Origin of the sequence: Paludisphaera soli (assembly GCF_011064595.1) — a bacterium.
GTDB classification, from domain to species: domain Bacteria; phylum Planctomycetota; class Planctomycetia; order Isosphaerales; family Isosphaeraceae; genus Paludisphaera; species Paludisphaera soli.
Window position 1 is genome coordinate 1 of record NZ_JAALJI010000034.1, and the last position, 57,671, is coordinate 57,671.

General features: G+C 72.5%; 30 protein-coding genes (1 of these 30 running past the window's edge). 25 read left to right on the plus strand and 5 right to left on the minus strand.

Features of this window, described 5'->3' with window-relative positions; all coding sequences use genetic code 11:
* From G6O68_RS27725 to G6O68_RS27735, 3 genes are all read left to right on the plus strand, one after another.
* Window positions 1–646: serpin family protein (locus G6O68_RS27725; protein WP_165252296.1), on the plus strand; the 646-nt coding region annotated here is incomplete at its 5' end.
* A 29-nt stretch (window positions 647–675) separates the two neighbouring features.
* Window positions 676–1,230 (plus strand): hypothetical protein, encoded by a 555-nt coding sequence (locus G6O68_RS27730; protein ID WP_165252298.1) that lies wholly within the window; start codon window positions 676–678, stop codon window positions 1,228–1,230.
* A gap of 123 nt (window positions 1,231–1,353) precedes the next feature.
* Window positions 1,354–1,950 (plus strand): hypothetical protein, encoded by a 597-nt coding sequence (locus tag G6O68_RS27735; RefSeq protein WP_165252300.1) that lies wholly within the window; start codon window positions 1,354–1,356, stop codon window positions 1,948–1,950.
* Between the two features lie 169 nt (window positions 1,951–2,119).
* On the opposite strand, the gene G6O68_RS27740 is transcribed toward G6O68_RS27735, so the two are convergent.
* Together G6O68_RS27740 and G6O68_RS27745 are read right to left on the minus strand one after the other, a co-directional pair.
* Window positions 2,120–2,401: a hypothetical protein gene (locus G6O68_RS27740; protein ID WP_165252302.1), complete on the minus strand. Its 282-nt coding sequence runs from the start codon at window positions 2,399–2,401 to the stop codon at window positions 2,120–2,122.
* Window positions 2,402–2,464: 63 nt separating this feature from the next.
* Window positions 2,465–4,831 carry a VIT domain-containing protein gene (locus tag G6O68_RS27745; protein ID WP_165252304.1) on the minus strand — a complete coding sequence of 789 codons (2,367 nt, stop codon included), beginning with the start codon at window positions 4,829–4,831 and terminating at the stop codon, window positions 2,465–2,467.
* Window positions 4,832–5,077: 246 nt separating this feature from the next.
* Here G6O68_RS27745 and G6O68_RS27750 point away from each other — a divergent pair, with 246 nt between their 5' ends.
* The gene (locus G6O68_RS27750) at window positions 5,078–6,304 is read left to right on the plus strand and encodes a cytochrome-c peroxidase (protein WP_206108228.1); all 1,227 of its coding nucleotides are present in this window, start codon (window positions 5,078–5,080) and stop codon (window positions 6,302–6,304) included.
* Window positions 6,305–6,328: 24 nt separating this feature from the next.
* Window positions 6,329–7,285 carry a DUF1559 domain-containing protein gene (locus G6O68_RS27755; protein ID WP_165252306.1) on the plus strand — a complete coding sequence of 319 codons (957 nt, stop codon included), beginning with the start codon at window positions 6,329–6,331 and terminating at the stop codon, window positions 7,283–7,285.
* 49 nt (window positions 7,286–7,334) lie between these two features.
* On the opposite strand, the gene sixA is transcribed toward G6O68_RS27755, so the two are convergent.
* The gene (gene sixA / locus G6O68_RS27760; protein WP_165252308.1) at window positions 7,335–7,835 is read right to left on the minus strand and encodes a phosphohistidine phosphatase SixA; all 501 of its coding nucleotides are present in this window, start codon (window positions 7,833–7,835) and stop codon (window positions 7,335–7,337) included.
* 710 nt (window positions 7,836–8,545) lie between these two features.
* Window positions 8,546–9,364 carry a hypothetical protein gene (locus G6O68_RS27765; RefSeq protein WP_165252310.1) on the minus strand — a complete coding sequence of 273 codons (819 nt, stop codon included), beginning with the start codon at window positions 9,362–9,364 and terminating at the stop codon, window positions 8,546–8,548.
* A 1,206-nt stretch (window positions 9,365–10,570) separates the two neighbouring features.
* Here G6O68_RS27765 and G6O68_RS27770 point away from each other — a divergent pair.
* The 15 genes from G6O68_RS27770 (at window position 10,571) to G6O68_RS27840 (ending at window position 47,343) form a co-directional block, all read left to right on the plus strand.
* A complete protein-coding gene (locus tag G6O68_RS27770; protein WP_165252312.1) occupies window positions 10,571–19,807 on the plus strand; it encodes a hypothetical protein in 9,237 nt (3,078 codons plus the stop codon).
* Between the two features lie 146 nt (window positions 19,808–19,953).
* Complete coding sequence (locus G6O68_RS27775) at window positions 19,954–28,530, plus strand: type I polyketide synthase (protein ID WP_165252314.1); 8,577 nt, start codon at window positions 19,954–19,956, stop codon at window positions 28,528–28,530.
* Window positions 28,531–28,582: 52 nt separating this feature from the next.
* A complete protein-coding gene (locus tag G6O68_RS27780) occupies window positions 28,583–33,682 on the plus strand; it encodes a type I polyketide synthase (protein WP_165252316.1) in 5,100 nt (1,699 codons plus the stop codon).
* Between the two features lie 32 nt (window positions 33,683–33,714).
* A complete protein-coding gene (locus G6O68_RS27785) occupies window positions 33,715–34,020 on the plus strand; it encodes an acyl carrier protein (protein ID WP_206108229.1) in 306 nt (101 codons plus the stop codon).
* Window positions 34,017–35,642, plus strand: coding sequence for an alkaline phosphatase family protein (locus tag G6O68_RS27790; RefSeq protein ID WP_165252318.1), 1,626 nt, complete (start codon window positions 34,017–34,019; stop codon window positions 35,640–35,642). The genes G6O68_RS27785 and G6O68_RS27790 overlap by 4 nt, the downstream gene beginning before the upstream one ends.
* Before the next feature lie 23 nt (window positions 35,643–35,665).
* Window positions 35,666–36,511 carry an alpha/beta fold hydrolase gene (locus tag G6O68_RS27795; protein WP_165252320.1) on the plus strand — a complete coding sequence of 282 codons (846 nt, stop codon included), beginning with the start codon at window positions 35,666–35,668 and terminating at the stop codon, window positions 36,509–36,511.
* Window positions 36,512–36,522: 11 nt separating this feature from the next.
* On the plus strand, window positions 36,523–37,497 hold the full coding sequence (locus tag G6O68_RS27800; protein ID WP_206108230.1) for an SDR family oxidoreductase: 975 nt from the start codon (window positions 36,523–36,525) through the stop codon (window positions 37,495–37,497).
* A gap of 9 nt (window positions 37,498–37,506) precedes the next feature.
* On the plus strand, window positions 37,507–38,835 hold the full coding sequence (locus G6O68_RS27805; protein ID WP_165252324.1) for a glycosyltransferase: 1,329 nt from the start codon (window positions 37,507–37,509) through the stop codon (window positions 38,833–38,835).
* A 26-nt stretch (window positions 38,836–38,861) separates the two neighbouring features.
* Entirely contained in the window at window positions 38,862–39,737 is an 876-nt protein-coding gene (locus tag G6O68_RS27810) for an FkbM family methyltransferase (RefSeq protein WP_165252326.1), read from the plus strand.
* 219 nt (window positions 39,738–39,956) lie between these two features.
* Window positions 39,957–42,317, plus strand: a complete 2,361-nt coding sequence (locus G6O68_RS27815; RefSeq protein WP_165252328.1) for a hypothetical protein — start codon at window positions 39,957–39,959, stop codon at window positions 42,315–42,317.
* A 24-nt stretch (window positions 42,318–42,341) separates the two neighbouring features.
* Window positions 42,342–43,172 (plus strand): hypothetical protein, encoded by an 831-nt coding sequence (locus G6O68_RS27820; RefSeq protein ID WP_240911533.1) that lies wholly within the window; start codon window positions 42,342–42,344, stop codon window positions 43,170–43,172.
* A gap of 27 nt (window positions 43,173–43,199) precedes the next feature.
* Entirely contained in the window at window positions 43,200–44,489 is a 1,290-nt protein-coding gene (locus tag G6O68_RS27825; RefSeq protein ID WP_165252330.1) for an efflux RND transporter periplasmic adaptor subunit, read from the plus strand.
* Window positions 44,486–45,256: an ABC transporter ATP-binding protein gene (locus G6O68_RS27830; RefSeq protein ID WP_165252332.1), complete on the plus strand. Its 771-nt coding sequence runs from the start codon at window positions 44,486–44,488 to the stop codon at window positions 45,254–45,256. Before G6O68_RS27825 ends, G6O68_RS27830 begins: the two co-directional genes overlap by 4 nt.
* Window positions 45,244–46,458, plus strand: coding sequence for an ABC transporter permease (locus G6O68_RS27835; RefSeq protein WP_240911534.1), 1,215 nt, complete (start codon window positions 45,244–45,246; stop codon window positions 46,456–46,458). Before G6O68_RS27830 ends, G6O68_RS27835 begins: the two co-directional genes overlap by 13 nt.
* A 27-nt stretch (window positions 46,459–46,485) precedes the next feature.
* On the plus strand, window positions 46,486–47,343 hold the full coding sequence (locus G6O68_RS27840) for an FkbM family methyltransferase (protein ID WP_165252334.1): 858 nt from the start codon (window positions 46,486–46,488) through the stop codon (window positions 47,341–47,343).
* A 168-nt stretch (window positions 47,344–47,511) separates the two neighbouring features.
* Here G6O68_RS27840 and G6O68_RS27845 read toward each other — a convergent pair whose 3' ends face one another.
* Entirely contained in the window at window positions 47,512–50,973 is a 3,462-nt protein-coding gene (locus G6O68_RS27845; protein ID WP_165252335.1) for an Ig-like domain repeat protein, read from the minus strand.
* A gap of 441 nt (window positions 50,974–51,414) precedes the next feature.
* Between G6O68_RS27845 and G6O68_RS27850 the strand changes: the two genes are divergently transcribed.
* The 5 genes from G6O68_RS27850 to G6O68_RS27870 form a co-directional block, all read left to right on the plus strand.
* A complete protein-coding gene (locus tag G6O68_RS27850; RefSeq protein ID WP_165252337.1) occupies window positions 51,415–52,677 on the plus strand; it encodes a glycosyltransferase in 1,263 nt (420 codons plus the stop codon).
* Between the two features lie 479 nt (window positions 52,678–53,156).
* Window positions 53,157–53,429 carry a WXG100 family type VII secretion target gene (locus G6O68_RS27855; protein ID WP_165252338.1) on the plus strand — a complete coding sequence of 91 codons (273 nt, stop codon included), beginning with the start codon at window positions 53,157–53,159 and terminating at the stop codon, window positions 53,427–53,429.
* A gap of 103 nt (window positions 53,430–53,532) precedes the next feature.
* Window positions 53,533–54,174 carry a hypothetical protein gene (locus G6O68_RS27860; protein WP_165252339.1) on the plus strand — a complete coding sequence of 214 codons (642 nt, stop codon included), beginning with the start codon at window positions 53,533–53,535 and terminating at the stop codon, window positions 54,172–54,174.
* Window positions 54,175–54,274: 100 nt separating this feature from the next.
* Window positions 54,275–54,490 (plus strand): hypothetical protein, encoded by a 216-nt coding sequence (locus G6O68_RS27865; RefSeq protein ID WP_165252340.1) that lies wholly within the window; start codon window positions 54,275–54,277, stop codon window positions 54,488–54,490.
* A 104-nt stretch (window positions 54,491–54,594) separates the two neighbouring features.
* Window positions 54,595–57,671: the 5' portion of an FtsK/SpoIIIE domain-containing protein gene (locus G6O68_RS27870; protein WP_165252341.1), read on the plus strand. Its footprint extends 1,129 nt past the window's final position; 3,077 of the gene's 4,206 nt are visible here — the first part of the coding sequence; its start codon is at window positions 54,595–54,597; its stop codon lies off the right edge, out of view.

The window sequence follows — 57,671 nt, forward strand, 5'->3', positions numbered from 1 at the left end:
CCGAGAACGCACTCGCTCGGAGGCCTTCCGCGTGAGGGCGGGCGAGGCCGTCGACGTCCCGATGATGCACGTGGATTCGCACGCGCTCGCCCACGGCTACTATGACGGCGGGTCGTTCCAGGCCTTGCAACTGCCTTGCGGGTCCGGCGGCCAGTTCGAGATGGTGGTGCTGCTGCCTCGCCAGGACGGTGGGCTGGCCGAACTCGAAGCCGGCCTGACGACGGAGACGCTGGAATCCTGGTGGCCCAGGTTTCGTCGGCCCGAGGAGATCCTCATCGCGCTGCCGAAATTCCGGATCCGTGCGGAAGTGGCGCTCGATGTCTTGCTCTCGGAAATGGGTATGCCCCTGGCATTCGACGGCCGGGCCGACTTCTCGGCGATCAACGGCGAGAGCGGGGATCTCTTCCTCGCCGCGGCTCGGCATGCGACCCTGCTCGACGTTCATGAAGAGGGCATCGAGGCGGCCGCGGCGATGAACTTCATCAATCCCGACGCCTTCGGGGACGAGCCGCCCGTCTTCCGAGCCGACCACCCGTTCGTCTTCCTGATCCGGGACACGCGATCCGGTTGCATCGTGTTCCTGGGCCGGGTCGTGGACCCGTCCGAATCGGGCGATGTGGTGCCGGGCTCCGCAGACGGCCGCTGACCGAAGCGTCGGTAATCGGAGATGATGCCATGGCCTCGCAACGCATCACGGTCGCGAAGTTCGGCGGAGTGTCGGCTGGCGTCGTCATGCGGCGATTGCGGGACTGGAACATCGCGCGTCACCCCGCCTCGGCCGACGAATGGTCGAGCGACCAATGGCCGCCGGAGGTCCGCCTCCAGGTCGACGCCTTCGCCGACCGCTTGCGAGCCAACGCCGTCGGGCCTCCGGTCCTCGCGTACGTGGAGTGGTCCGACCTGTGGTCGATGGGCGACCTGTTCGTCCGCTGGCTCGCCCCGCCCGGCGGCCCTCCGCCCGTCGTCCTTTACGGCGACCGCTTCGAGGTCTACGGCTACGCCTTGCCCGACGACGGGCGATTGATCCGACACCTGGCCGCGGCCGGTCCGCAGCAGTTCCCGGAGTCCGACCAGTACGTCTCTCGGCTGCACGAGACGATCGAAGCCTGGCGGGACTTGACCCGCGAGGCCGCGATCGTCGTACTCCGGGAGGTGGTCGGCGGACTCGTAACGGATGAGGAAGGCGATGAATCCTTGCGCGTCGTGCCGGAATGGCTCGCGGGGCCCTGAGTCCTGAGCGGCTCGACTTGAGGGCCGCCGAGCCGTCGTTTGGGGCCAGGACGCGGCACGACGGGGCCAACCTCGACTCCGACGGGGCATCGCACCAGACACGCTTCAGGAGTCATGCTAAACATGAAAACGTTCATTACGAACATTCATGGCCCCGTCGCACGTGCGGACCCTGAGGCAGAACGATTGCAACTCGAAATCGAAAACTATGTCAAAGAGTTGTGCCTGGATCTGCAAGGCCTTTGCTACATCATTTGCGACCAAGATGCGGAGGTTCTCAGGCGGATTTCCGCGGGCCTGGGACAGCCCGTCGGAATCTGGGGCAACAGCGTTCCGGAGGTTGACGAAACGGGGCAACCATACCTCGAACCCGAAGACAGCGATATCTCGAAGGATTTCAAGCTTTGGGCTGAGGGGGAGAATCAGGAGTATGCGTTAGAGCATGGGGCGTATGCGGGTATGGCATATTTCACTATGGTTATCCCCGCCTTTACCTCGATGGATATTCTTGCTACCATGTATTCCTCGTGTACGGGTTGCAATTGTTACGATTATGTCGTTTGCATGAAGCTCGTTAATCGATTTGTTTCCGTGTTGGATTGGATTTATGTGCCCATGGCCGACCGCGATCTCTCGCTTGTCGTTTCGTCCAGGTCGAATAGGCATTTCATGTATCGCATCCACAGAATCCTTCGGCCGGATGTCGATCTCGCTGAGTGACTGCGTAGCCGTTCACGCGCTGGCGGGATCAGCGAAGGCCACTCCCCGCCTGACCGGTGGGCCAGGATCGCCTCGACGAGGGAGTGGAGCAGGATGAAGGCGGAGGTGGGGCAGTACTCGCAACGGTCGCCGGCGCGCTCCCGGACGATGCGTTCAAGGGATGCAGGCGTCAAGGCCGTTGGCCCGCCTTCTTCAGGGCGAGGAGGGCCTGAGCCCTGAGGATGGACAGGACGTTGTCCGCCTGGACGAAGGATTCCAGCTCTTCCCCCTCTTCGGCCGTGAGGGGGGCTTCCTGCTGCTTTGCCAGCAGGTCGAGGGCTCGACGTTTGTCCTCGTCCCGGATGCCGAGGTTCAGGATGAACCGAGCCCCGTCGGGGGGCATTTCGCCCCCCTTGGCCTCCAGGGCTCGGCTCAGGACGGACGCGCCGGTCGGGGCGTTTCGCGTCGGCATCGGATCCTCCTTACGAGTCGCTCCGTGTTCTCACCGCGCGAATTGTACCACGACCGGCCCCGTTCACCGCGTCGCCTCGGCCGGGTCGATGCGGTAGACGGCGTCGGCGAGCTTGACGATCACGGGCTCGGTGAAGGTAAGGTACTGGTTCCAGTCGGACGACTGGGCGCGGGCGAGGTTGAAGTAGTCGTCGCTGAACTGGCGGACGACCTTCGCGGCGGCCTCGTCCTCGGGCTTCACGGCCGAGTCCACCCAGCGGCCTTCCTTCAGGTAGAACGTCTTGGCGCCCACCTGGCGGACCGTCTCCTTCGCCTCCGGGGCCGGGGCCTGGTCGCGCGGGCGGCCGCCCATGCCGGCCATCATCCCGCCCATTCCCATCATACCGGGGCCGCTAGAGCGGCGTCCCGGCGTGGCCTTGGCGGCGGACTGGCCCTGCTGGGCGGGTGCCTGGCCCACGCCCGCCATCGATCCCATCATGCCCGAGCCGGACGAGCTGAAGCCCCGGCTGAGGGCGGCGTCGGAGAGGGCGAGGGAGTCGACCTGCTGGGCCTCGCGGTAGTAGTTCTTCAGGCCGCGCTGGTTCACGCCCGACTCGCCGCTCACGGCGCTCAGCTCGCGGAGGGCCACGCCGGCGCGCGAGACGTTCTCGGCCCGGGCGTGCAGGGGGGTGGTCTCGTCGGCCAGGAACGAGGTGTAGGGGGTCATCACGCCGTACTGGGTGCTCAGCCGGACCAGCTCCTCGACCAGCTCCTTGTTCTCCCCCTGAAGGTCGATCTGGTCGATGAGGTCGCCGATCCGCCGCACGGCCCAGATCCGCTCGACGAAGCGGTACGTCGTCCCCCGGTCGGCCTCGGCCAGCTCGGCGGGGAATTCGAATGAACGCGACTCGCCGCCGACCTTGCCCGCCACCTTCAGCTTCGTCGGCCCCGAGCGGCGATAGCGACCGGCCAGGACGATCTGGCCGCCGTCGAAGAGGTCGGGAAGCTCGCGCGGGTAGGCGCGGTTCACGTCGGAGTCGGCGAACTCGATCTTCAAGGCGGTCAGCACGGGGCTGGTCATCTTGGAGTAGAAGCGGGCGACGTGGGCCTCGATGTCCTCGTCCGGCTTGACGTACTCGCTGGCGCCGCTGTTCCCGGCGCTCAGGCGGTCGAGGAGCCGGGCGTTCACGTCGAAGCCGACGCCGAAGCTGAACACCCGCGCCTTGCGGACGTTGGCCTTCTTGCAGGCGTCGGCGATCTTCAGCTCATTGGTCTCGCCGGCCGTGGGGAGGCCGTCGGTCAGGAACAGGACGTAGCTCGGCCGCGAGTCGTCGCGGATCAGGTCGACCGCCGTCCGCAGCGCGGCGTCGATGTTCGTGCTCCCCCCCTCGCGGATGTTGTCGACGAACCGCCGGGCCTCGGCGCGGGCCTCGGAGCTGTATCGCTGCAGCTCGGGCTTGTAGGTCTCCACCCGGTCGTCGTACACCACGATGTTGAACAGGTCGTCGTCGCGGAGGTTGTCGAGGACCGAGCCCAGGGCCTTGCGCGCCTGCTCGATCTTCTTGCCCGCCATCGAGCCCGAGCGGTCGAGCACGAAGACGACCGTCTTCGGAAGCGGCTTGGCGTCGGCCGCCTTGACCTCCGGGCTCGCCAAGACGAGGAAGTAGCCGTCGTCGCCGGCCGACGGCCGGTAGCTCAAGACCGAGGCCCCCAGCGCCCCCTCGGCGAGCGTGTAGACAACCCGGAAGTCGTTCGCCGACTCGACGTTCGACCGCTCCAGGCTCACGCGGACGTCGTGGTCGCCGGCGCGGTCGATCCGGGCGTCGTCGCTCGGGCAGAAGACCGATTTGATCGAGTCCTTGCTGCTGATCGCCACCCGCACGTTCAGCTTCTGGATCGCCTTCCCCGCGTGCTTCTGGGTCGAGAGCGGGTACGAGAACTCCACCACGTCCCGGTCGCGTCGGCAGAGCTGCGTGTAGCGGAGCAGCACCTTGCGCTCGGCCCCGGCCGGGATCGGGAAGACGCTGGTCCGATAGAGGCCCCGGCCCATGTATTCGAGGAGCGCGGGGTCGCGCTTGCCCCGGACGATCTCCTCGTAGATGCGGCGGGCCTCGTCCTTGCCGAGCAGGCGGCCGGGCAGCTCCTTGCCGTCGACCATCAGTACGAGGTTCTCGACCACCGCGTCCTCGGGGATCGGGAAGAAGTACTCGGACTCCAGATCCGTCGACCCGGGGTTGTAGAACGTCTGCGAGACCCGCACCTCGGCCGCCTGGTCGCGCACCGTGGCGTCGACGGCGACCTCGCGGATCTCGAACGACCGCCGGATCGGCACCGTGGGGCGTCGGTCGATGATCCAGCCCTGCGCGTTCGCCCTCACGCCCGCCCCCAGCCCCGCCGCAAGCAGCAAGGCCGTCACCACCCGCCCCGATGCGACGTTCCGTCCCGCACTCATGGCCGACTCCCCGGGCGACGCCCGTATCGGAAAGAGATCCAGAGGTCTTCCTCCCCGTTAGACGCACCAGCGTCCGGTTTCTGAGGAGCCGGTCCCCAGGATTCTCCGAATCTCCGTCGGCCGACTCGGGCGGACGAGGCCGCCCAGCTCCTTGAAGGATCACACCGATTTCGCTAGGATGACCGACGCAGCGATTGAGACTCAGGTTCAACAAGGTTGGGTTCGGAGGCCGGCGGGAACCGCTTGATGATGGAGCGCAGTCGAGTTCGCAAGGTCGGCCCGCGATCGTGGCCGATGTTCGTGGCGCTGGGCATGGGGGCGGCCGCGTCGCTCGCGAAGGGGGCCGAATCCCCGGCCGACCCGAAGCCCGTCCCGCCGCCGCCCGCCTCGGCTGAGGAGCGTCGGGCGAGGGCCGCGACGCTGCGGGAGGCCTACTTCAAGTCGTCGGGCGAATGGCCCGCGCCGCAGGTCGACCCGGGCGTCGATTGGCGGGAGTTGGGCCTCCTGCCGGCGCCACCGGCTCCGGCGGAGAACCCGCCGAGCCAGGCCAAGGCCGAGCTGGGCAAGAAGCTCTTCTTCGATCCCCGCGTTTCGGGCAGCGGCCAACTCGCCTGCGCCTCTTGCCACGACCCGGACCTGGGCTGGGCCGACGGCCGGACCACGGCTTATGGCCACCGCCGCGAGCCGCTGAGGCGGAACTCGCCGAGCATCATGAACCTGGCGTTCATGCCGGCGCTGTTCTGGGACGGCCGGGCCGAGAGCCTGGAGGACCAGGCGCGGCAGGTGATCCTCAACCCGTCCGAGATGAGCGCGACGCCCGAGTCGATCGTCGCGTCGCTGGCGGCCGTCCCCGAGTACCGCGAGGCGTATCACGGGGCCTTCGGGTCCGACCGGGTCGACGTCGAGTCCACGGCCAGGGCGCTCGCCGCGTTCGAGCGGACCGTCGTCGGGGGCCGCAGCGCGTTCGACAAGTTCCTGAAAGGCGATCGCGAGGCGCTCTCGGACGAGGCGGTGCTGGGGCTGGACCTCTTCCGGGGCAAGGCCCGGTGCCTCAACTGCCACAACGGCCCGGCCTTCAGCGACGGCAAGTTCCACGACCTCGGCCTCAGCTACTACGGCCGAGAGCTGGAGGACCTGGGGCGGTACAAGGCCACGGGGAAGCCCGAGGACGTCGGCCGGTTCCGCACGCCGAGCCTCCGCAACATCTCGGCGACGGGGCCTTACATGCACAACGGCCTGTTCGAGCTTTCCGGCGTCCTGAACATGTACAACGCCGGCATGGCGACCCTCAAGCGCAAGCCCGAGCAGGCCGACGACCCGCTCTTCCCGACCAAGTCCCCGCTGCTCAAGCCCCTGGGCCTGAACAAGCAGGAGCTGGGCGACCTCCGGGCCTTCCTGGAGTCGCTCGCCGAGCCCAGGCTCCGCGTCCGGGCCCCCGCGCTCCCCGGCCTCGAAGTCGCCCGCCCCCGCTGAACCCCCCGCCTTCGGAGATCGAGAATGCCCGCCGGCCCGCACCGTCCCCCGTTTCGTCGCGCGTTCACGCTGATCGAACTGCTCGTGGTCATCGCCATCATCGCCGTCCTGATCGCGCTTTTGCTGCCGGCCGTCCAGGCGGCGCGCGAGGCCGCCCGGCGCATGCAGTGCGCCAACAATCTCCGCCAGCTCGGGCTGGGGATGCACAACGTCCACACGGCGATGAACAGCTTCCCGATGAACGAGACGAGGCCCGTCACCCGCTACTGGGGGGCGCAGATCATCCCGTACATGGAGCAGGTGAACCTGTTCAACCTCTACAACATCGACGTCAACTACAACACGCCGCCGAACAGCACGGCGATCTCCTATCCGTTGGCGGTCTTCATGTGCCCGTCCACGCCCGAGTCCCCCCGGATGAACCCGGCGTTCCTCGCCGTGCCGGGGCCGGGGATGGACAAGTGGCCGGCCGCGGCGGCCGACTACGCGGCGAGCACCGGGATCTCGTCCAACCTATGGGCGGCGCCCTCGGTCATGAACAGCGGCCCGCCCTTCAGCACCGACGGCGTGCTCCAGGGGAACAATACGGCCGGCCGGCGGAACGTGGCCGAGATCACCGACGGCACCAGCAACACGATCCTGATCGTGGAGTCCGCCGGGCGTCCGCAGATCTGGCGGGCGGGGTTGAAGAAGGTGCCCGGCTCCGGGCTGACGACCGCCAACAGCTCGATCCTCTGCGGCTGGGGCGAGCCCAACGCCTTCAGCATCCGCGGCTACGACCAGGGGGGCGTCGTCAACAAGGGCCGATGCGCCGTCAACTGCTCCAACGTCTACGCCACCTACGCCTTCCACCCCGGCGGGGCCAACATCCTCCTGGCCGACGGCTCCACCCGATTCATCAAGGAGACCGTGGCCATCGAGACCTACGCCGCCCTCCTCACCCGCTCGGGCGGCGAGATCATCTCGGCGGACGCGCACTGACGTCGAGATCGCGCGGTCCGGACCGCCGCCCGAGGCCCTCCTTCCCGGCTTAATCCTCCCGCTTCCGCAGGAGCCGGGGCGTCGCCAGCCAGCGGAGGGCGTGGCGGTCGGCGTCGCGCGAGGGGCGGCGGAGGGCGGCGACGGCGCCCTTCTTGAAGGTGAAGGGCATGGCGTGGGGGTCTCCCAGCAGGAGCAGGCCGAGCAGCTCGTCGAGCGTCGGGTTGTGGCCGACGATCATGAGCGGGGCCTCGGGCTGGAGGCCCAGCCATTCGGCCACGTCGCGCGCGGTCGAGTCGGCGTGGAGCACGGCGGCGACCTCGATCACGCCGGCCATGCCCAGGCCCTCGGCGAGGATCTCGGCCGTCCGCTTCGCGCGGGGCAGGGGGCTCGTGACGATCCGGTCGACGGGGAGGTCCAGGGCGGCCAGGCCGCGGGCGACCTCGCGCATCCGACGCTCCCCCTTGGCGGTCAGCGGGCGCTCGTCGTCGGGGATCCCGGGGGTCCCGTGCTCGACGGCGATCCCGTGGCGGACGATGTACAATTCCCACATGATGACGTCTTTCTTGTTTCCCGGGAAATCGGCGTGATCGACGCCGTTGGACGACGCGACATCGGACGAGGCGAGCGAGGAGGCCGCGGTGGCCGGACGCGCACGCCCGTGGTTTCCGAAGGCTAGTGGACGAAGCGCCGCGACGATAGGAGGCAGGAGGATCCTAGCCCCTGAGGCGCTGCAGGGGAAGGATCGGGAGGGGGCCTTGGCCTGACGCTCCGGGACGAAGGAAGCCGCGGCCGAGCCCGCGACGGTCGTTTCCGAACTGACAAAGGCCACCCGGTTTCGATCCAATCTCGGTAGGCGGTGATTGAGTCGGCTCTCCCGAAGCGAAAGGACGCCGCTCCAGGAGGTTGCAGCCATGGCCCAGGCCGTCCCACGCACGGCCGGCGATGGACGCGACCTTCTTCGTGCTCCGCACGGGGGGCCGGTGGAAAGCCCCGGACGCTGCCGGTCTCTGAACCAGCAGCTCGGCCCGCCGCCGCTTCCGGGAGTGGGCGGAAGTGGGCGTCTTCCAGGGGTGGAAGGCCGAATGCGAGCGGAAGAGGGCAGGACCCTGTCGGATCGCCAGGCCGCTGGTTGGCCGAAGCGTCGATCGAGACCGCGACGGGCCACGCTCGCTTTTCCAGGAGTTCTCTTCGGCCGTGAATGAGAACGGCCCCGGGCTTTTCGAAGCCGGGGCCGTTTGCCTTTCCCGGACGACCGGGAGGTCAACCGCGTCGCCGAGCGCGGCCGACGGCCAGGGCGCCCAGGGCCCCGGTCGCGAGGAGGAGGCACCCGCCGGGTTCAGGGACCGGCGTGATGAACCCGTGGGTGACGCCGTTCACCACGTAGCTGCCGACCAGCTGGCCGCGGTCGTTGATCCCCGAGACGTACGTCGAGGAGCCTCCCGGGACGACGACGCTCGTGATCGCGCCGTCGACGTCTCTGATGAGGCCGGTGGCGATCGTCACGAATCCGCTGCTGGTGAAGAAGCTCACGACCGAATATCCCACGGCCGTCCCGACGTCGTTGAGACCGGTCCCGAAGGTCGCCATGCTCTGCTCGACGGCGTACGTCGTGATGCCGCCGTCGCTGGCGCGAAGGTAGCCGTAGAACGTCAGGCCGTCGAAGTAGAAGCCCGACACTTCCCCCTGGTCGTTGATGCCCTGCGCGTACGTCCAGGACGCGCCGGGGACGTCGAACGTCGAGAATGTGCCGTCCGCCGCGCGAATGAAGCCGTGGAAGTCGAAGGCGCCGCTGAGCGAATAAGTCCCGGCGATCTGCCCGAGGTTGTTCACGGCCCCGGCGTAGGTCGCGACCGCCCCCGGGACGACGAAGGGGGTGATCGTCCCGTCGACGCCCCGCTCATACCCGCCGAATCCCAGCCCGGTGTCGAAATAGCCGACGACGGTCCCGCCGTCGTTGATCCCCTTCCCGTAGGTCGACAGGGCTCCCGCCACGTCGAAAGCGGAGATCGAGCCGTCGGCCAGGCGGATGAAGCCGTGCGAAGTCCCGCCGACCGCGTAGGTGCCGACAGCGACCCCCATCTCGTTCACCCCCTCAAGGACGGTCGACGTGGCCCCCGGGACGTCAACGGTCGTGAACGACCCGCCTTGCGCCCCCCGCGCCCCGAGAATGCCGGAAACGATCAACAATCCTTTCGCAACCGCGAGCGCACGATTCATCGAGGATGCTCCCTGAAGGCCCGGGCCGATGGGCTGAGGCGGGACCGGTCGGTTTCGCGGTCGACGACCGCTCGGGGATGGGGAAGCGAGGGCTTCCGGAAACTCCGCCGCGAGGCGAGGCCGCGCCCCGCAGCAGAGCCTAGGGGCACGAACAAGTTCCTCATCCTCCCCTTGCGATCGCAAATGCACAATTGCAACCACCGCCCCCGCTGTCAAGCCGACGCGGCCCGAACCTGGCACCAACCCAAGCGTGACGATCTGGCAGGGTCATTTTAGTCGAACTCGGGCAACCTTCGATGCAAAATCTCCCCTTGCAGGTGTTTTGGGCGACCGGGCGGTTCGAAAACCCCACGCGGTCGGGCGGTCGGCAGGCGGAATCGCCGACGACGGGCCCAGGGGCGGGCACCCCGGTCGGCCGCCGCGGGGCCGCGTTCGATTCCGCCAGTCCGAAGCGTTCGGAAAAGAAATCCGGCGTTTCGAAATAAAAGTTAGATTTCGTTTGACTCGCCTCGGGCGCGACGATTAACTGATCAGTCGATATGCCTGATGAGGAAACATGCTGGTCCCTTGATAGCCTGATTCGCTCAGACATGATGAGTCTTATGGAATCAGGACATATTGGAAACTAATTCCTTTCGACGAGGATCGGGACCTCTCGGTCGGACGAGTCGCAAGGGCGAAGCGCGCCTGAAGACACCTTGACGAGCGGCCGCCCGCACCTCCCTTCGCGGGCGAGGCCGCCGATCCATCGCAGGGGGAGGCCCCGCCGCGCCGAGGCTGCGCCGGGCCTCTCGCCCCGTACTCGCGACGACCGAGCGAGGCGCATGGTCGCGCCTGCGTCCGGCCCGGATCCTGTCGGTCGATCCAAGGAAGGAGGCGTCCCCAGACGAGCAGCGGTTCGGCCGGCGTCGGCCGAGGTCACAAGGAGATCCTCCCATGTCCCTTTCCGTTTCCCGGCGGCGTCAGGGCGGCTCGTCACAGGCTCGTCGCGGAGGCTCTCGTGGCGACCGGGCCAGGGCCGCGGGCGGGTTCCGGCCGATCCTGCTCGATCTCGAGGATCGGACCCTGATGGCGACCTTGATCGTCACCAGCGTCGCGGACGCGGGCCCGGGGTCCTTGCGGGGCCAGATCGCGGCGGCGGCCGCGGGGGACGTGATCCGGTTCGACAACGCGCTCGTGGGCCGCACGATCACGCTCACCACCGGCGAGCTGGTGATCTCCCGGGACGTGTCCATCATCGGCCCGGGGTCGAATCGCCTGACGATCAGCGCGGCGTTGAATTCGCGGGTGATCCTCGTCGCCCCCGCGCAGCCGGCGCCCGGGATCGCGGCGACCGCCCTGATCGACGTGACGATCGCCGGCCTGACGATCACCCAGGGGCGGGCGACGAGCAGCTCGCCGAACGGGAGTCGGGGGGGCGGCGTCTACGCCAGCTCGGCCGACCTGAGCCTGACCGACGTGATCCTCGTCGGCAACGAGGCCAAGGGCTCGCCCGGCTCGATCGGCGCCGCCGGGGCCAACGGGGTCGACGGGACCGACAGCACGCAAGGCAACGGGACGAACGGCACGAGCGGCGGGAGCGGGGGGGCGGGCGGCTCCGGCGGCCAGGCCTTCGGGGGCGGGATCTTCCTGACCGGGGGGGACCTCACGCTGACCGACAGCACCCTGGCGTCGAACGCCTCGTACGGCGGCCCGGGGGGCTCGGGCGGTGCCGGCGGCAACGGAGGCGCCGGGGGCGACGGCACCCTGAGCCTGACGACGGCCGGCGCGGGGGGCAACGGCGGCGACGCCGGCAACGGAGCCAACGCGGGCTCGGGCGGCTCCGGCGGCTCGGGATACGGCGGCGGCGTCTATTTCGCGGGCGGGTCCCTCACGGCGACCCGGACCCTGGTCACGTCGAACCTGGCGGTCGGCGGGCCGGGGGGCCACGGCGGGCTCGGCGGCGCGGGGGGCGCCGGGGGGGTCGGCTCGCTCTCCGCGAACATCGCCGACCGGAGCGGGAGCAGCCAGGGGGGCAACGGCGGCGACGCCGGCCGCGGCGGCAACGGGGGGTCCGGCGGCGCGGGCGGGTCGGGCCTCGGCGGCGGCATCTACGTCGCGAGCGGGAACCTGTCGGCGGCCGCGAGCATCATCTCGGCCGACCAGGCCCGGGGCGGGGCCGGCGGGCGCGGCGGGAACGCCGGCGCCGGCGGGGCCGGCGGATCGGGGACGCGGTTCGAGGTCGCCTTCTCGTTCGTCGTGAACACCCTGGCCGACCCGATCAACGGCGCGGGGGGCCACGGCGGCAACGGCGGGGCCGGCGGATCGGGGGGCGCCGGGGGCGCGGCGCTCGGCGGCGGGATCTTCTCGGCCGGCGGCAACGTCGTGATCGCGGGGTCGCAGATGACGGCGGACCAGGCCGTCGCCGGGGCCGGCGGCGCCGCGGGGTCCGGCGGGAACGCCGGGGCCGGCGGCGGCGGCTTTGACTTCTCGCTGACCGTGAACGTCACCGTGAACGTCGACATCAGCGTCGGGGCCGACGCCGAGCAGGTCTGCGACCTGCTGGTCGCGGCCAACGGCGTGCAGGAGGTCCGCAATCGGGAGACGGGCGAGATCTGCACGGACTGCATCTCGGACTTCGACTTCTCCGTCCAGTCCGCGGACCGGAGCGGGAAGGGGGGCAACGGCGGGAGCGGCGGCGCGGGCGGGGCCGGTGGGGTCGGGGGCCGGGCCGAGGGCGGGGCCGTGTACGTCTCCAACAACGAGACGAGCGCGAACGTCGTCGCGATCAACGGCACGACGATCGCCACGGCCCAGGCGGTCGCGGGCGCGGGGGGCACCGCGGGGAACGCGGGTTCGGGCGCCGGCGGCGGTTTCGGGGCCCAGATCCTCGACACGATCACGGTCACGGTCGACGTGAACGTGGACATCACCGTGGTCGTGGAGTTCTGCCTCTTCGTGCCCGTCGGGACGAGCGTGGAGACCAAGGTCACCACCAACACGACGATCACCGACAACCCGATCATCAACGGCGTCGGCGGGATCGGCGGGGCCGCCGGGACGGGCGGTCGCGGCGGCGACGGCGGCGACGCCCGGGGCGGGGCGGTGTTCGCCTCGGGGCGGGGCGTCGGCTTCGTGAACAGCCAGATCAGCGGCTCGCAGGCCGTCGGCGGGTCGGGCGGCGGGGGCGGGGCCGGCGGCTCGGCGGCGAACGACGGGCTGACGATCCTGGCGTTCAAGACCCTCGCGGTCGGCAACGGCGGGGCGGGCGGCGTCGGCGGCGTCGGCGGCGACGCCTCGGGCGGCGGGCTCTACGTCGTGAGCGCGCCGCTCGTCGTATCGAACAGTACCATCGGCACGTCGTCGGCCCTGGCCGCCTCGGGGGGCTCCGGAGGTGCCGGCGGCGCCGGCAACTTCGCCGTCAACAGCAGCACCACGGCCGCCGACGGCGCGAGCGGCGGGGCCGGCGGCCGGGCCGCGGGGGGCGGGATCTACTACTCCGGGCCGCAGCTCGCGATCGGCGGGTCGACCCTGTCGAACGACGCGGCGGCCGGCGGGGCCGGCGGGGCCGGCGGGCAGGGGGGCTCGGGGGGCGTGGTGCTCCTCTTCGACGGCACCACCCAGATCGCCCGCAACGGCGACGGCGGGCTCGGCGGCGCGGGCGGGGCCGGCCTCGGCGGCGGCCTCTTCAACGACGCCGCGGCCGCGACGGTCTCGGCCAGCACGTTCCAGGCGAACGCGGCGACCGGCGGGGCCGGCGGCGCGGGGGGCGGCGGGGGCGGCTTCGGCCTCCTGATCAACAGCTCGCCCGAGCCCGCCGCGATCAATCCGGGCGTCCAGGCGGGCGTCGGCGGGAACGGCGGCGTGGGCGGCCTCGGGGCCGGCGGCGGCATCTACAACGTCGCCAACTCCCGGCTGCCGGCGACGCTGGTGCTGTCCCTGCCGGTCTCGATGACCGGCAACGCCGCGACCGGCGGGGCCGGCGGCGCGGGGGGCGCCGGCGGCGCGCTCAACATCAAGGTGAACGCGGGGGCGGCGAACGGCTCCGACGGCGGCCTCGGCGGGGCCGGCGGCTCGGGGCTCGGGGGCGGGCTGTACAACCCCACGTCGCTCGTCACCTTCTCCACGGCGGTCGCCCCGGCGGCGACGGCTGCCGCGACCCCGGCGATCTTCACCCTCACCGGCAACCGCGCGACCGGCGGGGCCGGCGGCGCGGGGGGCTCGGCGAGCTTCCTCGGCGGCGTGGTCGTCGGCGCCTCGGCGAACGTCCTGGGGGCGACGGGGGGCCGGGGAGGCTCCGGCGGCGCGGGGCAGGGGGGCGGGATCTGGAACGCGCCCGGCAATTTCGCGTTGCCGGCCTCGTCCGTCGTGACGACCAACGCGGCGACCGGCGGGGCCGGCGGCGCGGGGGGAGGCGGCGGCACCCTGAGCAGCATCTCGACGAATCCTACGAATCAGGCCGCCGGGATCGTCGTCTCGGGCGGGTCCGGCGGGCTCGGCGGGCTCGGCGGCGCGGGCCAGGGGGGCGCGCTCTACAACACCGGGGCCAATCTCCAGATCTTGGCACTGAGCGGGGCGACCGGGAACACGGCGACCGGCGGCGCCGGCGGCGCGGGGGGGCTCGGCAGCCTGATCGGCAGCCTGCTGGGGACGCCCTTCGTCGTGGCGATCGGCGGGGCCGGCGGCGCGGGGAACCGCGGCGGCGACGGCTCGGGCGGATTCGTCTTCAACACGGGCTCGGGAATGCTCGTCCAGTTGAGCGAGCTGAGCGGAAACTCGGCGACCGGCGGCGCCGGCGGCTCCGGCGGCGCGGGGAGCCTCGTGGCCAGCCTCATCAGCATCCCTTTCAGCAGCGGGATCGGGGGCGCCGGCGGGGCCGGCGGGGCCGGCGGGCACGGCTCGGGCGGCGCGGTCTTCAACTCGGGGACCGGCCTGCGGATCGTCCAGAGCACCCTGGCGAACGACGCGGCGACCGGCGGGGCCGGCGGCGCGGGGGGGCTCGGCGGCACGGGCGCGATCATCAACATGGGCGACATCCCCAACGGCTTCACGCTCGGCAGCGCCAACGCGGGCGCCGGCGGCGCGGGGGGGCGGGGAGGCGATGGCCGCGGCGGGGCGCTGTACAACACGGCGTCGGGCCTGGCGATCACGAACGGCCTGTTCACGGGAGATCGGGCCGCGGGCGGGGCCGGCGGCGGCGGCGGGCTCGGCGGCTTCGGGGGATCGATCGCCATCCTCGCGCAGTCCGGCAACGCCTCGGGCGGCAACGCGAACGGCGGACGGGGCGGGGCCGGCGGCGCCGGCGGCGACGGCCTCGGCGGCGCGATCTACAATACGTCTTCCGCCGCGGTCATCCTGAACAGCCCCCTGAATGCGAACTCGGTGATCGGCGGAGCCGGCGGGAGCGGCGGGCTCGGCGGCTTCGGGGGCTCGATCGGCGTCACGGCCTATCGCGGCAACGCGGCCGGCGGCTCCGCCCTCGGCGGCGACGGCGGCGACGGCGGGGCGGGCGGCGACGGCCTCGGCGGCGCCCTCTACAACACCGGCGCCAACCTGATCTACAACATCGCACCGCCGGCCGAGGGCATCCCCAGCCCGATCGGCCAGGCGACGCCCGGGGCGAAGTTCGACCCGGGCAACCTCAATTTCCTGATCGGAAACGCGGCGACCGGCGGGGCCGGCGGCGCGGGGGGCGCCGGCGGGGCCGGCGGGACGGTGGCCGTCCAGTCGTTCGTCGGGACGATCAGCCGGGGCTCGAGCGACGGCGGAGACGGCGGTGGCGGGGGGGCCGGCGGCGACGGCCTCGGCGGGGCGATCCACAACACCGGGTCGACCTTCACGGTCTCGGCGTTCACCCCGCTCGGGGGGGCGCCGGCGGCGGGCCCTGGCGCGCTCGGGTCGTCGATCCTGCTGAACCTCCTGAACGCCAACACGGCGACCGGCGGGGCCGGCGGCGCGGGCGGCGGCGGGGGCAACGACGGCTCCCTGAGCTTCATCGGGACCGAGGCCAACGGCCCGGTCGGCGGCGACGGCGGCGACGGCGGATGGGGAGGAGCGGGCGCCGGCGGCGCGATCTACAATTCCGCCTCGTCCTTCGCCGTGCTGGGATTCAGCTCGCTGAGGACGACCGCGACGATCGATCTCGGCCCGCCGATCCTGCTCGCCCAGAGCCTGGCGTCCGGCCTGTCCTTCTCGGTCCAGTACAACGCGCTGGACGACAACACGGCCCGAGGCGGCGCGGGGGGCGCCGGCGGGGCCGGCGGCGGCAACGGCGGGCTCAGCACCTCGGGCGGCAACGCCAACGGCAGCAACCGCCGCGGCGGGAGCGGCGGCGATGGCGGCGGCGGCGGTTACGCCGCCGGCGGGGCCGTCGAGAACTTCGGGTCCAACTTCACCGTCGCGGCGTTCAGCACGCTCGCGGGCTCGCGCGGCCCCAACAACAGCGCGCTCGCCACGCGGGCCGTCGCGGCGACCCCCAGCCCGCTCACGTTCCTCACGGTGGGGGTCCGCTCCCTCTCCGGGAACAAGGCGATCGGCGGGGCCGGCGGCGCGGGCGGTGCCGGCGGCGGCAACGGCGGGCTCACGGCGAGCCTCGGCAACGCCGACGGCGGCGTCGGCGGCGACGGCGGCTGGGGGGGGGACGGCGGCGACGCCTACGGCGGGGCCGTCGCCAACTCCGGCGCGAACTTCCTCTCGACGATCTTCAGCGCGACCCCGTGGTCCGGCGGCGGGGGCGCGAGCGTGCCCGCCGTCTCCAGCCCGCTCGTGCGGCTCTTCTCGCTGACGGTCAACGTCACCGACCTGTCCGACAATTCGGCCCAGGGAGGCGCGGGGGGCGTCGGCAGGGCCGGCGGCGGAAACGGCGGCGTCGCGGTTATCGGCCAGGCCCGAGGCGGGCGCGGCGGCGACGGCGGCGGCGGCGGCTGGGGCGGCGACGCCTACGGCGGGGCCGTCGACAACGACGGCGTGAACTTCCGCTCGCTCGTCTTCAGCGCGGTCGACGGCCGGTTCGACTCGCAGTCTTCGATCCAGAAGCTCTTCGTGGACTTCGCGACCTTGAACGTGCGCAACCTCTCCGGCGACTCCGCCGTGGGCGGGGCCGGCGGCGCGGGCGGGGCCGGCGGCGGCGACGGCGGCGTCTATCTGCAGAACCCCGGAACGCCCAACCCCGGCCCCCCGATCTCCCTCGACGTGCCGGGAGGCTTCGGCGGCCACGGCGGCGCGGGGGGATCCGGCGGCGACGCCTACGGCGGGGCGATCGACAACTCCGCCGACGGCTTCCTCATCGCGGTCTTCAGCACGGTGATGAACTCCTCGAACGGGTCGAGCACCGCCGCGACGGTCGGGCCCGAGGTCTTTATGAGCGGGCTGACCGTCAACCTCACGACGCTGTCGGACGACTCGGCGATCGGCGGGGCCGGCGGGAACGGCGGCCTCGGCGGCGGCAACGGCGGCGTGACCCTGACCACGCTGCACGCCAACGGCGGGGTCGGCGGCGACGGCGGCGCGGGGGGCGACGGCGGCGACGCCGCGGGCGGTGCCGTGAACAACAGCGGCGACGGCTTCATCGTCGCCAAGTTCAGCACCCTGGCCGTGGCGGCCTACACCACGCCCCGGATCAACATCTCGATCGGCACGGCGAACATCGTCATCCGCGAACTCTCCGGCGACAAGGCCGTGGGCGGGGCCGGCGGCGTCGGCGGCGGCGGCGGGGCCAACGGCGGAGTGGGCGACGCCGACGGCGGGATCGGCGGCGACGGCGGCGCGGGCGGGGACGGCGGCGACGCCCTCGGCGGGGCCATCCGCAACGGCGGGCTCAGCCGGGAGGACGGCGAAGGGACCGGCGACTTCCCCGGCGGCGACGGCTTCACCATCGCCGACTTCAGCTCGATCACCATGGTCAAATCGGGCGGGGTGGTCGTGGCCGGACGGGTCGCCGCGACGCCGTACAGCCCGCTGTTCAACGTCTCGGTCGCCAACCTGACCATCGCCGACGCGAACCTCGTGAACGACCAGGCGATCGGCGGGGCCGGCGGCGCCGGAGGGCTGGGCGGCGGCAACGGCGGCCAGAACCTGGGCGTCGGCAACTCGAACGGCGGCGTCGGCGGGGCCGGCGGCGCCGGAGGAGACGGCGGGGACGCGTCGGGCGGGGCGATCGACAACACGGGCGACGGCTTCGTGATCGCGAAGTTCAGCACCCTGAGCAACGCCTATCCGACCGAATACGTCGGGGTCGCCAACGTGGTCCCGGTCTCCATCTATCAGCGGGTCAACATGAGCATCACCCTCGGGCTGCTCACCGACGACTCGGCGATCGGCGGGGCCGGCGGCGCCGGGGGCCTCGGCGGCGGCAACGGCGGGGTCACCGCCGGCAAGAACGTCAACGGCGGCACGGGGGGCGACGGCGGGGCGGCCGGCGACGGCGGGTCGGCCCGCGGCGGCGCGATCCGCAACCATCCGGTGGTCGACCAGACGCCGCTGCGGATCGTGGTGGGCGACGTGGTCACGGCGGTCGCCAGCGGCAACCCCATCAACAGTTTCTACACGACCGTGTTCAACATCGCGGCGCGGTTCGACGCCCTGTCGCGCGACTCGGCGATCGGCGGGGCCGGCGGCAAGGGAGGTCAGGGCGGCGGCAACGGCGGCCAGACCGCCTCGGGCAACGCAAACGGCGGCATGGGCGGCAACGGCGGGGCCGGCGGCGACGGCGGCTCGGCGACCGGGGGCGCCCTGGACAACACGGCCGCGAACTTCGTGATCCCGGCCTTCTACAAGCTGGTCGGCAACCGGGCGAACGGCGGCGCCGGCGGCGCCGGCGGCGACCACGGCGGCAAGGGGGGCTTCACCTTCTTCACCGGCTACAACGACCCCGGCGTCGGCGGGAACGGCGGCGACGGCGGCGACGGCGGCTCCGCGACCGGCGGGGCGATCTTCAACCAGGGAGCCGGGTTCTCGGTCGGGGCGCAGGCGGCGTTCACGAACGACCAGGCCAACGGCGGCGCGGGCGGCGCCGGCGGGGCGGGGGGCGCCTACTGCGGCGACTCCCGGATCCGCGGCGACGGCGGCGACGGCGGGAACGGCGGCGCGGCCGGAGGGGGCGCGATCGCCAACCAGGGCGACGGCTTCACCCTGGCGGCCCCCAGCTCGTTCAGCAGCGACCGGGCCGTGGGCGGGGCCGGCGGGAACGGCGGCAACGGCGGGCCCTCGCCGCAGGGGGGGACGAACGGCGGCGACGGCGGGGACGGCGGCGACGCCAGCGGCGGCGCCATCCTGAACGTCGCGCTCAACTTCAAGGCCACCACCGCCAGCTTCCTCTTCGACGACGCGATCGGCGGCAACGCCGGCAACGGCGGCCGGGGCTTCGGCGCGGGCGTGGGCGGCGACGGCGGCGACGGCGGCGACGCGCTGGGCGGGTCGGTCGCCTCGCTGGGGTCGATCACTTTGGCGGAGGGCTCGATGTCGCTCGGCAACGCCAACGCCGGCAACGGCGGCTCCGGCTGGACCGGGGGGGCGGGCGGCTCGGCGATCGGCGGCGGCATCCTCGCGGCCGGCGGGCTCCGCCAGGGGGGCGGCCTGAGCCTGAGCAAGTTCACGGTCACCTTCACCGCGGCCCGAGGAGGCGCGGGGGGAGCCGGCACGATCAAGGCCGGCGGGGCCGGCGGGGCCGCGGCCGGCGGGGGCGTGGCCATCCTCTCGGGCGTGGCGACGATCGACGCCTCGTCCCTGGGCAACAACCAGGCGCTCGGCGGCTCCGGGGGGAGCGGCGGGGCGGGGATGGCCGGCGGCGCCGGCGGCTCCGCGACCGGCGGCGGCCTGGCCTCGGCCGGGACGACCACGGTCACCGGGACCACCGTCTCCGGGAACGTCGCGCAGGGGGGCAACGGCGGCGGCGCGGCCACCGGCGGGACCGGCGGCGCGGGCGGCGACGCCCTCGGCGGCGGCATCGGGGTCGCCGGCGGCAGGCTGACGTTCAAGGGGGGCTCGGTCGTGTCGAACACGGCCCGGGGGGGCAATGGCGGGAGCGCGGCCTTCAAGGGCGTCGGCGGCGCGGGGGGCAACGGCTACGGCGGCGGCGTGCACGTCTCCGGGGTCGCCGCGGTCGACCTGATCGACGCGGCCATCGGCGCGTTCTTCGCCGGCAACCAGGCGATCGGCGGCTCGGCCGGCTCCGGGGGCTTGCTGGGCGTGAACGGCGCCGGCGGCAAGGGCGTCGGCGGGGGCCTGTTCCTGACCGTCGCAGGGTCGACGAAGAAGAACACGACGGTCGCCTTCAACGCGGCGTCCACGAGCGACAACGACATCCACGGTCCCATCACCAACCTGTGAGGTTTCGATCCTTTGATGAACCGTGAGACGTTGCGAAGGAAAGCGGTCGCGCCGACCCGAGTCGTCTCGTCCCCCCGCGGCCGCGCGTGTCGGCCGGCCCGGGGGGATCGAGAGGTCGGGGTGCTCATCGAAAGGCGGCGAGGACAGTGAAGAACACGCCGGACTTCGATTGGATGGTGCTGACTCCCGGAGGATCCCCGGACCCGTCGCTGGCGATCGCCGGCGGCCGGGCCGGGGCCGTCGGGGTCCTGAACCTCGAATTCATCGACGAAGCGGGGCCTGCCCTGTCGGCCCTGGATCGCCTGGCGACGCTCGGGCGAGGCCGGCTCGGCGTCCTGCTGGACGCGGGATCGGCCGAATTGCTGCGGGCGATCTTGGCGCGGCGGCCGGCCGGGCTGGAGTCCATCCTGCTAGCCGGCGGCGGCACCGACCCGGACGGGCTCAAGCCGCTCGTGGGGCCGATCCACGAGGCCGGACTGCGGGCGATCCTGGTGGCGACCTCGCTGGAGGAGGCCCTGGCGGGGCAGGAGGCCGGCGCGGACGCCGTGGTCGCCAAGGGGAATGAGGCCGGCGGCTGGGTGGGGGATGAAACGACCTTCGTCCTGCTCCAGCGGCTGATCCCCCGCCTGGGAGTTCCGGTCTGGGCGTGGGGCGGCGTCGGCCCGTGCACGGCGGCCGCCTGCCGGGTCGCCGGGGCCGCGGGCGCCGTGCTGGACGGCCAGCTGCTCTTGACGCGGGAGTCGCCCGCGTCCGACCGCCTGCGGGAGCGCCTCGCGAGCATGGACGGCAGCGAGACGGCCTGCGTCGGGGGCGCGTTCGGGGCGGGGTTCCGGGCCTACTCCCGGCCCGACCTGCCGAGTCCGGCCGAGCTGCGGCGGCTGGAGGCCACGGCCCTGGTCGCGGAGCGACCGGCGACGGCGGTACGCCACGCCTGGCGAGCCGCGATCCGACGCCGGGTCGACTGGCGGACGCCCGAGACGTCGCTCCTCGCCCTGGGCCAGGACGCGGCCTTCGCCGCCGGCCTGGCGCAGCGGTTCGGCACGGTCGGCGGCGTGCTGACCGGGCTCGATGCGGCCGTCCGCGAGGCGTTCGCGGACGGCGGCGGATGCGGGGCCTTCGCCGAGGGATCGCCCTGGGCGCGGGCGCACGGGACGCGGTTCCCGATCGCCCAGGGGCCGATGACTCGGGTCAGCGACCGGGCCGAGTTCGCCGCCGCGGTCGCGGAGGCCGGCGCCCTGCCGTTCCTGGCCCTGGCCCTGATGCGCGGCCCGGAGGCGCGGACGCTTCTGGAGGAGACGCGGAGCCGCCTGGGCGGCCGCCCCTGGGGGGTCGGGGTCCTCGGCTTCGTCCCGCCGGAGTTGAGGGCGGAGCAGCTCGAGGTCGTCCGCGCCAACAAGCCCCCCTTCGTCCTGATCGCCGGAGGCCGGCCAGATCAATCGAAGGCCCTGGAGGAAGACGGGATCCCGAGCTACCTGCACGTCCCGTCGCCGGGCCTGCTGCGCATCTTCCTCAAGCAGGGCGCGCGGCGGTTCGTCTTCGAGGGGAGGGAGTGCGGCGGCCACGTCGGGCCGAGGACGAGCTTCGTGCTGTGGGAGAGCCTGATCGAGGTGCTCGCCGAGCACCTGACGCGCGGGGTCGACGCCTCGGCGTATCACGTCCTGTTCGCCGGCGGCGTGCACGACGGGCTCTCGTCCGCGATGGTCGGCGCGCTGGCTTCGCCGCTGATCCGCCGCGGGGTGCGCGTCGGGGTCCTTCTGGGGACGGCTTACCTGTTCACCCGCGAGGCGGTGCAGACGGGCGCGATCACGGCCGGCTTCCAGCAAGCGGCCCTGGCCTGCGACCGCACGGTCCTGCTGGAGAGCGGCCCGGGGCACGCGACGCGTTGCGCGTCGTCGCCGTTCGTCGCGGACTTCGAGGGGGAGAAGCGGCGGCTGATCCGCCGGGGCCTCCCGGCGGAGGAGCTGCGGCGGGGCCTGGAGGAGCTGAACATCGGCCGCCTCCGGGTCGCGTCGAAGGGGCTCGACCACAACCCCCGATTCGGCGAGGACCCCGCGGCGCCCAAGCTCGTCGAGCTGGGGGACGAGGAGCAGTGGGCGCGAGGGCTGTACATGATCGGGCAGGTCGCCGGCCTGCGCGACGGCGTCTGCACGCTGGCCGAGCTTCACGCCGACGTGGCGGCCGGGCGCGGCCGATCTCCGGCGGCGTCGCCCCGGCCGGCCGAGGCCGCCGCGGCGAAGTCGCCCCCCCCCGCCGCGATCGCGATCGTCGGGATGGCCTGCATCCTGCCCGGCGCGCCCGACCTGAGGACGTTCTGGTCCAATATCCTCAACAAGGTCGACGCGATCACGGAAGTCCCCGCCGACCGCTGGGACTGGCGGCGGTACTTCGACCCCTCGCGGTCGGCGAGGGACAAGATCTACTCGCGCTGGGGGGGGTTCATCGGCGACGTGGCGTTCGACCCGGCGGACTTCGGGATGCCCCCCAGCTCGCTCCGCTCGATCGAGCCGTTCCAGCTCCTGGCGCTGGCCGTGGTGCGGTCGGCCCTGGATGACGCGGGCTACCTGGACCGGCCGTTCCCCCGCGAGCGGACGTCGGTGATCCTCGGGGCGGGGGGGGGAGGGTCCGACCTGACGGCCGGTTACATGGTGCGCTCGTGCCTGCCGTCGCTGTTCAACGGCGAGGCGGCGGCCGTCACCGAGCGGCTGGGCGGCCTGCTGCCGGAATGGACCGAGGACTCGTTCCCCGGGATCCTGATGAACGTGGCGGCGGGGCGGGTGGCCAACCGGTTCGACCTGGGTGGGGTCAACTACACGGTGGACGCCGCCTGCGCGTCGTCGCTGGCCGCGGTGAACCTGGCGGTGCGCGACCTGGAGGCGGGGACGAGCGACGTGGCGATCGTGGGGGGCGTGGACGCGATCCAGAACCCGTTCGCCTTCCTCTGCTTCAGCAAGACCCAGGCGCTGTCGCCCAACGGCCGCTGCCGCACTTTCGACGAGGAGGGGGACGGGATCGCCATCAGCGAGGGCTTCGCCGCCGTGATCCTCAAGCGGCTGGACGACGCCGAGCGCGACGGCGACCGGGTCTACGCGGTGATCCGGGGCGTCGGCGGCGCGAGCGACGGCCGCGACCGCGGGCTGACGGCCCCCCGGCCCGAAGGGCAGGTCCGGGCCCTGCGGCGGGCTTATGCACAGGCCGGGTTCTCGCCCGCGACCGTGGGGCTGATCGAGGCCCACGGCACCGGGACGGTGGCCGGGGACCAGGCCGAGATCAAGGCCCTCACCATGTTCTTCGGCGAGGCTGGCGCGGCGAGGCAAGGGTGCGCGGTCGGCTCGATCAAGTCGATGATCGGGCACACGAAGGCCACCGCCGGGGTGGCCGGGCTGATCAAGGCCGCGCTCGCGCTGAACCATCGGGTGCTCCCGCCGACCCTGGGCGTCAGCCGGCCCAACCCCAAGGCGAACTTCCCGGAAAGCCCGTTCTACGTGAACACCGAGCCCCGGCCCTGGATCCACGCCGAGGGCCTTGAGCCGCGACGGGCCGGCGTGAGTGCGTTCGGCTTCGGGGGCACGAACTTCCACGTCGCCCTGGAGGAGTACACGGCCGATTTCGTCGCCGACCGCGCCGCGTCGCGGGACCCCTGGCCGGCCGAACTCTTCCTCTGGCGCGGCCGATCGCGGGGGGCGATCCTCGAGGCGATCGGACGCGTCGCCGGCCCGCTGAAGTCCGGCGCCCGGCCCGACCCGGGCCACCTGGCCCGCTCGCTGGCCCGGGCGGCGGAGGCGGAGGCGCCGGGGGGGCCGTCGCTGGCGATCGTCGCCTCCTCGCTCGACGACCTCGCCGCGAAGCTCGACGCGGCGCGGGACCTGCTCGGCTCCGATGTCGAGCGTCGCCACGACCCCGGCGGCGTCCACTTCGCGGAGCGTCCGCTCGCGGGCGACGGCCGGATCGCCTTCCTCTTCCCCGGCCAGGGCTCGCAGTACGTCAACATGACGCGGGACATGGCCCTGGCGTTCGACGAGGTGCGCGAGGGCTTCGAACGCGCCGACCGCGTCCTGGCCGACGAACTGGGAGGCCCGCTCAGCCGCTGGATCTTCCCCCCGCCGGTCTTCGACGCGGAGGACGAGAAGAACCTCCAAATTGCCCTGACGGAGACGCGGATCGCGCAGCCGGCGCTGGCGGCGACCGACCTGGCGGTCCTCCGTCTGCTCCGGGGGCTGGGGATCGCGCCCGACATGACGGCGGGCCACAGCTTCGGCGAGTTCGTCGCCCTGTGCGCCGCGGGATCCCTCGGCGAGCAGGAGCTGCTGGAAATCGCGGCGGCCCGCGGCCGCTTCATCGGGGAATGCACCACCGATGAGAGCGGGGCGATGGCGGCGATCGTCGCCGCGCCGGACGAGCTGGGGCCGCTCCTACTGGCCGACGCCGGCCTGACGCTCGCCAACCTCAACGCCCCCCGGCAGACGGTCGTGGCCGGGACGCGGGCGGCCGTGGACAAGGCGATGGCGTGGTGCCGGGACAGGGGCCTGCAGGCTCGGCGTCTCCCCGTCGCCTGCGGCTTCCATTCCCCGCTCGTCGCGCCGGCGCAACGGAAGCTCTCCGAGCGGATCCGCCGGCTGACGATCGCCGCGCCCCGCATCCCGGTCTACTCGAACACCACGGCGGCCCCGTATCCCGAGGCCCCCGCCGCCATCGCCGACCTGCTGGCCGACCATCTGGTCCGCCCGGTGGAATTCGTGCGGCAGGTCGAGGCGATGTACGAGGCCGGCGCCCGCCTCTTCGTGGAAGTGGGGCCGCGACAGGTCCTGAGCGGGCTCGTCGACCAGATCCTCGGCGACCGCCCCCACGCCTGCGCCTCGTTCGATCGGCCCGGATGGGACGGCCTCGCGGCCCTGCTCCATGGCCTCGCGACCCTGGCGGCGGAGGGCGTTCCGCCGCGAGCCGAGGCGCTCTTCCGGGGGCGTTCGTTCCGCCCGGGGGATCCTCTGATGCGGGCCGAGGGGGCCGGGCCCGAGCCGCTCTCGCCGACGGCCTGGCTGGTCAACGGCGGCTCGGCCCGCCCCGCACGCCCCAAGGCGGACGAGGTCCGGACCACGGCCTCGCCGCCCGCCGGGACGTCGGTCGTCCCAAGGGCTCCTCTCTCCCCGTCGCCGGCCGGGGGGGATGGTCGTCGTCCTCGCGAGGCGCCCCCGGAGGCCCCGCCTCCGAGGGCGCCCCAGCAACCAGGGAAACCGCCTCGGCACGACCTGCCGAACGGCGATGGGGTCACCCGGGACGAATCGGGCGCCCGCGCCCGATTCGCGATTCATCGAGGTTCCGCGAACGAGGGAGGGTCCATGTCTCGATCATCCGTCCACAGCCCCCGTTTCAACGGGGAGGTGCCGCCGTCCCACTCGGAGCCGGCCCGTCCTCGGGATTACCCGGAATCCGCGCCGCCGTCCGCCCCGAACGGGCACGGTTCGGCCGACCTCGCGCGTCAATTTCAGCAGGTCATGATGCGTTTCCTCCAGACCCAGGAGACCGTGATGCATGACCTGCTCGTGTACCTCGGCTCCCAGCCGACGCTCGCGTCGGACCCTCATCGGGCCGAATCGAACGGCGACTCCGCCGCGGCCCTCGACGGCGCGGCCCACGCCTCGTCGTGGGCCCCGACCGCCGCCCCGGGCCTCCTTGACGGCCTCGCGCCGCCCGCTCCGGCCTGGCTGGCGAGCCCGACCGAGGCCGCCGCCCCGAAGGCCGCCGTCGCTCCGGCTCCCGTGCCGGACGCGACGCATGGCGGCCGGAACGGGTCGACGCTCGACGCCGGCGCGCACGCCCCGGCGTCCGATCCAACCGCGACCGAACGGCCTGCCGCCGACGCGGCCGATCGCCGGGCCATCACGGCCCGTCTGCTGAGCATCGTCGGCGAGCGCACCGGCTATCCCGAGGAGATGCTCAATCTCGACGCCGACCTGGAGGCCGACCTGGGGATCGATTCGATCAAGCGGGTCGAGATCGCCGGGACCCTGATCGGCTCGCTGGCGATGCCCCCGGGCCGCACGCCCGACATCGAGAACCTGACCTCGAGCCGCACACTCCGCCAGGTCGTCGACCATCTGGCTTGCTTCCTCGAAGGGGACGGCGACGGCCGTGGGCGCGCGACGGAGGAGGATCGTCGCCCTTTTGACGGTGCGCGGACCGGACACGGCGTCGGCCGGTTCGCGCTGAAGGCGGCCCTCGCCCCCCCCATCGGGGCGATCGCCGACCTGGCCCCCGACGGCCTCGTCGTCATCGTGGACGACGAGGACGGCGCGGGGCGACGCCTGGCGAGCCTCCTGGGCGGACGGGGTCGCGAGGTCGTCCGGATCGTCTCGCGGGCCGCCGGATCGGCCGACGAGATGACCGCCGACCTCGGAGATCCCGACGGGGCGGCCCGCCTGATCGACGAGATCCACGACAGGCGCGGGCCCGTGGCCGCCCTGATCCACCTCGCGGCGCTCCGGGAAGGCCGCGGGAGCGACGACCTGACGTCGCTGTACCTGCTGGCCCGCGCCCTGGGCCCGGACCTGGAGCGGGCGGCGGCCCGCGGCGGGGGCGTGATCCTCGGGGCCTCGCGGCTGGGAGGGGCCTTCGCCGTCGAGCGGCCCGCGCCCCGGGGCGCCTTCGAGGCGGGGGGGATCGCCGGGTTCCTCAAGTCGCTCGCCCACGAGTGGCCCGCGATCCGCGTCAAGGCGGTCGACCTCCCGCCGGCCGACCCGGACGTCGTGGCCGATTGGCTGCTGGACGAACTGATGGCGGACGACCGCCTGGTGGAGATCGGCTACCGCGACGGACGGCGGACGATCCTCGACCTGATCCCCGCGCCCCTGCCCGCCGGGCTGGGCGGCCTGCCGATCGACTCCGAGTCGGTCGTCCTCGTGACCGGCGGGGCCCGGGGGATCACGGCCAGGGCGGCGATCGCCCTGATGGAGGCCGCGCCCTGCCGCCTCGTCGTGGTCGGCCGCACGCCGCCGCCGACCGGCCCGGAGTCGGCCGAGACTTCGGGGATCGAAGAGCCCAAGGCCCTCCGGCGGGCGATCCTGGAACAGTTCCGCGTCGCGGGTCGGCAGGCCGTCCTGGCGGAGGTCGAGGACCGCTGCCGTCGACTCCGGCTCGAACGCGAGGTCCGCGCGAATCTCGAACGGCTGGCGAAGGCCAGGGCGCGCGTCGAGTACGCGGCTTGCGACGTGCGCGACGCGGAGGCGTTCGGGACGCTGATCGACGCGACTTATCGGGCCCACGGCCGGATCGACGGCGTGATCCACGGGGCCGGCGTCATCGAGGACCGGCTGGTCAAGGACAAGACGCTCGAATCGTTCCGGCGGGTGATCGAGGCCAAGGCGGGGAGCGCGAGGACCCTCGCCGAGCGACTGCGGCTGGACTCGCTCCGGTTCCTGGTCTTCTTCAGCTCGGTCTCCGGGCGCTTCGGGAACCGCGGCCAGGCGGACTACGCGGCCGCCAGCGAGGTGCTCAACAAGCTGGCGCAGGATCTGGACCGGCGGTGCCCGGGTCGGGTGGTCTCGATCAACTGGGGACCCTGGCTGGAGACCGGGATGGTCTCGCCGGAGGTCCAGCGCCAGTTCGCGGATCGGGGCGTCGTCCTCATCCCCCCCGACGTGGGCTGCGGCATGCTCCTGGACGAGCTTCGCTCCGGGCGCAAGGGAGAGGTGGAGGTCCTCATCGGCGGGGCCGGGGGGATGGGCCCGTCGTCGGACGCCCCGAACGGGCGCGCCGCCGAGCCCGCCGCGCCGCCGAAGCCGCCGCTGATCGCGGCCGCCGGCGTGCTGTCCCGGCGCGAGGGCGTGGTCGAGCTGGAGCGTCCCATCGACGTGACCGTGGACCGCTACCTGAAGGACCACTGCCTCGACGGCCGCCCCGTCTTCCCGTTCGCCATGGCGATGGAGCTGATGGCCGAGGTCGCCGCCGCGGCGGTGCCCGGCCTGGAGTTGCTGGGGATCGGCGACTTCCGGCTTCATCGGGGTGTCGTGCTCCGCGACGAGCCGGAAGACGTGCGGGTCGTCGCCCGCGCCCGGCCCGTCGCCGGCGCGCGGGGGGACGACCCCGGATCGTCCCAAACGCTGGACGTGTCGATCCAGGGCGCCCAGAGCCCGCCTCGGATCCACTATCAGGCCGCGGTCCGCCTGGGACGCCGGGCGGTCGAGGCCGCAGGTCGCGGATTCGCGCAAGACCCCGGCCTGCTGGAAGGAGAAGGGCTCAGGTCGATTCGCGTCGAGGAGGCGTACCGCGAATGGCTGTTCCATGGGCCGCTCTTCCAGGGCATCGCCGCCATCGAGGCGATCGGGCCGCGAGGCGCGCGGGCGATCCTTCGGCCCTCGTCGCCGCGGGCCTGCCTACGCGGCGGCGGGCCCGGAGCCTGGCTGATCGACCCGGTCGTGGTGGACAGCGCGCTGCAGATGCAGGTCCTCTGGGCGAGGCTCCACTGGGACGTGACCCTGCTCCCGGCGCGGATCGCGGAGTTCCTCCTCTTCGGCCCGGGGGTCTCGGCCCCGGCCGGGCCGCCCGGCGGCGAGGGCCTCGCGCCGGGGATCCGTTATGAGCTGCGGATCCGGCCCGAGAGTCGGGTCCCGACCTGCCACGCCGACCATCACTTCTGGGGCCCCGACGGCCGCCTGCTGGGGGTGCTGACGGGGGCGGAGGGGACGGGGAGCAAGGCCCTGAATCGACTGGCGGGCGCCCGTCGCGGTTGAGGATCGGCGGCCCCCTCGCGGCTTCGATGAACGACCTGGAAGGGACATCATCATGTTCGACCTGAGTTCCCGAGGGCCGGACCCGACGACGGGTCGCGACGAATTCCAGGGCCGGTCGGAGGGGGCCGCCCCCGCGACCGACGACCGCCGCGCGGCCTCGAAGGCCGTGGCGATCGTCGGCATGTCGTGCCTCTTCCCGGGCGCGGACGGGCTCGACGCCTACTGGCGGAACATCCTGGGGAAGGTCGACGCGGTGACGGACCCGCCGCCGGAGGCCCGCGAGACCGGGCGGTACTTCGACCCCGACTCGCTCGAAGGCGACCGGGTGTACTGCAAGCGCGGGGGGTACCTCGGGGCGACGGCGACCTTCGACCCGCTGCCCCACGGCATCCCCCCCGTGGCCGTCGGCGGCGAGCCCGACCAGTGGCTGTCGCTCCAGCTGGCCCGCGACGCCCTGGCCGACGCGGGATGCCTGGAGCTGCCGGAGGACGTCCGCCGCCGGACGGCGGTGATCCTGGGCAAGGGGACGTACCTGAACGGCGGCAACGCGATCGCCGTCCAGCACGGCCTGGTCGTGAACCAGACGCTGGAGATCCTGAAGACGCTCCATCCGGAGTACACGGACGACCGGATGCAGGCGATCCGTCGCGAGCTGAAGAGCGCCCTGCCGCCGTTCAAGGCCGAGACGATGCCGGGGCTGGTCCCGAACGTCATCGTGGGCCGGATCGCCAACCGGCTCGACCTGATGGGTCCCAGCTACACCGTGGACGCCGCCTGCGCGTCGTCCCTGATCGCGATCCAGCAGGCGGTCGACGGCCTGGCCTCCGGCTCCTTCGACCTGGCGCTGGCGGGGGGGTCGCAGGTCTGGATCCCGATGCCGACGCTCAGCATCTTCTGCCAGCTCGGGGCGCTCTCCCGCCGCCAGCAGATCCGCCCGTTCGACGAGGAGGCCGACGGCACGCTGCTGGGCGAGGGGATCGGCATGGTCGTTCTCAAGCGGCTGCGGGACGCGGAGCGCGACGGCGACCGGATCTACGCCGTGGTCCGAGGGGTGGGGGTCGCGAGCGACGGCCGGGGCCTGGGGGTGATGGCCCCCCGCGTCGAGGGCGAGGAGTTGGCCCTCCGACGCGCCTACCAGGCGGCCGGCGTCTCGCCGCGGACGGTGGGCCTGATCGAGGCCCACGGCACCGGCACGCCCGTCGGCGACGTGGTGGAGATCCAGGCGCTGGCCCGGGTTTTCGGGGCCCGCGAGGGGGACCTCCCCCGCTGCGCCCTCGGGACGGTCAAGTCGATGATCAGCCACACCATCCCCGCCGCCGGGGTGGCCGGGGTCATCAAGACGGCCCTCGCCCTCCATCACAAGGTCCTGCCGCCGACGCTCCACTGCGAGAAGCCGAACCCGAAGCTCGAGCTGGAAAGCACCCCCTTCTACCTCTGCACCGAGACCCGGCCCTGGATCCAGGGGGGCCGCGAGCCGCGAAGGGCGGGCGTCAACGCCTTCGGCTTCGGCGGCATCAACGCGCACGCGGTCCTGGAGGAATACGCGCCGGAACCCTCGAAGGTCCGGCGGCGGGACGAGGCCCGGCCGGGCCCGCAGGCCCCGTCCGACCACCTGCCGGACTGGGAGGCCGAGGCCTGCATCCTCGGCGCCGAGACTCCCGCGGAGCTGCTTGAGAAGGTCCGGCGGCTGGCGAGTCGGCTCGATCCCGCCGCGGCCGCGCCGCCCCGGCTCGCCGACGTCGCCTACACCCTCAACCACGACCTGACGACCTCGGGCGACGGCTCGCCGTGCCGGCTGGCGCTGGTGGCCGCCTCGACGGCCGACCTGCGGGAGAAGCTCGGACGCGCGGCGGGGAAGCTGGAGTCGGCCGGCGGCTGCCGCCGGATCCGGGACGTCTCGGGCATCTACTACGACGCCGAGCCCCTGGGCCGTGAAGGGAAGCTGGCTTTCCTGTTCCCCGGCGAAGGGTCGCAGTACCCCAACATGCTGGCCGACCTCTGCCTCCACTTCCCGGAGGTCCGGGAGTGTTTCGACCAGATCGATCGCGTCTACTTCGACCACCCGCGAGGCTACGTCCCCAGCGACCACATCTTCCCCCGGCCGGCGTCCTCGCGGGGGGGCGGGGCGCGCGTCGAGGACCGGCTCTGGGAGATCGCCGGCGCGGTCGAGGCCGTCCTCACGGCCAACCAGGCGACGCTCAAGCTGGTGACCGGCCTCGGGCTCCGGCCCGACGTGATCCTCGGGCACAGCACGGGCGAGTTCTCCGCCTTCCGCGCCGCCGGCCTCTTCGAACCGGGCGAGGAGCAGTTCTCCGAGCTGATCCTGAAGCTCTATCGGAACTACGAGGAGGCGGCGCGCGTCGGCGTCCCCCGCGCGGTGCTGCTGGCGATCGGGGCCGATCGGGAGCGTGTCGAGGCGATCGCCCGGGAGGTCGGCGGCGCGATCTACGTGGCGATGGACAACTGCCCGCACCAGGCGGTCCTCGTCGGCGGCGGCGAGGTCGCCGAACGGGCCCTGGCGATCGTCCGCCGCGAGGGCCTGATCTCCGAGCAGCTCAATTTCGACCGCGCCTACCACACGCCCCTGTTCGCCCCCTACGTCGACCACCTGCGCCAGATCTTCGAGGAGGCCGCGATCCTCCCCGCCCGAGTGCCGATCTACTCGTGCACGACCGCCGCCCCCTACCCGGACGACGCCGACGCCATCCGCAAGCTGATGGTCGACCACTGGCTGCTCCCCGTCGAGTTCCGCAAGACGATCGAGACCCTCCACGACGACGGGGTTCGGCTCTTCGTCGAGGTCGGGCCTCGCGGCAACCTCAGCTCGTTCGTCGACGACATCCTGCGGGGCAAGCGGTTCTGCGCCGTGCCGGCCAATGTGCAGCGACGCTCCGGCGTCCTGCAGCTCAACCACCTCGTCGCGATCCTCACCGCGCACGGCGTGGACCTGGACCTGGGCTTCCTCCACCGCCGCCGCCGCGTCGAGCGCGTCGACCTCGAAACCGCCGCGGCCGCAGCGACCCGGACGCCCGCGCGGGCCCCGATCAAGCTCGTCACGGGATTCCCGCCGATGCGGATCTCCGACGAGTTCGCGAGCCGCTTCCGCGCCGAGGCCGCCGCAGCCGAGCGGGACGAGGCCGTCGGGGTCGCGACGGCCCCGGCCCGCGAGAACGGCCGCCCCCACGCCGAATCGACGCCGGCCGCCGCCCCCGTCGCGACGGTCCGCCCGCCGGCCGACTCGATGATCCTGGACTTCCTGCGGACGATGGACGAGTACCCGGACGCGGGCGTTCGCGGCGGCGACGAGCCCGAGCCCCCGGCGCGGAAGCCGCCCCCCGATCGGCCCTCGAAGAAGACCCCGTTCCCGCTGCTGGGCGAGGTCGTCTCGGCGAAGGCCGGGGAGGAGCTGATCGCCCGTCGCGTCTTCGACCCGGCGATCGACGTCTACCTGCGCGACCACACCCTCGGCCGCGACGTCTCCCGAGACGACCCGGAACTGCTGGCGCTCCCCGTCATGCCCCTGACGATGAGCATGGAGGTCATGGCGGAGGCTGCGGCCTTCCTGGCGCCGGGCCGGACGGTCGTGGGATTTCGAGGCCTCCGGGCCTTCCGCTGGATCGCGTTCGACGACGGCCCGCAGGAGCTGCAGGTCACCGCCCGCCGACCGGCCGGGGAGCCGGACCGAGTCGTCGTGCAGCTCCGAAACCTCACGGAAGACCGTCGCGGGAACCCGCCGGCCGCCAGCCCGGCGATCGAGGCGACCGTCGTCCTCGGCGACGCCCACCCGGCCCGGCCCCCCTCGGCGGCCGCAAAGCTGCGCGACGGTCGGCCGTCGCGGATCGAGCCCGATCGGCTGTATGCGGACGTCATGTTCCACGGCCCGGCCTGGCGCGGCGTGGCCTCGATCGAGAGCGTGGGCGACGAGGGCTCGCTCGCGAGGCTCCAGGTCCTCCCCCTCGACCGCCTGATCGTCGGCCTGCCGGACCCCGATTTCGTCCTGGACCCGGTCCTGCTCGACGCGGCCGGCCAGGTGATCGGCTTCTGGACGGCCGAGCGGCTGGCCAGGGGCAAGGTGATCTTCCCCTCCGGGCTGGAGGCGCTGCACCTCTTCGGCCCGAACCTGCCGCCGGGCTCGACGGTCGCCTGCGAGGCGACGATCCGGCCGGAAGGGGACCGTCGGCTCCGCTCCGACATCGAGATCGTCGCCGACGACGGCCGGCCGCTGATGCGGCTCACCGGCTGGGAGGACTGGCGATCGGACCTCCCGGCGGCGTTCCTTCCGCTCATCCGGCCGAGCGGAGGCGACTTCTCCGAGCCCTGGCCCGAGCCGATCGAGGCGTTCCCCAGCCCGCGCTCGTTCGCCTGCCGCCGGCTCGGCTCCGGCCTGCCGTCGGACCTCGGCCTCTGGCGCCGGGTCTGGGCGCAACTGGTCCTCGGCCGCGCCGAACGCGAGGAGTTCCGCGGCCTGGCCGCCCCGGAGTCGCGCCAGGTCGAATGGCTCGTCGGCCGGACGGCGGCGAAGGAGGCCGCGCGGGACCTGCTCCGCGCCCACCTGGGCCTGGAGCCGCCGCTGGCCGACATCGCGATCCGACGCGACGAGGACGGTCGTCTGACGGCCGGGGGCGCCTGGGAGGGCGATCTGGACGGCGAGATCGTCGTCTCGATCTCGATGGACGTCCACCTGGCGGTGGCCCTGGCCGGCATCCTTCCCGGTCGCGCGGGGGTCGAGAGCGAGCCCGACTCCTACCTGGCGATCCACGCCGAGTCGGCGCCTTCCCGGCGCGAGGAGGCCGAGGAGCCGGTCCTGACGGCGGCGGACATGGACCTGCTGCGGGACCGGCCCGTCGGCCGCCTCGAAGAATGGTGGTTTCGCTGCCGGTGCGCCAAGAAGGCGGTCGTGAAGGCGCTGGGGGGGCGGCGGGCGGGGGCGCTCCGTTCGCTCGCGATCGCCGCGGTCGCCCCGGAGGACGAGACGGTCCACGTCCGGCTGACCGACCGCCTGGCCGGGGACCACCCGCGGCTCGCGGCCGCGCCGGTCGTCGTCTTCACGACGCTCCACGGCCGCTCGGTGGTGGCGATGACGTTGTGCCAGCAGGGGGTCGGCTCGGCGGACGCGCCGGCGCTCGCGGGGGCGGATCGCGTGATCGAATGACTGACGGTCGAACAACCCATTGAGGAGCAACCATGCCGCTCACCCACAAGCAGATCCTCGACGCGGTGCTGGAGCTGATGACCGAGCTGTCGGGGGACTGGGAATACTCGGGCGCGATCACGGCCGAGACGCGCCTGCTGGGCGACCTCGCGATGGATTCGCTCGACCTGGTGATCCTCGGCGGCGAACTCCAGGAACGGTACGGCCAGCTGCCGTTCTCCGAGTTTCTCGCCGAGCTGGGCAAGCAGGAGGCCGAGGCCCGGGACGTCACCATCGGCGAGCTGGTGGATCTGATCAGCCGCCAGCAGCGGGCGACGGCCCCCGGAGGGGTCGCATGACGCCGAAGACGATCCTCATCGGGCTCGACGGGGCCACGTTCACCGTGCTCGACCCCCTGATGGCCGGCGGGGTGATGCCGCACCTCCGCGACCTCGTCGCCGACGGCGTCCGGGCGACCCTGCGCTCGGTCGTCCCGCCGCTCACCCCGCCGGCCTGGACGTCGCTGATGACGGGCAAGCGGCCGGGCGAGCACGGCGTCTTCGACTTCTTCCAGAAGGAGACGCCCGACAGCCGGTACTTCCGCTTCACCTCGTCGCACGACGTCCAGTCCGCCACGATCTGGTCGATCGCCGGCGACTGCGGGCTGCGGAGCAACGTGCTGAACTTCCCGCTGATGTTCCCGCCGCCGGCGCTCGTCGGCTGCCTGGTCCCGGGGGGCTGGATGCCCTGGCGGCAGCTCCGGCTGGGCTGCCGGCCGGCGGGCCTCTTCGACCGCCTGAAGGAACTCCCCAGCTTCAACCCCCGCGAGCTGTCGCACGACATGGCCCTCGAGGAGAAGGTGCTCGAAGGCTGCGCCGCCGAGGAGTATCTGGACTGGATCACGCTTCACACCCGCCGGGAGCGTCGCTGGACCGAGGTCTTCCTCTACCTGATGCGCGAGGAGCCGGCGGACTTCGGCGCGATCCTCTTCGACGGCGTCGACAAGCTCCAGCACCTCTGCTGGCGGTTCCTCGACCCGGCGCTCGCGCCTAAGGACCCGACGCCGTGGGAGCGTGACGTGCGGGCGGCCTGCCTGAACTACTTCCGCGAGCTGGACGGGCTGATCGCCGAGATCGTCGCGGCCGCCGGGCCCGACGCGACGGTCCTCTTCGCGTCGGACCACGGCTTCGGGCCGACCTCCGACATCGTCTACCTCAACACCTGGCTCGAACGGCGAGGGCTCCTGGCCTGGGCCGGCGACCGGGGCGCCCGCCCGGACGCCACGCACCAGGTGGGCATCAACCAGATCGCCCGCCACGTCTTCGAGATGGACTGGGACCGGACGCTGGCCTACGCCGCCACGCCGAGCAGCCAGGGCATCCACATCGTCCGCCGCGCGCCGGGCGGATCCGGAGGCGTCGCCGACGAGGACTATCACCGATTCCGCGACGAGCTGGCGGCGGGCCTGATGGGGCTCCGCCATCCCGAGACCGGCCGCCCGGTCGTGGCCGAGGTCTGGCCGCGCGACGAGGTCTTCGCCGGCCCGTTCGAGCCCTGGGGGCCCGACCTGACGGTGCGGCTGGAAGGGGACGCGGTGGTCTCCATCCTCCGCGCCGACGCCGTCGTCGGGCGGCGGCCCGAGCCCGCCGGCACCCACCGCCCCGAGGGGATCTTCCTGGCGAAGGGCCCGGGGGTCAGGCGGGGCGAGGCCGTCGCGGAGATGTCGCTGCTGGACGTCGCCCCCTTCGTGCTCCACAGCCTGGGCCTGCCGATCCCCGACGACGTCTCGGGACGCCTGCCGGTCCAGACGCTGGAACCGGGATGGGCACCGCCGCGGCTCGCGGAGCCGGTGGAGGCGGCCTCTCGCCCGCTGGTCGGCGCCTCGGTCGCGGCGGATCCGATCGGCGCGGGGGTCGCCCTCGACGCGGAGGAGGAGCGGCTCGTCCTGAAGCGTCTGTCGGCCCTCGGATACCTGGAATAACGAACTACGGCCCGGAGGATGGAATGCCGAAAGCGACCCTTCCCAGCGGATTGACGCTCCACTATCAGCGCGCCGGTCGCGGCCCCGACCTGGTGATGATCCACGGGCTCACCGGCAACCTGGCCGTGTGGCACCTGAAGATCGTCCCGATGCTCGCCGACCATTTCCGGATCCTCACCTACGACCTCCGGGGCCACGGCTACAGCGACATGCCCCCGGACGGCTACACGGCGACCGACATGGCCGCCGACCTGGAAGGCCTGCTGGATCATCTGGGGGTCGAGCGAGCCAACCTCGTGGGGCACAGCTACGGCGCGGACATCGCGCTGTACTACGCGTTCCGCAATCCCGGCCGCGTCCTCCAGGTCGGTGCGATCGAGGCCGCGCTGCCCGCCCTGATCCACCTCCGCACCCGCGAGGACTGGGTGGGGTGGACCTACTGGGTGCAGGTGCTGGAGCGCTCGGGCGTGACGGTGCCGCCGGAGCATCGCTGCGACCTGGAGTACATGGTCCGCCAGAGCATGAGCATCCCCAAGAAGTGGGGCCCCCTGAAGGGCCTGCCGCGCAACCCCGAGAAGTTCCTGCGGGTGCTGGATTCGACCCCGTTGACCCGCGATTACGAGGTCGTGGGCGACCTGCCGCTGGAGAACATCCCGCGGATCGAGGCCCCGGTCCACCTGATCTACGCCGAGGGTTCGGCCTTCCTGGGGAGCCACGACTACCTGCTTGAGCACCTGCCCAACGCCCGGTCGGTCATGCTCCCGTCGTCGGAGTGGGGGCATTTCGGGCCGCTCGAACAGCCCGAGGTCGTCGTCGACCACCTGATCGAATCCCTGGCCTCGCCGACGGCGGCGGGGGCGCGAGCATGAGGAGCCCTCACATGGACAGCGTGTTGGTCACCGGCAGCTCGACGGGCCTGGGGCTGGAGACGTCGCTCCACCTCGCCGGGCGCGGGTTCAAGGTCTTCGCGGGGGTCCGCGACCTCGGCCATCGCCCGGCCGTGCTCGAGGCCGCCGAGGAGCGGGGCGTCGACCTTACCGTCGTCCAGCTCGACGTCACCGACCCGGCGAGCGTCGACCGGGCGGTCGAGGACGTCGTCGAGTCCGGCGGGGGGATCTACGGGCTCGTCAACAACGCCGGCGTGGGCCTGCGGGGGTGCTTCGAGGACCTGGAGCCGTCCGAGATCCGCGACGTCTTCGAGGCCAACGTCTTCGGCACGATGAACGTGACGCGGCGGGTGCTCCCGCACATGCGGGCCGCCGGGCGGGGGCGGATCGTGACCATCTCGTCGGTCGGCGGCCGGATCGCCACGTTCGGCCTGAGCGCCTACTGCTCGACCAAGTTCGCGCAGGAGGGCTTCGGCGAGTCGCTCGCGCTGGAGGTCCGGCCGTTCGGGATCCGGGCGGTCCTGATCGAGCCGGGGATCATCAAGACCTCGCGATGGTCGGTCAACCGGGGGAACGCGGCCCACGCGCTCGACCCGGCGAGCCCCTACCACGCGATGTTCGTGAAGCACGAGGAGCTGGCCGACCGCTTCGTGGAGACCCGCAAGACCCGGCCGGTGCACGTCGCGATGGCGGTGCACAAGGCGCTGACGAGCCGACGCCCCCGGATGCGATACGTCGTCGGCCGGCCCGCCTGGTTCGCCCTCGCCCTGCGCGGGCTGCTCCCCGACCGGGTCTTCGACGGGCTCTATTTCGGGGCCTTGATGCGGCGGATCCAGGCCGACCCGGGGGCGGGCCCCGCCGGGCCCGATCGCGGTCCGGAGCGGGGGACGCCCCTCGCCTCGGCGAGCCGGAGGGCCGCGCGGGCGGCCATGGCCGAGGCGACGACCGACGGGATCGACACCGAATAGGAGGGGGGGATGGCGCGCTACCTGTTCACCGTCTGGCCGTTCGTCGGCCACATCAACCCGTTCATGAGCGTCGCCCTCGCGTTGAAGGCCCGGGGGCACGAGGTGGCCTTCTACACCAGCGAGAGCACGCGGGCCGTGGTGGAGCCCCAGGGCGTCGTCCTCTTCCCGTTCCGCCACCTCCACGAAGAGCCCATCTGGGCGGCCGTGCAGGCGGCCGAGACCCGCGCGACGCTGGGCTGGCACTCGCCCCGCCTGCTGCTCCGCGCCTTCCGCGACTGGCTGGCCGGCACGCTCCCCGAGCAGGTCGCCGACATCCGGGAGATCGTCGACGAGTGGCGGCCCGACGTCATCGTCACCGAGACCGGGATGTGGGGCCCGATCGTGGTCCTGGGAGAGACCGCGCCCGTGCCGGTGGCGATCCTGACGACGCTGATGGGGTGCCTCATCCCCGGCCCCGAGGCCCCGCCGGGCGGCCCGGGCCTGCCGTCGCCCCGGAACTTCCGCACACGCCTGCTGGCGAAGGCCGTCACGAAGCTGGGCGACGTGCTGGCGATCGGCGTGCGGCGGGAGGTCAACCGAGTCCGCGCGGCGAACGGGCTGCCGCCGATGGAAAGCTCCGTGAACGCGCACATGGCGAAGCTGCCCCTCTACCTGATCCCGAGCGTCCGCGAGATCGACTACGACCGCCACGACCTGCCGCCGAGCGTCCACTACGTCGGGCCCTGCATCTGGAACAAGGTGCAGGACGCGCCCGCCCCCGCATGGCTCGACCGGCTGCCGACCGACCGGCCCTGGGTGCACGTCACCGAGGGGACGGCCCACTTCCAGGAGCCCGTCGTGCTGAAGGCCGCGGCCCGGGGGCTGGCGGACCTCCCCATGCAGGTCGTCCTGACCACCGGCTCCCAGCGCGACCCGGACGAGCTGGGCCTCGGCCCGATCGCCCCCAACATCCGCGTCGAGCGCTGGGTCAGCCACAGCGACCTGCTCCCCCGATGCTCGGTCCTGGTGACGACCGGGGGCGCCGGCACCGTGCTGACCGCGCTGCAACTGGGCGTGCCGCTGATCATCGTCCCCACCCACTGGGACAAGCCGGACAACGCCCGTCGCGTCGTGGAGGCCGGGGCCGGCCTGCGCCTCACGCCCCGGCGCTGCACGCCGGAGGGCCTCCGCGCGGCCGTCGAGCGGGTGCTGACCGAGCCGAGCTTCCGGGCCCAGGCCCGGCGGATCGCCGGGATCATGGCCGAACATCCCGGGCCCGACGGGGCCGCCGCCTTGCTGGAATCGCTCGCCGAGCGGTCCCCGAACGCGGCCCGGCCGGCGACGACCCTCGTCCACTGAACGTCGAGCCCAGGAGGCGAACCGCGATGAGGATCCGATTGCCCAACGGGATGGTGATCCACGGCCCCAGCCGGGGCGAGACGCGCCTGCTCTTCGACGAGATCTTCCGCGAGCGGGTCTATCTCCGCAACGGCGTCGAGCTGGGCGAGGGGGACGTCGTCCTGGACGTCGGCGCGAACCTGGGGCTGTTCTCGCTCTTCCTGGGCGAGACCCTCCGCGACGTCACGGTCCACGCCTTCGAACCCATCCCGGACATCTTCGCCTTCCTGCGGCGCAACACGAGCGGCATGGGGGCGCGGATCGTCGCGTCGAACGTCGGGCTTTCGGACCGGGAGGGACGGGCGGCCTTCGCCTACTACCCGCACCTCCCTTGCTTCTCCACCTCCTGCCCGGAACGCCTGGAGAAGCGCTGGGCGGACCTGCGCGACATCTTGATCCGCCTGGCCGACGGGGGCGGCGCTCGAGGACGTTTCCGAGGCCTGCGCGACAGGGTCCGCTCCTGGGGCGTGGGGGGGCTGCTGTACTACGCCTCGCGGAAGAAGGAGCGCGTCTGCACGCTCACCCGGCTCTCCACGGTCGTCGCCGAGCGAGGGATCGACCGGATCGACCTGCTCAAGATCGACGTGGAGGGGAGCGAATGGGACGTCCTGCGGGGGGTGGACGACGCGGATTGGGGGAAGATCAAGCAGCTGGTGGTGGAGGTCCACGACGTGGAGTCGGGGTCGACCGGCATGGCCGAGTGGCTCGAAGCCCGGGGCTATGAGGTCGCGATCGACCGCACGAACGAGGATCGCCGGTCGCCCGTGTCGCTCCTCTACGCGCGTCGTCGGACGACGGAGGCCGACGCGACGGGGCGGTCGTCGCGGTCGGTCGGCCGGACGGGCGGGCCCGTGGCGGTGTAGGAGGCGTCCCCATCGTTCGGCGGGCCCCAGAGGCCCGAGACGGGAGGTGTCGACCGCGAGACGAAGCTCATCGCCGACGTCAGGACCCCGAGACGGCCCGTCGCCCTCGCGCCGAGGCCGTCGACCCGCGCTCCACGGCGGAGCGTGGGAGCCCTTCATTCGGTCTCATCAGCGCGAGTCGGCCGCGGATCGCGGGGCTCGCGATGCCAGGAGTTCGCCATGCCACATCTCGCCCGTCCGGCCGCCCCGTCGCGGCCGGGCCACGCTCGTCGGATCTGGGGGCTCGCGGCGGTCGCGCTCCTCCTGGCGACGCCCGCCGTCCGGGGCCAGCTGACCCGGACCGACTTCGCGCGGACGAACCTCCCCGGGTTCGGCGACCGCCACAACAGCTACCCCTGGTCGATGCGATGGTTCCAGGGGAACCTCTACGTCGGCACGAACCGCGACTTCCAGTGCGTCGAGAACGCGACGATCGCCTTCTATTATCCTTTCATCCTGGCGTTCCAGGCGATCTTCGCGGATCCCCTGGTGCCGTGCCCCCTGAACCCCGCCGAGCTGGACCTCCGCGCCGAGGTCTGGCGCTACTCCCCCGCCGACAAGCTCTGGACGAGGGTCTACCGATCGGACGTGGTCCCGGGGACGAACCTCGCCCGCGACATCGGCTATCGCGACATGGCCGTCTTCCGCGAGGCCGACGGGACCGAGTCCCTCTACCTCGTCGGCTGCACGGCTCGCGAGTTCAACCCGGGGGCGCCGCCGCCGAGGATCCTCCGCATGACGATCGTCAAGGACCCGATCACGGGGAAGCCCCGCGAGGTCTTCCAGCCCATCCCCCAGAATCCCGGCACCGTGATGGGCGACACGAAGGCCGTGACCTTCCGCGCGACGGCCGTCTACAAGAACAGGCTGTACGTGTCGGCGAGCGTCGGGCTGACCGGGAACGGGTTCGTCCTGGAATCGTCCAACCCCCGGCTGGGCGACAACAGCTTCCGCCAGGTGACCCCGCCGGCGCTCCAGGTCTATGAGATGGCGGTCTTCAACAACGCCCTCTACATCGGCGCCGGCGACCAGGCGACGGGCTACTCCGTGTGGAAGACCGACGCCTCGGGGAGCCCGCCGTACGCGATCACCCCGGTCGTGACCGGCGGTGCGGGCCGGGGGCCGATCATGACCTCGGTCGTCAGCATGTACCCCTTCCAGGGGAGGCTCTACGTGGGGAGCGCCGGGTGGTATTCCACGCTGCTCCCTTCGTCCGAACTGATCCGCATCAACCCCAACGACACCTGGGAGCTGATCTCCGGGAACGTCCGGCTCACGCCCCGAGGGCTCGTCTTCCCGCTGAGCGGGCTGGGCGACGGCTTCGGCAACCCGTTCAACGCCCACATCTGGCGGATGGAGGAGCACGACGGGGTGCTCTACGCGGGGACGAACGACGACAGTTGGGCCCTGCGGTCGACCCCGCTGGCGCCCTTCTTCCGCTCCGAGTTCGGCTTCGACATCTTCGCCAGCCGCGACGGCGTCGCCTGGTCGCCGCTCACGCGCAACGGCTTCGGCAACATGTACAACTTCGGCCTCCGCACGTTCGCCTCGACGCCCCACGGCCTGTTCGCCGGTGCCGTCAACTACGTCCAGGGGACGGAGGTGTGGCTGGGCGGCTCCGGATCCAGCTCGGCCCCGACGCCGGCCGCGGCCGGCGCGTTCGCCCTGGCGCCGGCGTCGCCGGGGTCCGGGCCGTCGGGAGCCCCCTCGCGGATCGCCCGCGTGGACGCCGCCCCCGACGAGGAGGACCTCCAGGCGGAGGCGCCGCGGCCGCCGTCGCCCCCCGAGGCCGTCGAGGTCGAGGCGCGGCGCGGGCGGGCCCTGGTCTCCTGGGGCCCTCGCCCCGGGGCCGTCCGCTACCGCGTCTTCCGCTCGACGTATCGCAAGACCGACCTCGGCTTCCTGCTCGGGATCGTCCCGGCGGAAGAGGGGGAGGAGGACCCGTTGCGTCCCGGCGAGAAGCCGGGCGTCTTCTCCCTCCCCGGGGAGTTCGTGGAGATCGGGACCGCGACCGGGCCGGTCTTCGAGGACCGCGACGTGGCGCCCGGCGGCGCGTACGCGTACTACGTCCAGGCCGAGGACCGGAAGGGGAATCTCTCGCCCCCCTCGAACGTCAGGACGGTCCCGGACCTCGGCCCGGAGGCGACGTTCGCGCGGGTGCGTTCGGAGCTGGTCGCCTTCCTCGCAGCCGACGGGGCGCGGGCGAAGCGGCTGTCGGGCGTGACGGGCCTGCTGGACGAAGGCCGGGCCGCGGCGGCCGGCGACGACCTCGCCACCGCCAAGGCTCGGGTCGAGGCGGTCCGGGATCGGCTGGCGCGCGCCCGGAACGAAGGCCCCTCGGCGCCCCCCGCCGGGCCCCTGGACGTGCTGATCGCCAGGCTCGCCAGGCGACTCGACCTCGCCCTCTCCGGGGCGACGTCGGGCGACGACCTGAACCGGGGGCGGGGCGACGCCCCGGCGCGCTCGCGGACGAAAGCCGCCGCGGCCCGCCCGCCACGGCACCCGACGGTCACCAGCCGACCGCGTGGCGAGGACCGCTGAACGACCCATCGCGGAGATCCAGCTGTGTCAACGATCCAGGAGCGACGCGAGGCCGCGCCCAGGCCGGCGGACGAGGTTCCGCCGGCCGAGGAGGCGGCCGCGCGCGACGCCGCACCGCCGAGGGGCAGGCCGCTCACGGCCGACGGCCGTCGCCGACGCGCCCGGGCGACGGGGAGGGCCGGGCCGCTGCTGGTCCTCTGGGCCGTCGTCGTCCTGGACGTCCAGGGCCTGCTCTGGCTCTCGGGGGCGAAGTCCCTGGCGCTGAAGCGGGCGGTGGAGCAGGGGGTCGCCCGCGCCGAGTCACGGGGGGTCGGCGAGGTCGCCGAAGGCCAGGTCCAGAAGGCGATCCGGGACCAGCGAGCCGGGCTCCGCTTCTGGACGGCCCTGGCCCTGATCGGCGATTTCGGCGTCGAGCCCCTGGCGCCGACCGTCCGGGCCGTCCTGGCGGCGACCTTGCTGGGCGCGCTGGCCGCCCTCGCCGGCCGGCCGGTCGGCTTCCCGCTCGCGCTCGACGAATGCGCCGCGGCGCAGGGCTACTGGGTCCTGGGCCTGACGCTCCAGGCGGCGCTGGTGTTCGCCCTGCCGACGCGCGAGGCCGACGCCTCGTTGGCGCTCCTGCTCCCGCCGGGGACGTACCGGGCGGCCTCGTGGATCGCCTGGCGGCAGGTCGACGCCTTCGCGCTGCTGGGCTGGCTCGCCCTGATCCGCGGCGGCCGGCGTCGCGGCCAGGTGAACCTGGCGACGGCGATCGTCGCCTGCTCGGCCCTGGCGGCGGCCGAGGCGGCCTTCCGGGTCGGCTCGACGCTCCTCGTGGGCTCCGCGATGCGGTTGACGTTGATTCCCGTCCGGTTCTAGGACGGTGTCGAGGCTCGGGAGGGACGCATGCTCCGGTTCATCACATGGTTCGGCCTTGTCGGATCGATCGCCGCCGCCGTGACCGTCGCCAAGCTCCATCAGGACCCCGGCTCGATCGTGGTCGACTGGCGGGTGGTCGACGAGCCCCCGATCGACGTGCGCGTGGAGCCCCCGTCGCGGGGCCGGATCGTCCGCAAGATCACCGCGCCCGGGGTGGTCGAGGCGGTCGAGGAGGTGAACATCGGCTCGCAGATCCTCGGCCGGGTCGTCTCCGTGGAGGTCAAGGAAGGGGACGCCGTGAAGGCGGGCGACGTTCTGGTGAAGCTCGACGACACCGACGCCAACGCCCGGCTCCTCTCCGCCCAGGCCCGGTTCGAACGCCACCGCTCGGCGATCGACCGGGCCGAGGACGACCTGGCGAAGGCCGCCCGCGACGAGGCCCAGCACGGCCGCCTCGCCGAGCGCGGGTTCTCCACGCCGACCGAGCTGGCCGACGCCCGGACCAACTTCCACAAGGCCGAGGCCGCGCTCCAGATGAGCCGCCGCGAACTGCTGGAGAGCGAGGCCCTGCGCACGATCAGCCTGGAGGAGGTCAAGCGGACGGAGATCCGATCGCCGATCGACGGCGTCGTGACCGACCTCTCGGTGCGGGTCGGCGAGGTGGTCATCGCCGGGACGATCAACCTGCCGGGGACGGTCCTGATGACGATCACCGACCCGGGCCGGATGCGGGTGGTCGCCGACGTCGAGGAGTCGGACATCCCCCTGGTCCAGCCCGGCCAGGCGTCGCTCATCTATCTCCAGGCCGACGCCCGCACCGCGGTCGAGGGGGTCGTGGAGAAGGTCACCGCGAAGGGGAGGAAGTCGGGCGAGTCGGTCGGGTTCGAGACCCGGATCCGCGTCGACCGGCCCCCCCCCTCGCTCCGCGCCGGGATGTCGGCCACGGTCGAGATCGAGGTGAGGCGGATCGAGGACGCGCTCGGGGTGCCGACCCACGCCGTGGTCCATCGCCGTCGCAAGGACCTCCCCGCCTCGGCCGCCGTGCGCGCCTGGGCCGAGCGCGAGTCCCGGTCGCCGGGGGGCGTAAACGGCGGGGCTCGCGCCTCGGGCTCGCGTTACGTGAAGGTAGCCTTCGTGGTGCAGGGGGGGATGGCCCGCGCCCGGCCGGTCGAGCTGGGCCTGACCGACGAGCACCGCGTGGAGATCCTCTCCGGCGTGGAGGCCGGCGAGGAGGTCGTCGTCGCCCCGTTCCGCGCGCTGGATCAGCTCACCGACGGCCAGCCCGTGCGCGTCGTGGACGAGGAGCCCTCGCCATGACGGGCCGTGACGAGCCGGTCATCCGGCTGGAGCGGGTGACGAAGGAGTATCGCGTGGGGGAGGAGACCGTCCGGGCCCTGCGGGGAGTCGACCTGCGCATCGAGGCCAACGAACTGCTGGCGATCATGGGACCCTCGGGATCGGGCAAGTCGACCCTGATGAACATCCTGGGGTGCCTCGACGTCCCCAGCTCGGGACGCTACCTGCTGGAGGGCCGCGACGTGGCCGGGCTCTCGGCGTCGCAGCTGGCGAGGGTGCGGGGCGATCGGATCGGCTTCGTCTTCCAGACCTTCGAGCTGCTCCCCCGCCAGACCGCGCTGAGGAACGTGGAGCTTCCGCTGATCTACTCCGACGCCCGCGCCCGTCGCGCGCGAGCCGCCGAGGCGCTCCGGAGGGTGGGCCTGGCCGATCGGATGGAGCATCGCCCCTCGCAGATGTCGGGGGGCCAGCGTCAGCGGGTCGCGGTCGCGCGGGCGCTGGTGCACGACCCCTCGCTGCTCCTCGCCGACGAGCCGACCGGGAACCTGGACTCCCGGACCGGCGAACAGATCCTCGACCTGTTCGCCGAGCTGCACGCCCAGGGGCAGACGATCGTGATCGTGACCCACGAGCCCGACGTCGCCGCGCGCTGCCGCCGCGTGGTCCGGGTCCGCGACGGCCGGATCGAGTCCGACGACGCGGACGCCGAGCCGACCTGGGAGCCCGCGAGGGCCCCCGTCTCCGCCTCCCCCCTCTCCCATCGCGAGGAGCGGCCATGTCCCTGGTGAGGAACGTCCCGATCGCGATGGAGCAGCTCTGGACGAGCAAACCCAAGTCCCTGCTGACGATGGTGGGGATGGTCATCGCCGTGGCCTCCACGATCACCGTGGTCAGCGTGGTCCTGGGGTTCTCGCGCTACGTCGCCGTGTTCCTGAAGGGGTGGGGCACCAACGCGGTCTGGGTCGCGCCCGAGCGACCTGCCGGCGACGCGGGGCGGACCCTCGGCCGCGCCGAGATCGACGTCCGCGACGTGGAGAGCGTCCGCGAGCGCTGCGAGGCCCTGCGGCTGGTCTCGCCCGACCCTCGACAGGCGGCGGTCTCCGTCCGCTACGGCCGGGACGAGGTGAGCGCGCCGCTGGAGGGGGTGTCGGTCGAGTATCACGCGATCCGCAAGTTCGAGGTCGACGTCGGCCGACCGCTCGCCGTGGCCGACGTCGACCAGGCGCATCAGGTCTGCCTCGTCGGCCGCGACGTCCTGCGCAAGCTCAACGTCGACGAGGGCCTGGTCGGGCAGTCGCTCCTGCTGGACGGCCGCCGCTTCCTGGTCGTCGGCCTCCTCAAGGAGAAGGGCTCGCTCATCGGCACCAGCCAGGACGACGTGGTCCTCGTCCCCTACACGATGGCCCTGAAGATGTACCCCTCGCAGCGCCGAAAGCTGGCGTTCGTGGCGATGGCGGCGTCCGAAGAGCAGGTGCCCGAGGCCCGCGCCCAGATCACCGACCTGCTCCGGCGACGACACGGCCTGGAGGCCCACCAGCCGAACGACTTCAGCATCCGGACGCAGGACGAGATCCTGGAGGCGTTCAACGCCATCAGCCTGGCGGCCACCGCCATGCTCGCGGGGATCGTCGGCATCTCCCTGCTCGTCAGCGGCATCGGCATCATGAACATGATGCTCGTCAGCGTCAGCGAGCGGACCCGCGAGATCGGCCTGCGCAAGGCCGTCGGGGCCGGCCGCCGCGACATCCTGGCGCAGTTCCTGGCCGAGGCCGTGACGCTGAGCATGCTCGGCGGGGGGATCGGCGTCGCCCTCGGGTTCGGCCTCTGCGCCCTGGCGAGCCTGCACCCGAAGATGGTCGACGTGGTCGTCCCCTGGTGGGCCGTCGCCCTGGGATTCGGCATCTCCGCCGGGACCGGGACGCTCTTCGGCATGCTTCCCGCCGTCAAGGCCGCGCTGCTCAATCCGATCGACGCCCTGCGACACGAGTGAAGAGGAAGGCCCCCGAGGAGGATCGCGATGAAGGTTCGCCTGCCCGACGGCCTGAGCGTCCACGCCCCCAACCGGATCGACGCCCGGTTCCTTCACCACGAGATCTTCGTCCAGAACTGCTACCTGCGCCACGGCGTCGAGCTGCGCGAAGGGGCGACGATCTTCGACGTGGGGGCGAACATCGGCATGTTCGACGTGTTCCTGGCGCGGGCCCTGCGCGACTTCACCCTCTTCGCCTTCGAGCCGATCCCCCAGACCTTCGAGCTGCTGCGGCGCAACGTCGCCCCGTTCGCCGAGAAGGTCCGGCTCTCCGAGTCGGGGCTGTCCGACCACCTCGGCGAGGCGACGTTCACGCGATACCCCCGGGCGTCGGCCCTTGCGACCTGCTCGCCCGGCCACATCCCGAGTCTGCGGGCGGTCCGCAACGAACTCGTGGCGAGGGGCCTCCCGCGCGAGGGCCGGGGGCCGCGGCGGAGGCTCCGCGACTGGCCGCGCAGAGCCCTCGCGAAGCTGCTCGACCTCTATTTCTTCTCGGGCGCCGAGACGGTCCGCTGCCGGCTCCGGACGATCAGCGACGTCATCAAATCCGAGGACGTCGAGACGATCGACCTGCTCAAGATCGACGTCGAGAACAGCGAGTGGGAGGTCCTCGCGGGGATTGACGAAGCGGACTGGCCCCGGATCCGCCAGGTCGTCCTGGAAGTCCACGACATCGACGGCCGGCTGGGGCGGATCGTCGAACTGTTCGCCCGCCACGGCTTCGAGGTCGTCGCCGACCAGGAGGAATGGAGCCGCGAGTTCGGCGTCTTCAACGTCTACGCCCGCCGCGTCGCCGACCCCGTCGCCGCAGGACGGTCGCAGGCCCTCCGACGAGACGCCGAGTGAGCTCGCCCCGCTCGCCCGACGCCCAGGCGGACCAGGTCGTCCTGGCGGAGCTTGAGAAGGCCCCGCCTTGAACGCCTGCTCGACCGATCTCCGCGAGCGTCGCCTGGCTCCGCGAGAGGGGGCGGTACGAGCTGTCGTCGCACCGCCCCAGGACGCCTCGGAAACCGCTCAGGCCGAGCTCGTGTCGCCGAAGCGTAGGCCGGCCCACCGACCGATGCGGGTCGCCGGCGACTTCCGCACGGCGAGACGGGAGAGGACCTCGGCCTGCGCCGCGAGCCGGGCGGCCCGTCGCGCCCGAACAGGGGGCGACGTCCGCTCGGGCTCGGGCCGGGCTTGCGTCGGGGCGTCGGGCGTCGCCGCCGACGACGCGGCGACCGAGGTCGTGAAGGCGGCCGCCGAGACCGGCCCGCCGGGGAGAGCCCGCTGCGACGCCGGGGGGTTTGCGCTCGTCCTCGCGTTCAGGGCCGGCGGGACTGGGGCGGGCGCGACGACCTGGCCCAGGTGTTGCGACTGGCTCGTCCCGAATCCCGGGGAGCCCAGGTAGACCGCCGTGATCAGGTAGCGGCTCGCGACGTCGAAGCGGGCCGGGAGCGTCGCCCGGCCGGTGACGTCGATCGGAACCTCCGCCACCGGGTTGAGGCCGACGTAGAAGCGGACCAGGCCCGAGTTCGCCCAGGGGGCGCCGTTGGTCGCCCGGACGTCGGCGTGGAACTCCATCATGACGCCCGCCGTCGCGGGGTTCGCACTGCTGGTCAGCGTGGTGACCGTGTCCGATGCGACGATGAGCTGGGAGTAGCGGTTCGACATGCCCGCCTGGAAGTTCCCCGATCCCTTGTAGACGGCCGTGACGACGTGCTCGCCCAGGGGGAGCGTCGTGGTGGCGAACCGGGCCCGGCCGTCCGCGCCGACCTCGGCCTCGCCCAGCAGGGCGGCGCCGACGTAGAACTGCATGACGCCGGACGTCGGGTTGTAGTCCGGGGCCGCCGAATTGAACACGACCGCCGTGAAGACGACCTCCTGGCCGAGCCCCAGGACCGACCGGTTCGACCGCAGGACGAGAGAGGTGGGCGCCTTATAGACGCCGAAGCCCGTCGTGAAGCTGGACGGCCCGAATTCGTCCGTCCCCAGGTAATTGAACGTGACCGTGTGCCCGCCCGGAGCCAGGGGGGCGGGCAGCGCCACTCCGCCGCGGCCCTGGGGCCCGAGGGTCAGGTCCGGGATGGGCGGGCCGTCGTAGCCGGCGACGGTGACGCTCACGGGCCCCGGCGCCGGGCGCTCGTAGAAGCCCGTCGCGGCGACCTGGTAGGTGGGCACGACCCCGTAGTAGAAGATCCCGCTCCCCTCGGGGTAGGCGCTGATCGTCGTCGACGCGCGCTGGACCTCGATGATCACGGGGGCGGAGGCCGCCGCCTCGTACCAGGCGTCGCCGGAGTACGTCCAGGAGATGCTGCGCGTACCGGCCCCGTCGAACTTCCGCAGGATGGCCGCATAGGCCAGTTCCAGCGGGTCGCCCGCCCCGAGCACCCGGGACGATCCCAGGTAGGTGTCGCCCTCGTAGAACGCGATCAGGCCGGTCGGCGGCGGGAAGGCGCCGAACGTGTCCGCCGGCCTGAGCCGCGCCATGATCACGACGTCCTGCCCCGAGATGGGCGAGGCGGGGTCGACCAGGGTCTCCGTCGAGAGGACGGTCTTCAACGTCACCTGGACCAGCGACCCCGCCGCCGGCCCGAACGTGGGGTCGGCCGCGCCGTCGTAGGCCGCCGTGACGACGTACGCGCCCGGCGCCGCGAGGTCCCCCCTCAGCTCGAACGTCGCCACCCCGTCGCGGACCTCGCCGGTGTACTGCACGCCTCCGGCCGTCAGCGTGACGACGCCGCCGTCGGGCGTGTTCGGCGTCGAGCCGTCGGAGGAGACCCGCACCGTCAGTGTCAGCCACTGCTCGCGGAGCCTGGGGTTGTGATTCGAGTCGATGACGACGATCGGCGTCGCCTTCCGGACGGTCATCGTCGCGGGGCGGGTGATCGCTTCCCCGCCCTCGCCGTCGGTGAAGACGGCCCGATACCGCTGCCCGGAGTCCGCCAGGGTCGGGACGACGGTGTACCAGTCGAACACGGCCCCGGGGAGGTCGGACCAGGCGACGCCGTCCTCGCTGACCTGCCAGCGGACCGATAGCCCGTCGGCCCCGGCCGCGCCGGCCAGGAACGTCGTCGGCGTCAGCGGGCTGGTCGTCGCATCGGCCGGGTCGAGGATCACTTCCAGGCCGGCCGGTCGATGGTAGACGTGGATCGAGCCGGCTTCGTCCAGGCTCCTCGGCCCGCCGTGGGCCGCGAAGACGTCGGCCCCGGTCGCGACGACGGGGACCGCGAACGTCCCGTACGGTCCGGGCGAATCCGATGCGAACGACGCGATCGGGCCCCAGACGCCCCCCGTCGAGCCGTACATGTAGGCCGCGGCCCGTTGGTTCTGCAACCCGGGCGCGGCGACGGCCGCCGTCAGGCCGTCGGGCGACAGGGACACCGACCGCGCGAAGGCCGCCTCGTCGCCCCCGCCGGGCGACACGAAACGCGCGGTCTGCGTCCAGCCGGGGCCGTCGGCCTCGTAGACGTACGCGGCCCCCCGGGCCTCGAGGATCGGACCCGGCGCCACCTCCACTCCGGAGATCAGGAGCGTGGCGCCGTCGCCGCTGAGGGAGACCCAGGAGCCGAAGTTGCTGCCGTTCGGCGCGGCGTCGATCCGCTCCGGGACGCCCCAGGCCCCGGCCGCCTCGCGGTAGACGTAGACCGCCCCCGCGTCCGAGCCCTGGACGAGGTCGCGCTCCGCCCCCACGGCCAGGGTGCCGCCGTCGGCCGAGAGCGCGACCGAGGCCCCGAAGGTGCGCCCGGCCCCCGCGTCCGGCGGGGCGAGCTCCGCCGTGACCGACCAATCCTCGACCCCGCGCGTGAGGACGCGGACCACGCTGGGCTGCGTCGGCAGCCCGTAATCGTTCGGCGAGCCCACCGCGATCACGTCGCCGTCGCCGCTGACGGCGAGCCGAGAGAAGCGCTGCACGCCGTTCGACGAGTAGCCGTACTCCAGGTCGACCCGCTGGGTGAAGGTCCAGTCCGCCGCGTCCCGCTCGTAGATGAACAGGGTGTAGGGGGAGGACGGCTGTCCGCCCCCGCCGACGACCAGGGTCGAGCCGTCGTCGCTCAGGGCGACCTGCACGCCGAAGAGGTAAGGCGCCGTCTCTGGGCCCGGGCGAGTGAGCACGGCCGTCTCGGCCCACTCGCGACCGGTGCGCTCGTAGATCGCGACGTTCCCCACGCCGACCTGGCCCGACACCGGCGCGCCCGGCGACGCGACGGCGACGACGTCGCCGTCGGCCGTCGCGTCCAGGGCCCAGCCGAAGAACGTGCTCCCGGCCGTCTCGGCCCCGCCCAGCCTGGCTTGCAGGAAATAGGGGTCGCTCGAGACGTCGAGGAACGGGGCGCCGAATCCCCCCGTCAGCGCCAGGCGCGGCTCCAGCGCCTCGATGAGGAGGTGCCGCCGGCCCTTGCGGCGCGGTCGCCCCCGCCCGAGGATCGACCCGATCCGAAGTCCGACGCGCGGAGCGGGGGCGGCGTCCCCCGCCCGGGAACCGACGTGGCTCATGTGTGGCTCGCACGACCCGAGTGGATGGACGCGATCGCGCCGGACCGATGCCGTCGCGAGGGCGTAGGGATCCGATCTCATCATTGTGCACGGTCGCAAACATGAATCCAAGCCGAAAGCCGAATTCTTTAGGCTTCCACGCCCCCGATCGCCGTCGGCGGTGAAAGGACGCCACTGACCAGCCTCTCCCGGTGGGGGCGGAGTCCACCAAGGCGGCGGTCGTGTCGCACAGGGATGAATCAGGGACCGTCAATGTCTCCAAAGCGGACGATCCTGGTGCGAGGGGCTCGCGCCCGTGGAGGCCCCTCGGGCGAGGTTGCGGCGCGGCGGCCGCCGAGGCGAGCCCGATGGACGAGGGACGGCCGGCAGGCGACAATCGGCCCCGAGTTCTGGGCGCGTGCCCAGGCCGTCGAGAGCCTACCGACAGTCGAGAGCGAACGCGTGGATCATGTCGGCATCGTCTGCCCGAATGCGCCGGGGCACGTCAACCCGATGATCGCCCTGGCCGATGCGATCCGCACCCGCGGCCGTCGCGTCACCTTCTTCCTGCTGGGCGACCCGCCCGCGTCGGTGACGGCCGCCGGCTTCGAGGTCGTGCCGTTGGGCGGGTCCGTCTTCCCGGCGGACGAATATCGGGCGGAGTTCGTGCGGCTCGGCTCGCTTCGGGGCCGCGCGGCCCTGGAGCACACGATCGCCGTGTTCGACCGCTCGGCCGAGGCTGCGCTGACCGTCGGGCCGGGCGCCTTCCGCGACGCCGGGATCACCCACCTGGTCGTCGACCAGGCTTCGTCGGCTTCCGGCACCGTGGCCGACCAGCTCGGCCTGCCGTCCGCGACCATCTGCAACGCGTTGATCCTGCACCCGGACCCGGACGCCCCGCCGTACTTCACCCCCTGGCTCCCCGCCAGGGGCGCCTGGTCGCGGCTAAGGAATCGGGCCGCGTGGAGGGGGCTGGACTGGAAGGCCAGGCCGATCCTGGCACGGATCCGCCATCACCGCCGGCGTCACGGGCTGTCCCTCCCGCGCCGGCTCGCCGACACCTGGTCGAGCCGGCTCCAGATCAGCCAGCAGCCGGAGGCCTTCGAGTTCCCCCGGTCGAAGCTGCCGGCGTCGGTCCGGTTCGTGGGCCCGCTCCGGCTCCCCTGCGGCTACCCGCCGGTGGACTTCCCCTGGGACCGGCTGGACGGCCGACCGCTGATCTACGCCTCGCTCGGCACGCTCCAGAATCGGATCGCGGCCGCCTTCCGGACGATCGCCGAGGCGTGCGTCGGGCTCGACGTCCAGCTCGTGATCTCGACCGGCCACGGGGTCGCGCCGGAGGCCCTCGGCGACCTGCCGGGCCGACCCGTGGTGGTCTCGTATGCACCTCAGCTCGAGTTGCTCGGCCGCGCCGCCCTGGCGGTCACTCACGCCGGCCTGAATACGGTCCTGGACGCCCTGAGCGTGGGGGTGCCGATGGTGGCCGTGCCGGTCACCAACGAACAGCCCGGGACCGCCGCGCGGGTCGCCTGGGTTGGCGCCGGGGAGTCTCTCCCCCCGCTCGGACGGCTCACGCCCGAGGCGATGCGCGCGGCGATCTCCCGGGTGCTCCGAGATCCGTCCTATCGGCAGGCGGCCCGGCGGATCCAGTCGTCCATCCGCGAGGGGGGCGGAGCCCCGAGGGCCGCCGAGTTGATCGAGACCGCCTTGGCTGTCGGGGCCTGAGCCGAGGGAGGCCCCCCGCATCCCAGTCGACGGCTAGCCAGGGTGGTGCGGCGCCCGCGGGCTCGGGCTTCGCTGCAACCGGCGACTGCGCGCCGCGGTGCCTCCCGTCGTCGGGCGCGGACCCCGCGACGACCGGACGAGTCTCACAGGCTGCACGTCCGTCGTCCCGCCGCATCGCGAGCGGCGCGACGGATGGGACCCTGCAGGATTGCCAGGAAAGGCCGAAACTCGATCCGCGTCGGCGAGTTAAGCCGGCGTTCCGGTCGGCTTGCTCGCCCTGGCTCGACGTGGATCGCACGATTCCCACATGGCATGATGGAAGGAGCCTCGCGGACTGGGAGAGGCTGCCTGTGCAAGGCTTTACAGCCTCCGACAGTCCGTATACCATAAAAGCCGACAAATCTCAGGCGACGAGTCCCGCCGCGATTCCGTTCTCGTGTGACGAATCCGAAACCCCACGCCGAAAACGAGGTCCCGTCATGGCCCAGGCCATCGCGAATCCCGAGGAGATCCGCCGCTTCGCCGCGCGGTTGAAGCAATTCAACAACGACCTTCTCACGCAGCTGGGCGCGATCCACGGCCAGGTCTCGGGCCTGGGCCAGACGTGGCGCGACCGCGAGCACGACAAGTTCGTCGAGGAGTTCGACCAGACGCTCCAGGTGGTCAAGCGGTTCGTCGACGTGACCAATCAGCACATCCCGTTCCTGCTCCGCAAGGCCGAGCGCCTCGAAGAGTACCTCCAGCAGCGCTGAGCCGAGCCGATCGGGGCCGATCCGTCGGCGGGCCGGGCCGTGACCGGAGCCCGCCGCATCCCGGCCCCTCCTCCTCCCTCTTCGCCGCGCAGGAGCCAGCATCATGAGCCAGGACGCGAGAGTCCTTTCGGTCCAAGCCCTGAGGGACTTCAAGGTCTCGATGATCAAGTTCGTCGAGGAGGCGCGCGGCGCCCTCTCGGGGGTCGACATGGAGCTGCGGCGGATGCGCGACTGGCTGGAGCGCGACCAGCTCGGCTACTGGACGACCCAGGTCAAGAAGCGGCAGGAAGCCCTCATGAACGCCCGGTCCGACCTGGCCAAGCGGCACATCGCCGCCCAGGGGAACAGCTCGATCTCGGACACCGACCAGAAGGAAGCCGTCCGCCTCGCCCAGAAGCGGCTCCACATCGCCGAGGAGAAGGTGCAGGTCGTCAAGCGGCTGATCCCGGTCCTGCACCACGCGATCGCCGACTACAAGTCGTGCGCCTCGCCGATGACCGACCACCTCTCGGGCGGCATGGAGAAGTCCATGGGCACGCTGGAGAAGATGGTCCGCTCGCTGGAGGACTACCTGGCCCTCCAGGCCCCGACCACCGGGCGGCTGGACCCCGTCGGCGGCGCGGCCCGCTCCGCCGAGGGCACGACCGCCTCCTCCGGCTCGGCCGCCCCCGCGGCGTCCGCCGACGCCCCGACCCCGGCGGCGACGCCCGAGCCCGCCGAGGCCCCCGCCGCCGCCGACCGCTGACCCGACCCGATTCGATTCGACCCAACGCGACCACCGCCCGACCGACCGTCCCCGCCCGCGTTCGGCGTCCGACCGCTTGCGGGGGGAGGAGGCCCCGACCATGAGCAGCCATTCCGCCCGCCTTCAGCACGCGATGAAGGACCTGCGCGAGAAGTGGGACGTCACCAAGGAGGCCTGGACCGACCAGGTCGCCAAGGACTTCGAGAAGAACCACCTCGACCCGGTCGAGGGCCTGGCCAGGCGGGCCATGATCGGCATGGACAAGCTCGCGGAAGAGCTGGCCAAGATCCGCAAGGCCTGCGACGAGAACGCCTGAACGGCCTCGCCCGGCCGCCCGGTCGGTCCGGCCGCCGCGCGTCGCGACGAGGCGCGCGCCGTCCCCTTGATCCTGCCCACTCCCGAACACCGGATATCGCGAACATGCCCGAGTCACCGCTGGTCCAGAAAGAAGTCGCCGCGCTGACCGACCTGGAGGGCCTGATCGCCCGAAGGGCCAAGGTCGAGACGGAAGTCGAGCAGACCTTCAAGCGGCGTCGCGACCGCGAGGAGCAGGAGCACCGGCAGGCCGTCCAGGAGTTCTCGACGCGGACCAAGGCCGAGGCGGCGGCCCTCCAGGCCGAGTACGACAAGGTCCGCGCCGCGATCGCGCGCAAGGCCCAGGCCGACGCGCAGGCGACCGAGGCCGAATACGCGCAGGTCAAGCAGAAGCTGGAGGCCCAGTTCAAGTCCGAGCGGGCCAAGGCGAAGAAGGCCAGCGACGAGTCGCGCTGGCAGTCGCTGGCGATGTACGAGGCCGCCCGCGACAATACGGTGAAGCGGAAGAAGGTCCACGACGAGGCCCTGGTCGCCACCCGGGCCGACCTGGAACACCTGACGGAAGCCGCCGAGGTCGCGCTGGCCCGCGTCGCCCGGCTCGCCGGGCCCGCGTTCGAGGTCGAGCCCACGACCACCATCACCCCCCCCGCGGCCCCCGAAGGCCCGGCCGCCGACGGCGCGGAGCTTCTGGCCCCCCCCGAGCCCAAGGGGGACCCCACCAAGCTCGACCTGCTCCAGGAGGTCGTCCACAAGATCGACGAGGAGCTGCTGGCCCTCGAATCGCTCAAGCTCCCCAACTTCCTGCGGCCGTCCAACTTCGTCTGGCCGTTCCTGCTCCTGGGCGCGGCGGTCGGCGGCGGCCTGGCGATGGTCGTCGCCCCGGCCATCGCCGCGGGCGCGGGGGTCGCCGCCGCGGTGCTCGTCGGCGCGGGGGCGTTCGTCGCCCTCAAGAAGAAGGCCCAGCCCCAGGTCTCGCGGCACTACCACACCCTCAAGTACCGCGTGGAGGAGGGGACGCGGCTGCTCGAAGAGGCCAAGGAGTGGATCAAGGTCGACTTCGAGGACCGCCAGAAGCAGGCCGACGCCAAGCGCGAGGAGAACTACAAGGCCGCCGAGGACAAGATGAACGCCCGCGTGGCCGAGGCCGAGCGGCGGATCGGCCAGTCGGTCGTCGAGGCCGACGCGATCTTCCCCAACCGCCTCGCCGAGATCAAGCAGAAGCGCGACGACGACCTGAAGAAGGCCGACTCCCACTACCCCCCCCGGATCCAGGCCCATAAGGAGAAGACCGAGCGCGAGGGCGCCGAGCTCCAGGAGCGGATCCGCAAGGAGAAGGAGGCCACCAAGGCCGCCTACGACGCCGCCTGGGCCGAGCTGGTCCAGACCTGGACCGAGGGCCTCGCCCGCGTCGGCGCGATCGCCGACGAGGTCAACGCCGAGGCCTCCCGGCGGTTCCTGGACTGGGACGACAAGTCCGACGTCGACGGCTGGCAGCCCCCCGAAGAGGTCCCCGCGGCCTTGCCCTTCGGCCGCTTCAAGTTCGACCTGTCCGAGTTCCCCCACGGCCGGCCGACCGACGACCGCCTCAAGCAGGCCGGGCCCACCGAGTTCGACCTGCCCGCCTTCGTCCCGTTCCCCTACCAGAGCAGCGTCCTCATCAAGACCGGCGAGTCCGGCCGGGCCGAGGCCAACCGGCTCCTCCAGAGCCTCATGCTCCGGTTCCTGACCTCGATCCCCCCCGGCAAGGTCCGGTTCACCATCTTCGACCCCGTCGGCCTCGGCGAGAACTTCGCCGCCTTCATGCACCTGGCCGACTACCAGGAACTCCTCGTCACCAGCCGCATCTGGACCGAGGCCCGCGACTTCGACCAGCGCCTGGAGGACCTCTCCGCCCACATGGAGAACGTCATCCAGAAATACCTGCGCAACGAGTTCGAGACCATCGAGGCGTACAACCAGCACGCCGGCGAGGTCGCCGAGCCGTTCCGCATCCTGGTCGTCGCCAACTTCCCCAGCAACTTCAACGAGACCGCCGCCCGCCGGCTCCAGAGCATCGTCTCCAGCGGCGCCCGCTGCGGCGTCTACGCCTTGATCTCGGTCGACCCCAAGCTGCCGATGCCCTCCGGGCTCCAGCTCAAGGACCTGGAGGCCGACTGCATCAACCTGAGCTGGCGCGACGGCAAGATGGGCTGGCGCGACGACCACTTCGGCCGCTTCCCGCTCCAGCTCGACTCGCTCCCCGAATCCGGCTTCTACAGCAAGCTCATGCACTACATGGGCGAGGCGTCCAAGAACGCCAACAAGGTCGAGGTCCCGTTCGACTTCATCGCCCCCAAGCCGGACAAGTTCTGGAGCTGGGACAGCGGCAAGATCATGGAGGTCCCCCTGGGCCGCGCCGGGGCCACCAAGCTCCAGCCGCTGTTGCTGGGCCGGGGGACCTCGCAGCACGCCCTCGTCGCCGGCAAGACGGGCTCCGGCAAGTCGACCCTGCTCCACGCCCTGATCGTGAATGCGGCGCTGCGGTACAGCCCGGACCAGTTGGAGCTGTACCTGATCGACTTCAAGAAGGGCGTCGAGTTCAAGGTCTACGCCGAGAAGGAGCTGCCGCACGCCAAGGTCATCGCCGTCGAGTCCGAGCGCGAGTTCGGCCTCAGCGTCCTCCAGCGGCTCGACGCCGAACTGAAGTACCGCGGCGACCTCTACCGCGACTTCGGCGCTCAGGACCTGAAGGGCTTCCGCGAGGCCAAGCCCGACATGGTCATGCCCCGCATCCTGCTGGTCGTCGACGAGTTCCAGGAGTTCTTCGTCGAGGACGACAAGATCGCGCAGGAGGTCTCGCTGCTGCTCGACCGCCTGGTCCGCCAGGGTCGTGCGTTCGGCGTCCACGTCATCCTGGGCTCGCAGACGCTCGGCGGCGCCTACTCGGTCGGCCGGGCGACCCTCGGCCAGATGGCCATCCGCATCGCCCTGCAATGCTCCGAGGCCGACGCCCACCTGATCCTCAGCGAGGACAACAGCGCCGCCAGGCTCCTCACCCGCCCCGGCGAGGCGATCTACAACGACGCCAACGGCATGCCCGAGGGCAACAACCTCTTCCAGGTCGTCTGGCTTTCCGACAAGCGCCGGATCGAGTACCTCCAGGACATGCTGGACCTCGCCAAGGCCCAGAACCGGCCGCCGGC

Coding starts and splice junctions, on each gene's coding strand:
- G6O68_RS27730 (WP_165252298.1), top strand. CDS start 676: ATGGCCTCGCAACGCATCACGGTCGCGAAGTTCGGCGGAGTGTCGGCT.
- G6O68_RS27735 (WP_165252300.1), top strand. CDS start 1,354: ATGAAAACGTTCATTACGAACATTCATGGCCCCGTCGCACGTGCGGAC.
- G6O68_RS27740 (WP_165252302.1), bottom strand. CDS start 2,401: ATGCCGACGCGAAACGCCCCGACCGGCGCGTCCGTCCTGAGCCGAGCC.
- G6O68_RS27745 (WP_165252304.1), bottom strand. CDS start 4,831: ATGAGTGCGGGACGGAACGTCGCATCGGGGCGGGTGGTGACGGCCTTG.
- G6O68_RS27750 (WP_206108228.1), top strand. CDS start 5,078: ATGATGGAGCGCAGTCGAGTTCGCAAGGTCGGCCCGCGATCGTGGCCG.
- G6O68_RS27755 (WP_165252306.1), top strand. CDS start 6,329: ATGCCCGCCGGCCCGCACCGTCCCCCGTTTCGTCGCGCGTTCACGCTG.
- sixA (WP_165252308.1), bottom strand. CDS start 7,835: ATGTGGGAATTGTACATCGTCCGCCACGGGATCGCCGTCGAGCACGGG.
- G6O68_RS27765 (WP_165252310.1), bottom strand. CDS start 9,364: ATGGGGGTCGCTGTCGGCACCTACGCGGTCGGCGGGACTTCGCACGGC.
- G6O68_RS27770 (WP_165252312.1), top strand. CDS start 10,571: ATGGCGACCTTGATCGTCACCAGCGTCGCGGACGCGGGCCCGGGGTCC.
- G6O68_RS27780 (WP_165252316.1), top strand. CDS start 28,583: ATGTTCGACCTGAGTTCCCGAGGGCCGGACCCGACGACGGGTCGCGAC.
- G6O68_RS27785 (WP_206108229.1), top strand. CDS start 33,715: ATGCCGCTCACCCACAAGCAGATCCTCGACGCGGTGCTGGAGCTGATG.
- G6O68_RS27790 (WP_165252318.1), top strand. CDS start 34,017: ATGACGCCGAAGACGATCCTCATCGGGCTCGACGGGGCCACGTTCACC.
- G6O68_RS27795 (WP_165252320.1), top strand. CDS start 35,666: ATGCCGAAAGCGACCCTTCCCAGCGGATTGACGCTCCACTATCAGCGC.
- G6O68_RS27800 (WP_206108230.1), top strand. CDS start 36,523: ATGGACAGCGTGTTGGTCACCGGCAGCTCGACGGGCCTGGGGCTGGAG.
- G6O68_RS27805 (WP_165252324.1), top strand. CDS start 37,507: ATGGCGCGCTACCTGTTCACCGTCTGGCCGTTCGTCGGCCACATCAAC.
- G6O68_RS27810 (WP_165252326.1), top strand. CDS start 38,862: ATGAGGATCCGATTGCCCAACGGGATGGTGATCCACGGCCCCAGCCGG.
- G6O68_RS27815 (WP_165252328.1), top strand. CDS start 39,957: ATGCCACATCTCGCCCGTCCGGCCGCCCCGTCGCGGCCGGGCCACGCT.
- G6O68_RS27825 (WP_165252330.1), top strand. CDS start 43,200: ATGCTCCGGTTCATCACATGGTTCGGCCTTGTCGGATCGATCGCCGCC.
- G6O68_RS27830 (WP_165252332.1), top strand. CDS start 44,486: ATGACGGGCCGTGACGAGCCGGTCATCCGGCTGGAGCGGGTGACGAAG.
- G6O68_RS27835 (WP_240911534.1), top strand. CDS start 45,244: ATGTCCCTGGTGAGGAACGTCCCGATCGCGATGGAGCAGCTCTGGACG.
- G6O68_RS27840 (WP_165252334.1), top strand. CDS start 46,486: ATGAAGGTTCGCCTGCCCGACGGCCTGAGCGTCCACGCCCCCAACCGG.
- G6O68_RS27845 (WP_165252335.1), bottom strand. CDS start 50,973: ATGAGCCACGTCGGTTCCCGGGCGGGGGACGCCGCCCCCGCTCCGCGC.
- G6O68_RS27855 (WP_165252338.1), top strand. CDS start 53,157: ATGGCCCAGGCCATCGCGAATCCCGAGGAGATCCGCCGCTTCGCCGCG.
- G6O68_RS27860 (WP_165252339.1), top strand. CDS start 53,533: ATGAGCCAGGACGCGAGAGTCCTTTCGGTCCAAGCCCTGAGGGACTTC.
- G6O68_RS27865 (WP_165252340.1), top strand. CDS start 54,275: ATGAGCAGCCATTCCGCCCGCCTTCAGCACGCGATGAAGGACCTGCGC.